The sequence below is a fragment of the Rheinheimera sp. MMS21-TC3 genome (assembly GCF_032229285.1).
In the GTDB taxonomy this organism is placed as follows: domain Bacteria; phylum Pseudomonadota; class Gammaproteobacteria; order Enterobacterales; family Alteromonadaceae; genus Alishewanella.
Map to the genome: position 1 here is coordinate 1,319,235 of NZ_CP135084.1, position 57,671 is coordinate 1,376,905.

51 protein-coding genes, 1 tRNA gene and 1 pseudogene (1 of these 53 only partly in view) are annotated in these 57,671 nt (G+C 41.4%); 31 read left to right on the plus strand and 22 right to left on the minus strand.

Annotated elements, in window-relative coordinates; all coding sequences use genetic code 11:
• Positions 1–1,606 carry the 5' portion of a TonB-dependent siderophore receptor gene (locus RDV63_RS06605; protein WP_313908717.1) on the minus strand. Its footprint begins 473 nt before the window's first position, so the window shows 1,606 of its 2,079 coding nt (coding positions 1–1,606); it begins with the start codon at positions 1,604–1,606; its stop codon lies beyond the left edge, outside the window.
• 343 nt (positions 1,607–1,949) lie between these two features.
• On the opposite strand from RDV63_RS06605, the gene RDV63_RS06610 reads away from it, so the two are divergent.
• Both RDV63_RS06610 and RDV63_RS06615 read left to right on the plus strand, forming a co-directional pair.
• The gene (locus tag RDV63_RS06610; protein WP_313908718.1) at positions 1,950–2,255 is read left to right on the plus strand and encodes a DUF6172 family protein; all 306 of its coding nucleotides are present in this window, start codon (positions 1,950–1,952) and stop codon (positions 2,253–2,255) included.
• A 45-nt stretch (positions 2,256–2,300) separates the two neighbouring features.
• On the plus strand, positions 2,301–3,569 hold the full coding sequence (locus tag RDV63_RS06615) for a DEAD/DEAH box helicase (RefSeq protein ID WP_313908719.1): 1,269 nt from the start codon (positions 2,301–2,303) through the stop codon (positions 3,567–3,569).
• 1,297 nt (positions 3,570–4,866) lie between these two features.
• On the opposite strand, the gene RDV63_RS06620 is transcribed toward RDV63_RS06615, so the two are convergent.
• A complete protein-coding gene (locus RDV63_RS06620; protein WP_313908720.1) occupies positions 4,867–5,757 on the minus strand; it encodes a LysR family transcriptional regulator in 891 nt (296 codons plus the stop codon).
• A gap of 102 nt (positions 5,758–5,859) precedes the next feature.
• Here RDV63_RS06620 and RDV63_RS06625 point away from each other — a divergent pair, with 102 nt between their 5' ends.
• The 3 genes from RDV63_RS06625 (at position 5,860) to RDV63_RS06635 (ending at position 7,684) form a co-directional block, all read left to right on the plus strand.
• Entirely contained in the window at positions 5,860–6,681 is an 822-nt protein-coding gene (locus RDV63_RS06625) for a class III extradiol ring-cleavage dioxygenase (RefSeq protein WP_313908721.1), read from the plus strand.
• A 17-nt stretch (positions 6,682–6,698) separates the two neighbouring features.
• On the plus strand, positions 6,699–7,493 hold the full coding sequence (locus RDV63_RS06630) for an SDR family oxidoreductase (RefSeq protein ID WP_313908722.1): 795 nt from the start codon (positions 6,699–6,701) through the stop codon (positions 7,491–7,493).
• A 65-nt stretch (positions 7,494–7,558) separates the two neighbouring features.
• Positions 7,559–7,684 carry a hypothetical protein gene (locus RDV63_RS06635; protein WP_313908723.1) on the plus strand — a complete coding sequence of 42 codons (126 nt, stop codon included), beginning with the start codon at positions 7,559–7,561 and terminating at the stop codon, positions 7,682–7,684.
• Between the two features lie 68 nt (positions 7,685–7,752).
• Here RDV63_RS06635 and RDV63_RS06640 read toward each other — a convergent pair whose 3' ends face one another.
• Entirely contained in the window at positions 7,753–8,667 is a 915-nt protein-coding gene (locus RDV63_RS06640; RefSeq protein WP_313908724.1) for a LysR family transcriptional regulator, read from the minus strand.
• Positions 8,668–8,769: 102 nt separating this feature from the next.
• Here RDV63_RS06640 and RDV63_RS06645 point away from each other — a divergent pair, with 102 nt between their 5' ends.
• From RDV63_RS06645 to pcaD, 11 genes are all read left to right on the plus strand, one after another.
• Positions 8,770–9,882, plus strand: a complete 1,113-nt coding sequence (locus RDV63_RS06645) for a muconate/chloromuconate family cycloisomerase (RefSeq protein WP_313908725.1) — start codon at positions 8,770–8,772, stop codon at positions 9,880–9,882.
• Positions 9,883–9,893: 11 nt separating this feature from the next.
• On the plus strand, positions 9,894–10,184 hold the full coding sequence (gene catC / locus RDV63_RS06650) for a muconolactone Delta-isomerase (RefSeq protein ID WP_313908726.1): 291 nt from the start codon (positions 9,894–9,896) through the stop codon (positions 10,182–10,184).
• A 42-nt stretch (positions 10,185–10,226) separates the two neighbouring features.
• On the plus strand, positions 10,227–11,147 hold the full coding sequence (gene catA / locus RDV63_RS06655) for a catechol 1,2-dioxygenase (RefSeq protein ID WP_313908727.1): 921 nt from the start codon (positions 10,227–10,229) through the stop codon (positions 11,145–11,147).
• 89 nt (positions 11,148–11,236) lie between these two features.
• Positions 11,237–12,607, plus strand: a complete 1,371-nt coding sequence (gene benA, locus RDV63_RS06660) for a benzoate 1,2-dioxygenase large subunit (RefSeq protein WP_313908728.1) — start codon at positions 11,237–11,239, stop codon at positions 12,605–12,607.
• A complete protein-coding gene (benB, locus tag RDV63_RS06665) occupies positions 12,604–13,110 on the plus strand; it encodes a benzoate 1,2-dioxygenase small subunit (protein ID WP_313908729.1) in 507 nt (168 codons plus the stop codon). The genes benA and benB overlap by 4 nt, the downstream gene beginning before the upstream one ends.
• A 17-nt stretch (positions 13,111–13,127) precedes the next feature.
• A complete protein-coding gene (gene benC, locus RDV63_RS06670) occupies positions 13,128–14,147 on the plus strand; it encodes a benzoate 1,2-dioxygenase electron transfer component BenC (protein ID WP_313908730.1) in 1,020 nt (339 codons plus the stop codon).
• 1 nt (position 14,148) lies between these two features.
• Positions 14,149–14,928: a 1,6-dihydroxycyclohexa-2,4-diene-1-carboxylate dehydrogenase gene (locus RDV63_RS06675; protein WP_313908731.1), complete on the plus strand. Its 780-nt coding sequence runs from the start codon at positions 14,149–14,151 to the stop codon at positions 14,926–14,928.
• A gap of 53 nt (positions 14,929–14,981) precedes the next feature.
• Positions 14,982–15,641, plus strand: a complete 660-nt coding sequence (locus RDV63_RS06680) for a 3-oxoacid CoA-transferase subunit A (RefSeq protein WP_313908732.1) — start codon at positions 14,982–14,984, stop codon at positions 15,639–15,641.
• 11 nt (positions 15,642–15,652) lie between these two features.
• The gene (locus RDV63_RS06685) at positions 15,653–16,324 is read left to right on the plus strand and encodes a 3-oxoacid CoA-transferase subunit B (RefSeq protein WP_313908733.1); all 672 of its coding nucleotides are present in this window, start codon (positions 15,653–15,655) and stop codon (positions 16,322–16,324) included.
• A 3-nt stretch (positions 16,325–16,327) separates the two neighbouring features.
• Positions 16,328–17,551: a 3-oxoadipyl-CoA thiolase gene (gene pcaF, locus RDV63_RS06690; protein ID WP_313908734.1), complete on the plus strand. Its 1,224-nt coding sequence runs from the start codon at positions 16,328–16,330 to the stop codon at positions 17,549–17,551.
• Positions 17,541–18,317 carry a 3-oxoadipate enol-lactonase gene (gene pcaD / locus RDV63_RS06695; RefSeq protein ID WP_313908735.1) on the plus strand — a complete coding sequence of 259 codons (777 nt, stop codon included), beginning with the start codon at positions 17,541–17,543 and terminating at the stop codon, positions 18,315–18,317. Before pcaF ends, pcaD begins: the two co-directional genes overlap by 11 nt.
• Positions 18,318–18,747: 430 nt before the next feature.
• Here pcaD and RDV63_RS06700 read toward each other — a convergent pair whose 3' ends face one another.
• Entirely contained in the window at positions 18,748–20,109 is a 1,362-nt protein-coding gene (locus RDV63_RS06700; RefSeq protein ID WP_313908736.1) for an efflux transporter outer membrane subunit, read from the minus strand.
• A gap of 4 nt (positions 20,110–20,113) precedes the next feature.
• A pseudogene (locus RDV63_RS06705) lies at positions 20,114–20,362 on the minus strand (efflux RND transporter permease subunit); the annotation flags it as partial.
• Between the two features lie 59 nt (positions 20,363–20,421).
• Here RDV63_RS06705 and RDV63_RS06710 point away from each other — a divergent pair.
• The gene (locus RDV63_RS06710) at positions 20,422–20,643 is read left to right on the plus strand and encodes an IclR family transcriptional regulator C-terminal domain-containing protein (protein ID WP_313910389.1); all 222 of its coding nucleotides are present in this window, start codon (positions 20,422–20,424) and stop codon (positions 20,641–20,643) included.
• A gap of 452 nt (positions 20,644–21,095) precedes the next feature.
• Here the strand turns inward: RDV63_RS06710 and RDV63_RS06715 are convergent.
• The 3 genes from RDV63_RS06715 to RDV63_RS06725 form a co-directional block, all read right to left on the minus strand.
• A tRNA-Val gene (locus tag RDV63_RS06715) sits at positions 21,096–21,172 on the minus strand.
• 125 nt (positions 21,173–21,297) lie between these two features.
• On the minus strand, positions 21,298–22,308 hold the full coding sequence (locus tag RDV63_RS06720) for a DUF3080 family protein (RefSeq protein ID WP_313908737.1): 1,011 nt from the start codon (positions 22,306–22,308) through the stop codon (positions 21,298–21,300).
• The gene (locus tag RDV63_RS06725; RefSeq protein WP_313908738.1) at positions 22,274–23,653 is read right to left on the minus strand and encodes an MATE family efflux transporter; all 1,380 of its coding nucleotides are present in this window, start codon (positions 23,651–23,653) and stop codon (positions 22,274–22,276) included. Before RDV63_RS06725 ends, RDV63_RS06720 begins: the two co-directional genes overlap by 35 nt.
• A 54-nt stretch (positions 23,654–23,707) precedes the next feature.
• Here RDV63_RS06725 and RDV63_RS06730 point away from each other — a divergent pair, with 54 nt between their 5' ends.
• Entirely contained in the window at positions 23,708–24,334 is a 627-nt protein-coding gene (locus tag RDV63_RS06730) for a riboflavin synthase subunit alpha (RefSeq protein WP_313908739.1), read from the plus strand.
• 31 nt (positions 24,335–24,365) lie between these two features.
• Here RDV63_RS06730 and RDV63_RS06735 read toward each other — a convergent pair whose 3' ends face one another.
• Positions 24,366–24,560 carry a CPXCG motif-containing cysteine-rich protein gene (locus RDV63_RS06735; RefSeq protein WP_313908740.1) on the minus strand — a complete coding sequence of 65 codons (195 nt, stop codon included), beginning with the start codon at positions 24,558–24,560 and terminating at the stop codon, positions 24,366–24,368.
• 22 nt (positions 24,561–24,582) lie between these two features.
• Positions 24,583–25,344, minus strand: a complete 762-nt coding sequence (locus tag RDV63_RS06740; RefSeq protein ID WP_313908741.1) for a pteridine reductase — start codon at positions 25,342–25,344, stop codon at positions 24,583–24,585.
• A gap of 300 nt (positions 25,345–25,644) precedes the next feature.
• On the opposite strand from RDV63_RS06740, the gene thrS reads away from it, so the two are divergent.
• The 4 genes from thrS (at position 25,645) to rplT (ending at position 28,823) form a co-directional block, all read left to right on the plus strand.
• A complete protein-coding gene (gene thrS, locus RDV63_RS06745; RefSeq protein WP_313908742.1) occupies positions 25,645–27,555 on the plus strand; it encodes a threonine--tRNA ligase in 1,911 nt (636 codons plus the stop codon).
• 42 nt (positions 27,556–27,597) lie between these two features.
• Positions 27,598–28,140, plus strand: a complete 543-nt coding sequence (gene infC, locus RDV63_RS06750; RefSeq protein WP_313910390.1) for a translation initiation factor IF-3 — start codon at positions 27,598–27,600, stop codon at positions 28,138–28,140.
• Between the two features lie 112 nt (positions 28,141–28,252).
• Entirely contained in the window at positions 28,253–28,450 is a 198-nt protein-coding gene (gene rpmI, locus RDV63_RS06755) for a 50S ribosomal protein L35 (RefSeq protein ID WP_313910392.1), read from the plus strand.
• 16 nt (positions 28,451–28,466) lie between these two features.
• The gene (gene rplT / locus RDV63_RS06760; RefSeq protein WP_313908743.1) at positions 28,467–28,823 is read left to right on the plus strand and encodes a 50S ribosomal protein L20; all 357 of its coding nucleotides are present in this window, start codon (positions 28,467–28,469) and stop codon (positions 28,821–28,823) included.
• Between the two features lie 69 nt (positions 28,824–28,892).
• Here the strand turns inward: rplT and RDV63_RS06765 are convergent, their stop codons facing one another.
• The 3 genes from RDV63_RS06765 to upp form a co-directional block, all read right to left on the minus strand.
• On the minus strand, positions 28,893–30,017 hold the full coding sequence (locus RDV63_RS06765; RefSeq protein WP_313908744.1) for an META domain-containing protein: 1,125 nt from the start codon (positions 30,015–30,017) through the stop codon (positions 28,893–28,895).
• Positions 30,018–30,087: 70 nt separating this feature from the next.
• Positions 30,088–30,966, minus strand: coding sequence for an alpha/beta hydrolase (locus tag RDV63_RS06770; protein ID WP_313908745.1), 879 nt, complete (start codon positions 30,964–30,966; stop codon positions 30,088–30,090).
• 39 nt (positions 30,967–31,005) lie between these two features.
• Positions 31,006–31,632, minus strand: coding sequence for a uracil phosphoribosyltransferase (gene upp, locus RDV63_RS06775; RefSeq protein WP_313908746.1), 627 nt, complete (start codon positions 31,630–31,632; stop codon positions 31,006–31,008).
• A 224-nt stretch (positions 31,633–31,856) separates the two neighbouring features.
• On the opposite strand from upp, the gene RDV63_RS06780 reads away from it, so the two are divergent.
• The 5 genes from RDV63_RS06780 to RDV63_RS15265 all read left to right on the plus strand — a co-directional run bounded on the left by RDV63_RS06780 (position 31,857) and on the right by RDV63_RS15265 (position 40,130).
• Positions 31,857–34,022, plus strand: a complete 2,166-nt coding sequence (locus RDV63_RS06780) for a S9 family peptidase (RefSeq protein WP_313908747.1) — start codon at positions 31,857–31,859, stop codon at positions 34,020–34,022.
• Between the two features lie 193 nt (positions 34,023–34,215).
• Positions 34,216–34,902, plus strand: coding sequence for a TetR/AcrR family transcriptional regulator (locus RDV63_RS06785; protein ID WP_313908748.1), 687 nt, complete (start codon positions 34,216–34,218; stop codon positions 34,900–34,902).
• A gap of 1 nt (position 34,903) precedes the next feature.
• On the plus strand, positions 34,904–37,213 hold the full coding sequence (locus tag RDV63_RS06790; protein ID WP_313908749.1) for an acyl-CoA dehydrogenase: 2,310 nt from the start codon (positions 34,904–34,906) through the stop codon (positions 37,211–37,213).
• 174 nt (positions 37,214–37,387) lie between these two features.
• Positions 37,388–38,152, plus strand: coding sequence for a PEP-CTERM/exosortase system-associated acyltransferase (locus tag RDV63_RS06795; RefSeq protein WP_313908750.1), 765 nt, complete (start codon positions 37,388–37,390; stop codon positions 38,150–38,152).
• Positions 38,153–38,165: 13 nt separating this feature from the next.
• Entirely contained in the window at positions 38,166–40,130 is a 1,965-nt protein-coding gene (locus RDV63_RS15265) for a ThiF family adenylyltransferase (protein WP_409934824.1), read from the plus strand.
• Between the two features lie 81 nt (positions 40,131–40,211).
• On the opposite strand, the gene pepA is transcribed toward RDV63_RS15265, so the two are convergent.
• The 4 genes from pepA to RDV63_RS06820 all read right to left on the minus strand — a co-directional run bounded on the left by pepA (position 40,212) and on the right by RDV63_RS06820 (position 45,578).
• Positions 40,212–40,967 (minus strand): flocculation-associated PEP-CTERM protein PepA, encoded by a 756-nt coding sequence (gene pepA, locus RDV63_RS06805; protein ID WP_313908751.1) that lies wholly within the window; start codon positions 40,965–40,967, stop codon positions 40,212–40,214.
• 225 nt (positions 40,968–41,192) lie between these two features.
• Complete coding sequence (gene prsT, locus RDV63_RS06810) at positions 41,193–43,952, minus strand: XrtA/PEP-CTERM system TPR-repeat protein PrsT (protein ID WP_313908752.1); 2,760 nt, start codon at positions 43,950–43,952, stop codon at positions 41,193–41,195.
• A 78-nt stretch (positions 43,953–44,030) separates the two neighbouring features.
• Positions 44,031–45,275 (minus strand): UDP-N-acetyl-D-mannosamine dehydrogenase, encoded by a 1,245-nt coding sequence (wecC, locus tag RDV63_RS06815; RefSeq protein WP_313908753.1) that lies wholly within the window; start codon positions 45,273–45,275, stop codon positions 44,031–44,033.
• Between the two features lie 60 nt (positions 45,276–45,335).
• Positions 45,336–45,578 (minus strand): acyl carrier protein, encoded by a 243-nt coding sequence (locus RDV63_RS06820; RefSeq protein ID WP_313908754.1) that lies wholly within the window; start codon positions 45,576–45,578, stop codon positions 45,336–45,338.
• Positions 45,579–45,738: 160 nt separating this feature from the next.
• Between RDV63_RS06820 and RDV63_RS06825 the strand changes: the two genes are divergently transcribed.
• From RDV63_RS06825 to RDV63_RS06840, 4 genes are all read left to right on the plus strand, one after another.
• Positions 45,739–47,340 (plus strand): acyl-CoA ligase (AMP-forming), exosortase A system-associated, encoded by a 1,602-nt coding sequence (locus RDV63_RS06825; protein WP_313910393.1) that lies wholly within the window; start codon positions 45,739–45,741, stop codon positions 47,338–47,340.
• Positions 47,341–47,442: 102 nt separating this feature from the next.
• Positions 47,443–48,648 (plus strand): pyridoxal-dependent decarboxylase, exosortase A system-associated, encoded by a 1,206-nt coding sequence (locus RDV63_RS06830; protein WP_313910394.1) that lies wholly within the window; start codon positions 47,443–47,445, stop codon positions 48,646–48,648.
• A gap of 56 nt (positions 48,649–48,704) precedes the next feature.
• On the plus strand, positions 48,705–49,751 hold the full coding sequence (locus RDV63_RS06835; protein WP_313908755.1) for an SGNH/GDSL hydrolase family protein: 1,047 nt from the start codon (positions 48,705–48,707) through the stop codon (positions 49,749–49,751).
• Positions 49,748–51,139 (plus strand): MBOAT family O-acyltransferase, encoded by a 1,392-nt coding sequence (locus tag RDV63_RS06840; protein WP_313908756.1) that lies wholly within the window; start codon positions 49,748–49,750, stop codon positions 51,137–51,139. The genes RDV63_RS06835 and RDV63_RS06840 overlap by 4 nt, the downstream gene beginning before the upstream one ends.
• A gap of 15 nt (positions 51,140–51,154) precedes the next feature.
• On the opposite strand, the gene RDV63_RS06845 is transcribed toward RDV63_RS06840, so the two are convergent.
• The 5 genes from RDV63_RS06845 to RDV63_RS06865 form a co-directional block, all read right to left on the minus strand.
• Positions 51,155–52,435, minus strand: coding sequence for a hypothetical protein (locus tag RDV63_RS06845; RefSeq protein WP_313908757.1), 1,281 nt, complete (start codon positions 52,433–52,435; stop codon positions 51,155–51,157).
• Between the two features lie 14 nt (positions 52,436–52,449).
• Complete coding sequence (locus tag RDV63_RS06850) at positions 52,450–54,852, minus strand: VanZ family protein (RefSeq protein ID WP_313908758.1); 2,403 nt, start codon at positions 54,850–54,852, stop codon at positions 52,450–52,452.
• Between the two features lie 128 nt (positions 54,853–54,980).
• Positions 54,981–55,826 (minus strand): hydrolase 1, exosortase A system-associated, encoded by an 846-nt coding sequence (locus RDV63_RS06855; RefSeq protein WP_313908759.1) that lies wholly within the window; start codon positions 55,824–55,826, stop codon positions 54,981–54,983.
• Position 55,827: 1 nt separating this feature from the next.
• Positions 55,828–56,667 (minus strand): serine aminopeptidase domain-containing protein, encoded by an 840-nt coding sequence (locus tag RDV63_RS06860; protein WP_313908760.1) that lies wholly within the window; start codon positions 56,665–56,667, stop codon positions 55,828–55,830.
• Between the two features lie 3 nt (positions 56,668–56,670).
• Positions 56,671–57,669 (minus strand): acyltransferase family protein, encoded by a 999-nt coding sequence (locus RDV63_RS06865; RefSeq protein WP_313910395.1) that lies wholly within the window; start codon positions 57,667–57,669, stop codon positions 56,671–56,673.
• Between the last annotated feature and the right edge of the window lie 2 nt (positions 57,670–57,671).

The window sequence follows — 57,671 nt, forward strand, 5'->3', positions numbered from 1 at the left end:
ATTGTGATAAATTAGGATCGCTATTGCCAGTAACAACTTGATTATTAAAGTTCATTAAAAATGCGGCAACCTCATAATTAACTGCACCTTGTTTACCGCGTAAGCCTAATTCATAGTTGGTAGAGCGCTCACCATCTAGTTGCTGATCGGTCAAGCCATCTAAGGCTACGCCGTTAGACGCTGGCGAAAATGCCCGATATACACCACCATATAACTGGGCAGATTGGCTTAAGTTATAAGTTAAACCAACACCTGGTAAATACTCAGTGTTACTGGTTTTAGCCGTAGCATTATTATCGGTTAATATAATTCGCTTTTGCTCATAAGACTCGACCCGTAAGCCGGGTGTTATGGCAAGGCTATCACTTAATTCAATTCTGCTTTGGGCATAGCCAGCGACACTGTTGGCAGAGTCGATAATATGTCTATCATTAACACCCGTTCTATCTGCACTGCGCACGGCTCTAATGCGAGTATCATTGGCTTCTTCTTGCATAAAACGCAGACCAAACTCACTGCTACTAAGCAGACCAAACAGGTTATGATCAATGCTTAAACGCGTTTCGATACCTTTACGATCAAAGGTGCGATTATTACCGGTTAAGCTATCGGTATACACCCAGCGGCCTGCTGTGTTAGAGGCTGCTGTATCAACATTATAACGCCAGTAATCACGGCTAACTTCGCTCCAATATGCCACTGTCTTTAAAGTTGCTTGGCTAGAAATAGACCATTCGTGGTTAATATCAAAAGCGGTTCGGTCAGTTAAAAAATAATCGTCTGGGGCAGGGTTGTAGTCGGCACCGGCATTATAATCGCCAAGTAATAAACCACGATAAGAAATATTGGCATCATTTTCATAACGCGATACTTTAATGCCTAGCTTTTGATTATTAGCAAAAACAACTCCAGCTTTAGCCATAATATCGGTCATTTCATAGTCTTTATCCATATAGCCATCACTACTAGCATGGGTAGCCACTATGCCGGCAAAAGCATCGCCAGAAGTTGTTTTACCGCCAGCTTCAATATTAACTTCTTGCATATTAAACGAGCCAGCGCGCGCAGTTAACTTAACACCATCATCAGGAGTTTTGGTTTGATAATTTACCACACCGCCAATGGTAGAAGGGCCATAGCGCAAAGATGCCGAGCCTTTTAATACTTCAACTTGTTCTACCCGCTGAATGCGAGGATTAAAATAACGATCGTTACCTACAAATAAACCAGGGGCTACTGGCACGCCATCTTCTAGCATTAGTGATTTTGATTCGCTGGCAGATAAACCACGGATGCCAAAATTGGCGACAATAGCGGTTTCTTCTTCACTTTTAATATTAATACCAGGAATACGGCGCAGAATATCTTCAGTAGATAATGGCTGGATTTGCTCAATTTGTTTGCGATCCACTATAACGACAGTACCGGTTTGCTCTAATAAAACAGGCACAGAGTCACCCACAATTCGGATAACTTCTAAAGTAGGCATAATGGTTTTTCGCTCAACTTTAGCTTCACTCGTAACAGTTTCTTGCTGAGCTAAGGTGCTTAGCGATACAAAGGCTAGGGTTACCGCTACCGATAAGCGAGACAAGTTAGTCCGCATAACAACTCCAAATATTAAGAATGAGAATTAGAACGGGCGCATTAGAACACGGACCTTAATGCGAATCAATATCATTACTAATGTTTTTTTAAGTAATAAGCCACTTTTTATTTATGCCACTTAACAGTAGCTATTAGTTGTCACTCAGATGTGATGTGCTAAGCAGACTGTAAATCTTTATCAAATAAAGCGAATAGGGCTAATTTGGCCTATATTGCTACTTTTTTATGCGAAATTAGCCAGAAATAACAGATATTGGCAGTTATCTGTTGCACATCCATGTAGAATGCACTTTTAAAAGCTAGTTCAGCTTTTACACTAGTACATATTTGTAGGAAAATTGATGAAAAAGACCTTCGCTTTAACCCACCCCAAACATAAACCGGCTCGTTGGGTAGAGGCAATTAAACATGAAATTAAAAAGTACCTTAACCGCGAGCGGCGTAAACCTCTGCCAGCAGGTATGGACTACTGGACCTTTGATTGTCGCTTTGGTGCTTCTGAGGAAGAAGCAGTAGAGATTTTCACATCTGAAATCAAGCAACATATTGATGCTGCTGTGGCGCAGAACTTATCAGGCTTCTATGTCGAAATACTGGCCAGAGCCTGTAACCATAAGCCGAAGGCAAGTGCTGAAGTAAGTGACTAATTTTCTTTTCATTATAGACTGTAGCTATTCTACAGAGGATCTCTTATGCAATTTTCATCTTTAGATTTAGCTCCAGGTTTACAACGCGCACTTGAGCAGTGTGGTTACAACGCCATGACACCCGTGCAACAGCAGGCCATAGTGCCCGCGCGGCGCGGTAAAGACTTACAAGTTACGGCACAAACAGGTACCGGTAAGACGGCCGCTTTTGCTATTCCTATCTTACAACGCATGCTAGATAAGCCAAAAACAACAGTAGCAAGCAGGCCACGGGCATTAATTCTAACGCCAACCCGTGAATTAGCCGAGCAATTAGCCGACACTATAGCGGGGTATGCCCAGTTTACTGCTATAACCGTTACTGCCTTATATGGTGGCGTTAAAATGGGTGGCCAAGCTAATAAACTTACAGCCGGTGTCGATATTGTTATCAGCACGCCAGGCCGTTTGTTAGAGCACATGACACTGGGCAACGTTATTTTAACTGAAGTTGAATTTGTGGTGCTAGATGAAGCTGACCGTATGTTAGATATGGGCTTTATTGCCGATGTTATGAAGCTAATACAGCAAACAGCCCAAACTCGGCAAACTTTGCTGTTTTCCGCTACCACATCACCTGCAGTAAATGAGCTGTCGCATAAAATTTTAAAAAATCATCAGCAAATTCGAGTAGCGAAAATAAACAGTACTGCGGATACAGTAAACCACGTGGTTTACTCAGTAGAAGAAAACCGTAAAATAGAACTATTTGAACAACTATTAGCAGAAAAAAATTGGTTTCAGGTGTTAGTCTTTACTAGCACTAAAGAGCAAGCTGATCGCCTATTAGCAGGCCTGCAAAAAAGTAAAGTTAATGCGGCTGTTTGCCATGGTGACAGAAGCCAAGGTGCAAGACGTCGCGCTATTGCAGATTTTAAATCAGCTAAACTACAAGTATTAATAGCTACCGAAGTTGCAGCACGTGGTTTAGATATTCAAGGTCTTGATTATGTAGTTAACTTTAACTTACCTTATTTACCTGAAGATTATGTGCATCGCATTGGCCGTACCGGCCGTGCTGGCGCTGCAGGTGATGCTATCTCTTTTGTTAGCCGTGAAGAAGAACAAAGCTTAGAGCGGATCCAAAAACTAATAGGTACTAAGATTAAACGTATTATCAAGCCAGGTTTTGAAGTGAGTAATCGTGAGTCTTTACTTAAAAGCATTTCACGTAAAGTGCTTAGCGGTCGCTCAAATAAAGCCAGCGAAACCTTTATCGACCTTGAGAACACCGGCAAAGCTAAGCCTAAAAGCAAGCCGCGCAGTAGCAAATAATTTTAACAAATAAAAAAGCCGCAATTGAACAAAGAGGAGCTAAATTTCATAGAAGGCCATAGCCGAATAGTCGTAGTCTAATTAACTGGACAAAAGCAGCATAAAAAACAGTTGTAACAGGCGTATGTGTTTTTGAGGAGTAATCTGTATTATTTTATGGGGTAGTTACACCCCCAAAAAAGCATGCCAATTATATCAGAACTCATATAAACCTCCTTTTAATTAGTGATTCAGATTAATGTTAAAGCTTGGGAAGATCAATATGAAAAGCCCCTAACTAACGGGGCTTACAACTGCTTTTTAAATAGTTCGGATGTAATTTTAAAAAAAATTTCTAAGCCGACCAATTTTCACTAATCTCTTTAACTTTTCTTCATCGTTATCCCTATGTATAGGGTTAACTTGTTCGTTGTGACAATACAAGTCTAAGTTTAAATAAATGGGCGGCTCTTTGATTCCCTGATCTATAAATTTCTGAATACCTTCATCCATGCAATTAACCATCAAGTATAAAACCATTGCAGATATGACCAATTTTTGCATTTTATTGTGGCTAAATTAAGGCACAACAGACTGTTTATTTATGGTGGTGGTCAAGAAAAAGTTTTCAGAGATTTCTTATTTTAGGCACCGAAAATTGTTATGGATTTTGAGGTGGTGGTCACAAAAAAATTGCTAGGGTGGTGGTCAAAATTTAATTTTTTATAATTAGTCAAAAACGGCTTTGGGCACTTGGGCACAGATTCGGGCACAACTGGAGAAAAAATGAGCTGAAATTTCGGTTTGTTTAAGAAAATTTAACGCGAGAAAGGCGTGAGAAAGATTAAATATGCTAAATAACTCTTGTTACTTTTGTGCTTGTTTTCAGTAGGTTACTGAGTTTTTTGAGTTAAAAAGAAGGGAGAGAGAATTGGTGCGTCCTAGTGGACTCGAACCACCGACCCCCACCATGTCAAGGTGTTCTTGATAAATCACTATAAACAACATTTCCTATTAAAACAATGTATTAAGCATAGATCTTGTTTCTAATAGTTGGCCGATATTGCTTGTTATTTTCAACATCTGTTACCTTATTGTTACCAAGGAAGGGGCGGTAAGCAACTGATATGAAAAAGATCCTATTAAATGCAGCGAGAATAAAGCTAGGAAGAATATGCAGGAACCCATTCTCTTTCCTGTATCACTGAACAAACTAATTAAAAAATTCTAATGTTAGTTTCCTGTGGCTGATACCGCTGATACACAACAATCTTTATCATACGTTGGCACTAAGCATTTTTCAGCACTAATGAATGGATTAATTGAATTTTTCTACCAAAAAGTCAATCATTGCCCGTACCTTAGCAGGCTGGCTGCGACTAGGGTGAAACAACAGATGTAGGCCGCCAAGATCAATATTGGGTTGATGCAGTGTGATTTCCCGTAACTGCCCAGTTGTCAGGGCATGGCGTACAATAAAATCTGGCTGATAAATAACACCTTGCCCACCAATAGCGGCAACCAACAAAGCATCGCCACTATTTGCCTGTAAATTTCCCCTCACTGTGACTTTATATTCGCCATCGCGACCAAAAGCCCACTGACCATTTCGTTGCATAGCTGAAAGGGTATAACTTAGACAATTGTGCTGCGCTAAATCGCTACTTTGCTGCGGTGTCCCGTAACGTTGAAGATACTCAGGCGCGGCACAAAGACGCATCGGACAATTGCCTAGACTACGACTTTTAAAATTGCTATCACTTAACCGTCCAATCCGTAACGCTAGATCCCAGCCATCAGCCAGAATATCCTGCTGCTGGTCGCTTAAACCCAGCTCAATTTCGACCAGGGGATAGCGCTGACTAAACGCTGGGAGCAGGGGGGCAATATAGTGGTTGCCAAAAGACAGTGGAACGTTCATGCGCAAGAGTCCAATCGCTTCGCTGCTTAGGGCCGTCACTTCGGCATCGGCCTCCGCTACTTGCTGCAAGATTTGTCGACAAGAATTGAGGTAATCAGCACCAACATCGGTGAGACGTAATTGCCGAGTCGAGCGGTGTAACAACTTAAGACCCAGCCGCTCTTCTAGTGCATCCAGATATTTGGCCGCCATGGCGGGTGAAAGTTTTAATGCGCGTCCAGCTGCTGAAAGGCTACCTCGGTTGACGGCTTCTACAAAAATTTGCATGCTGGTTAAGCGATCTAGCATTAATTTCTCACTATGAGTAAAAACAGTTATTAGTTTCGGCTTGTTATCGCATTAATATTAACAGGTTAAACTGGAACCATCTAATTATAGGAGATAGCCACGATGACTGAGCCAATACAAAACATTGTGATACAGCCAACATATTTTATCCCGCATGGTGCAGGCCCATGCTTTTTTATGGATTGGAACCCGTTAACCACTTGGCAAAATATGTCAGTTTTTTTAAGCAGCATCTCAAAAGAGTTGCCGGAAACGCCAAAAGCTATCCTACTCATCTCCGCACACTGGCAAGACGATGTTTTCGCACTAACCGCTTCTGCCAACCCTGGATTGATTTATGACTACTTCGGTTTTCCTGAATCGACCTATAAGTTGACTTATCCTGCGCCCGGTGCACCTGAGTTGGCAGCGACTATTGCCAAACTCATCAGTGAAGCGGGCTTGCCTTGTCGCTTGGATGAGAACCGCGGTTTTGACCATGGCGTTTTTATCCCGCTAAAACTGATGTTTGCCACCGCAGAGATCCCAGTTGTACAGCTATCTCTAAAACGTGAGCTTGATGCAGCTACTCATTTGCAGTTAGGCGCAACCCTTGCTTCGCTGCGTGAGCAAGGGGTACTGATTATCGGCAGTGGCATGAGCTTTCACAATATGAGTGGCTATGGCGACCCGCGTTATACCGCACCATCTGAAGTATTTGATCGCTGGCTCACGGATAGCATTAAGGCAGAGTCCTCGGAGCGACTCATCCGGTTACAGCAATGGCAAGGGGCACCCTGTGCGCAGGATTGTCATCCACGGGGGGCTGAAGAACACCTGTTGCCGTTAATGGTGGTTGCGGGGGCTGCGGGGACGTCATCTGGTCGCAAAGTGTATTCAGAAAACGTGCTGTGCACACAGTTGTCAGCATTTCGATTTGGTTAATTATAATGGAGTAATCTATGCAAATTGATTTAACCGCAAAACAGGCCCTGGTTACTGGCGCTTCGGCTGGAATTGGTCTAGCTATTGCAAAAGGCCTAGCTGCTGCTGGCGCTGATGTCACCCTAGTAGGGCGTGATAGCGGCCGCTTAGATCAGGCAGCGGCAGCACTAAGAACATTAAATCTTAAAGGTGATATCGCGACAGTTGAAGCAGATGTTTCAACGGCTGAGGGATGTAATCAGCTACTGGTTCAGCTACCGGTAACGGATATTTTGATTAACAATCTGGGCATTTACAGTGCAGTACCATTTTTTGAAATCAGCGATGACGACTGGCTGCAAATGTTAGAGGTGAACCTGCTGAGTGCTGTACGTTTAAGTCGTCATTATGCCAAAGGGATGCAGCAACGCTGCTGGGGGCGGATACAATTTATCTCCAGCGAATCAGCCCTAAATATCCCTGCTGAAATGGTGCATTATGGCGTAAGTAAAGCAGCTATGCAGGGGTTATCACGTGGACTTGCTAAAGTACTGGCCGGTAGTGGTGTCACCGTAAATAGTATTCTGCCAGGCCCAACCCGCACCGAGGGTGCCATTAAGATGATGACCGGTTTAGCTGCCGGTCGCGGCGTCAGTGTCAGTGAGATGGAAAAACTATTCCTAGCCGAAAACCGGCCATCCAGTTTATTACAGCGCTTTGCAACGGCAGACGAAGTAGCCAATTTGTGCGTGTACGTCGCTTCCGAGCAGGCCAGTGCGACAACCGGAGCGGCGCTTAGGGTAGAAGGCGGTATTGTTGAAAGTATTGTTTAAACAAAGCCTGAGCTTACAGCCCCACCTGTCAGTGCGTAATGCGCTGACAGGTGGGGCAGGCAGCGTTGATCGTACTGCCATTATTTCAGCTTTCACCCTTCGCTGATTTAATCGACTTTGCTGCACTTGGCGCGTTGGTAGCATTTTTTGGCCGTTTTGCTGCTGCTTACCCGCCAGATGAGTCAGCATAGTACTTAACGGTACTATAGTACTAAAATCTTTCATTCTGTTAGCTAACCGTTTTTAACACCGGACTTTTTCATAGCTCTTCACGTATATAGTGGATCTGTTCTGCATCGTAAACTTGATAAACATTCTGGAGCAAGACTTTCAAGTCATCAGATTGTTCACCTAAGCGAATACTCATAATCACTGGTGAGATGGCACGTTTTTCATCTAACTCTAAATAAGTTACATCTTGCCGAATAAAAGCTCGCATACTGCTAGGAACTATTGTCATACCTTCACCTGCAGCGACTAAACCAATAGCAATCTGTAGTTCACGCACTTCGATTACTTTGTTGGGTGATAAACCGCGATCATGAAACAAGGCTAAAACTTGATCGGCAAAACTGGGGCGAGGTTGCTTTGGGAAGACTAATAAAGGTTGCTCAATCAGATCTTTTAAGGTTAAATTTTGTGCGTTTTTTATTAAATAATGGGCTGAGGGCAAGGCAACCATAAGAGACTCTTCCCTTAATAAAATACGTCGTATGCTGGGATCTTCTACTCTTAAACGACCAAAACCAACATCAATTTTTCCGGATTTTAAGGCTTCAATTTGTTGAGAAGAAGTCATTTCGTGCAAGGTTATTTCTACAGACTGATGCTGTTCTCGAAATTGACGAATAATGCGCGGCAGTAAGCCGTAAAGCGTAGTCGCTACAAAGCCAATCGATAGACTGCGTTCAATTTTACCCACCCGCTGGGTCATAGTTTTAATTTCAGCTGTCTTTGCCAGCATTTTCTTGGCATGGCTAAAGAGAAATTTACCGGCTTCGGTCAGTTGTAGCGGTCGGCTAGTACGATCAAATAAAATCACCCCTAACTCATCTTCTAGTAGCTGGATTTGCCGGCTAAGAGGTGGCTGAGCAATAAAAAGCCGTTTAGCTGCTCGGGTAAAGTTTTGCTCTTCTGCCACTGCTACAAAATAACGTAATTGTCTTATGTCCACTCTTTATACCTTTTAGGTATCAATTTGATACCAACATAGTGTTGGATAGCGCTTAAGAGCTGAAGTATCGTTAATTACCACATTCAATTATACCGAAACGATATGATCAGTGCTATAGAGACAATTTTAATAGATATTCCAACCATCCGTCCACACAAGTTGTCGGTTGCCACGATGAATACCCAAACTTTAGTGTTGGTAAAAATCAGTACCGAAGACGGCCTAGTTGGTTGGGGTGAAGCTACTACAATTGGTGGCTTAAAGTATGGCGACGAAAGTCCTGAAAGCGTCAGAGTGAATATTCAACAACATATCAGCCCTTTGTTATTGCAGCAAGATGAGAAACGGGTCGGTGGCTTGATGAATAGGCTACGCAAGCAAATCCGCGGTAACCGCTTTGCCAAGTGCGCAATTGAAACGGCGTTATTAGATATTAATTCGCAGCGCTTAGGCGTGCCAATGAGCGAGCTGCTAGGTGGCCGTTTACGTGACAGTGTTCCCGTACTTTGGACTCTCGCTAGTGGTGATACGGCCAACGATATTGCAGAAGCACAAATGATGTTAGATCTACGTCGACACAATAGCTTCAAACTAAAAATTGGTTTAAATAGCATTCAGGAAGACGTTCGACATGTTTTGGCGATTAAAAAAGCCCTTGGCGATGACGTCAGTATCCGGGTTGATGTTAATCAGGCCTGGTCTGAACTGCAAGCAACGACGGCTATCGCCCAGCTACAAGATGGCGGCATTGATTTAATTGAACAACCTCTAAAAGCTGAGAATAGACGCGGCATGGCACGTTTAACTGAGCGTTTTTCGGTAGCCATAATGGCAGACGAAACACTAAACGGCCCACAAGACGCTTGGGATGTTGCTCAGCAAAATGCTGCTGATGTGTTTGCTGTAAAAATTGCGCAATCCGGCGGCTTAACCCAAGCCAAAGAGCTGGCCACTATTGCCCGTCTTTCGGGGATTAGCTTGTATGGCGGCACCATGTTGGAAGGCGCCATTGGCACCATTGCTTCGGCTCAATTATTTGCCACCTTTGAAGAATTAACATTTGGTACCGAATTGTTTGGCCCCCTACTACTGACGCAAGACATTTTAACCGAGCCATTAAAGTATCACGACTTTGCTTTGGAATTACCCACAGGCAAGGGCCTAGGTTTAGCCATCGATACCGACAAAATCGCCGCATGGCGCCGCCAAGATTAAGGAGTTATAGCATGTTATTTCAAGTACGTATGGATGTAAAAATCCCGAGTGACTTAAATCAAGACGTTGTTGATGATTTAAAAGCACGAGAAAAAGCGCTAGCACACCAGTTACAGCAAAGTGGTAAGTGGCGGCATCTTTGGCGCATTGCTGGCCAGTATGCCAATACCAGTATTTTTGACGTTAGCGGCAATGAAGAGTTACACAATTTGCTGCTGTCTTTGCCATTGTATCCATTTATGCAGATTGAGGTTACCCCACTTTGCAGGCATCCATCCTCAATTCATCAAGATGATTGTTAACAAAAAATTCTTATAAAATAAATTACGATAGGGAACACTACCATGACACATAATGAAATCGACCAGTTAGTAAAAAGCTTCATTATTGACGCGGCTCAAGCTGAAGCCAATCCACGCATACAACAAATTGTATTGCGTTTAGTTAGCGATTTATTCAAAGCCATTGAAGATTTAGACCTTTCCGCTACTGAAGTGTGGAAAGGGCTGGAGTTTCTACAAGAAGCCGGTGGCCGTATGGAACTGGGGCTTATTGCACCGGGTCTAGGTTTAGATCGATTTTTAGATATTCGTTTTGACGAAGCCGAAGCTAAATTGGGTATCACGGGTGGCACGCCTCGTACTATCGAAGGCCCCCTGTATGTTTCTGGTGCTCCTGTAGAGCAAGGCTTTGCTCGGTTAGATGATGGCTCAGAAATCGAACAAGGTCAGGTGCTATTCATGCAAGGTACGGTTTTTGGTGCCAACGGTCAGCCACTGCCGAACAGTTCTGTAGAAGTCTGGCATGCTAATTTGCTAGGAAATTACTCTTACTTTGATAAATCACAAAGCGATTTTAATCTTCGTCGTACCATCATGACTGATGATAATGGCCGTTATCAATTTCAAAGTATTATGCCAAAGGGCTACGGTTGCCCACCTAATGGTAGCACCGCGACTTTACTGGGTTTGTTAGGTCGCCATGGTCAACGTCCAGCGCATATTCATTTCTTTATTAGTGCTGAAGGTCACCGCAAATTGACGACGCAAATCAATATCGATGGTGATGAGTATCTGTGGGATGACTTTGCTTTTGCCAGTCGTGAAGGTTTAGTCCCTGCAGTACAGCAAATCACCGATGCTGCAGCATTGGCTGCACATGGCTTGCAAAAACCTTATGCGTCGATTGATTTTGATTTTCATTTAAACGCAGAAGTGGCCGAAGCGCCAACTACAGAAGTCGATCGGCAACGGCCTCAAGCGTAAGTTGTAGCGCAGTTAAACGTGGCTAACCAGATTCGTTGGCTGCGTTATTTTTTCAACTGTTCGCCCACCGATTATTTAGGTAACAAACCATGTATATAATTGATCCAGACAAACCAATAAACGAGCGTACCCTGAGCGACTTTTTAATTGAAGATGAAGCTCGTGGTGACCATCGCTTACATCGAAGTGCATTTACAGACCAGCGGCTGTTTGAGCTGGAAATGAAATATATATTTGAAGGCAATTGGGTTTACTTGGCGCATGAAAGCCAAATTCCAGATACCAACGATTATTACAGTACCCATATCGGCCGTCAGCCAGTGTTTATCGCCCGAAACAGAGCGGGAGATCTGAATGCCTTTATCAACGCTTGTAGTCACCGTGGTGCCCAATTGTGTCGGCATAAAAAAGGTAACAAAGCCACTTTTACTTGCCCTTTTCACGGTTGGACCTTTAATAACAGCGGTAAGTTGCTAAAAATAAAAGATCCGGTTGATGCGGGTTACTCGGAATGTTTTAACAAAGAAGGCTCGCATGACTTGAAAAAAGTTGCGCGCTTTGAAAATTATCGTGGATTTTTATTCGGCAGCTTAAACCCAGATGTTGCGCCATTGTCTGAATTTTTAGGCGAAGCGGCCAAAATCATCGACATGATTGTGGATCAGTCAGAGGATGGCTTAGAAGTATTACGTGGTGCTTCAACTTATACTTATGATGGAAATTGGAAGTTACAAGCTGAAAATGGTGCCGACGGTTATCACGTTTCAGCGGTACATTGGAACTATGCGGCAACCACTAATCGTCGTAAAGAAGAAGCTGCTGAGCGCGAAGATAACATCAAAGCAATGGATGCAGGACGCTGGGGCCAACAAGGTGGTGGTTTCTATGCCTTTGAACAAGGCCATATGCTGCTGTGGACCCAGTGGGCTAACCCAGAGGATCGTCCTAACTTCCCACGTTATAAAGAGTATACCGACAAGTTTGGTAAATCAGCCGCCGATTGGATGATCCAACGTTCACGTAATCTTTGTCTCTACCCTAATGTGTATTTGATGGACCAGTTTGGCAGTCAAATTAGGTTGTTACGGCCTATCAGTGTTGATAAAACAGAAGTGACCATTTACTGCATTGCGCCCAAAGGTGAAGCAGCTGACGCCCGTGCTCGGCGTATTCGTCAGTACGAAGACTTCTTTAATGTCAGCGGTATGGCCACACCAGATGATTTGGAAGAGTTCCGCGCTTGTCAGCAGGGCTATGCTGGCAAAGTGATGGAGTGGAACGATATGTGTCGTGGAGCCACCCAGTGGATTAAGGGGGCCGACGATGCCGCTAAACAAATTGGCTTGCAGCCGGTTATGAGTGGTTTAAAAACTGAAGATGAAGGTCTGTATACAGTACAACACAGTTACTGGTTAAAAGTCATGCAGCAGGCATTAGCAAAAGAAGGCGAAAAAATATGAATTGCCTAGATAAAAATACGGTTGATTATCATCAACTTTGCGCATTCATATACCGTGAAGCGCGCTTGCTAGACGATGAGCAGTGGGATGAATGGTTAAACTGTTATCACGATGATGCCCAGTTTTGGATGCCAGCATGGGATGACGATGACACTTTAGTGACCAATCCCCACACTGAAATTTCGCTGATTTATTACCCGAATCGTTCAGGTTTGGAAGACCGAGTCTTTCGGATTAAAACTGAACGCTCCAGCGCCACCATGCCAGATACACGTACTAGCCACAACATTAGCAATATCGAAGTGGTTGAACAACAAGGCGATCTGATTACAGTACGTTTTAATTGGCACACGCTGAGCCATCGCTACAAAACCACATTTAGCCACTTTGGTATGTCGCGTTATGTTATCGATGTGAGCGGCGATAGCCCGAAGATCTGTGATAAATACGTGGTGTTAAAAAACGATTATATCCATCAGGTTATTGATATTTACCATATTTAATTACCTAGGAGTCTGCTATGTCATTTCGAATTGCGTTACAGTTTGAAGACGGTGTTACCCGTTTTATAGACTGCAAAGATGGTGAGCTGCTTTCAGATGCGGCCTATCGTCAGAAAATTAATATACCACTGGATTGCCGCGATGGTGCTTGTGGTACCTGCCGTGGTTTTTGCGAGTCCGGCCAATATGATATGCCGCCTGAGCTTTATATTGAAGATGCATTAACGCCAGAAGAAGCCGAACAGGGCTATATTTTGGGGTGTCAGATGCGGCCGAAATCTGATTGCGTAGTGCAAGTTCCGGCTTCTTCGCTGTCTTGTAAAACCGGCATCGTCGAATTTCCGAGTAAGTTAACGGCGCTAAGCCAGCCCAGTGAATCGACCATTTGCTTTACTGTTAGCCCTGAACAGCCGGAAACATTGAGTTTTTTGCCGGGGCAATACGTCAAAGTTGCCGTACCTGGCACAGCGGATAGCCGCGCTTATTCTTTTAGCTCAGGGCCTAGTCAGCAAAACGTCAGTTTTATCGTGCGTAATGTGCCTGGTGGTTTAATGAGCAGTTTCTTAACTGAGCAAGCGGCGGTGGGTCAAAGCATCAATTTTAGCGGCCCTTATGGCAGCTTTTATTTGCGCCCAGTGCAACGTCCAGTATTAATGCTGGCAGGGGGAACCGGTATCGCGCCCTTTATGTCAATGTTAGAGGCATTAGCGCAAAGCGGCAGCAACCATCCGATCCATTTAGTCTTTGGTGTGACTAACGATTACGATCTAGTGGAATTAGACAAATTAGCTGCCTTCCAAGCTGAACATAGCTGGTTCGACTATCGTACTGTTGTCGCAGCAGAGAGCAGCAATCATGCTCGTAAAGGTTATGTTACCACCCATATCGAAGATGAATGGTTAAACAACGGTGACGTTGATATCTATTTATGTGGCCCTGTTGCGATGGTTGATGCGGTGCGAAGCTGGCTTAATACGGCACAAATTACGCCGGTGAGTTTCCACTTTGAGAAATTCTCAGCCAGTGTCGGAGCGTGATATGAGCGCACGTTTTGACAATAAAGTTATTATTGTAACCGGTGCAGCTCAGGGGATCGGTCATGGTGTGGCGTTAGCGTTAGCAGCAGAGGGCGCCAAGTTACTCTTGGTTGACCGTGCTGATTTTCTGTCTGACGTGGTGATTGAAACCGGCTTAGCCGAGAGCGAAATTGCGACAGTGCAAGCCGATCTTGAAACCTGGGCTGGTGCTGAGTTAATGCTGCAGGCGGCAATAAACAAGTTCGGTCGGGTAGATGGGCTGATTAATAACGTTGGCGGTACTATTTGGGCCAAGCCTTATCAATATTATCAACCCGAAGAAATTGAAGCCGAGATCCGACGCTCGTTAATGCCAACACTCTGGTGTTGCCGTGCAGTTCTGCCAGGCATGGTAGCGCAGCAAAGCGGTGTTATTGTTAATGTTTCGTCTATTGCCACAAAGGGGATTAACCGGATTCCGTATTCTGCTGCTAAGGGCGGGGTGAACGCGCTTACGGCAAGTTTGGCATTAGAGCATGCATCAGATGGCATTCGCGTCAATGCCGTAGCCACTGGCGGTACTGAAGCACCCCAGCGCAAGGTCCCGCGTAATCCAAAACCGCTGAGCAGCGATGAGCAAGTCTGGTATCAACAAATTGTTGATCAAACTATCGATTCTAGTTTAATGAAGCGTTACGGCAACATTGCTGATCAAGTCAATGCCATATTATTCCTAGCATCTGAGCAAGCCGCATACATCACGGGCACTGTGTTGCCCGTGGGTGGTGGTGATCAGGGCTAATTTAGCAACAATCCAGATGGTAAATGCCACACGGATTTAAAGCAGGTGAATACATGATTGATAAAACTGTCGCGACTACCGCTGAAGCCGTAGCGCAAATTTATGATGGCGCCACGGTCATGATCGGGGGCTTTGGTACTGCAGGTCAACCCGCCGAATTAATTGATGCGTTAATTGCGCATGGCGCACGCGATCTGACCATCGTTAATAATAACGCCGGTAACGGTGATACTGGTTTGGCTGCACTGATCAAGGCGCGGCGAGTGAAGAAAATTATATGTTCTTTTCCTCGGCAGGCGGATTCTTATGAATTTGATGCCCTGTACCGTGCAGGCGAGATTGAGCTGGAATTGGTACCGCAAGGTAATTTAGCCTGCCGGATCCAGGCTGCCGGATCTGGTCTTGGTGCCGTGTTTACGCCCACCGGTTATGGCACTTTAATGGCCGAGGGCAAAGAAACTCGAGAAATTAATGGTAAAAACTATGTGTTGGAGTATCCGATCTACGCCGATTTTGCCTTAATCAAAGCTTTTAAAGGCGATCGTTGGGGCAACTTAATTTACCGCAAAACGGCCCGTAATTTTGGCCCCATTATGGCCGCAGCGGCCAAAGTGACTATTGCTCAGGTCGCTGAAATTGTGCCGCTTGGCGAACTTGATGCCGAGCATGTAGTTACTCCAGGCATCTTTGTCCAACAACTGGTTGCAGTATAAGGAATAATATTATGAGTTATCAATCCCTAAGTCGCAATCAATTGGCCGCCAGAGTGGCACAGGATATTCCTGAGGGCAGTTATGTCAATCTGGGTATTGGTTTACCCACCCGTATCGCAAACTTTTTAGATCCAAATAAAGAGATTTTTCTGCACAGTGAAAATGGCTTACTGGGCATGGGACCGGCACCAGAGCAAGGTGCAGAAGATCCTGAATTAATTAACGCTGGCAAAGAGTTCGTTACTTTGCTGACCGGTGGTTGTTATTTTCACCATGGTGATTCGTTTACCATGATGCGTGGTGGTCATATCGATATTTGTGTGCTGGGTGCTTTTCAAATTGCTGAAAATGGTGATCTTGCAAACTGGCATACCGGCGCGGCCGATGCCATCCCCGCCGTCGGCGGTGCTATGGATCTAGCGGTAGGCGCACGTAAAGTATTTGTCACGACCGACCATGTGACGAAAAAGGGTGAGCCAAAAATTGTAAAAAATTGCAGTTACCCTCTAACGGGCGTGGGGTGTGTCGATCGTATTTATACTGATCTTGCTGTAATCGATGTGACGGCTACAGGTTTAGTGGTTATTGAAATGGTGCCGGGCTTAACGCGCGAGCAACTACAAGCGCTAACCGCTGCTCCGCTGCAATTTTCTGCTAACTGTGGTCTAGACAAGGAACAATAATCGATGAACGATGTATTTATTTGTGATGCTATTCGCACCCCTTTTACCCGTTTTGGTGGCGCTCTAGCCCAGGTTAGAACAGATGACTTAGCGGCAGAGCCAATTAAAGCCTTAATGTTACGCCAGCCCCAGGTTAATTGGCAGCAATTAGATGATGTGATATATGGTTGCGCCAATCAGGCGGGTGAAGATAACCGCAACGTCGCTCGGATGGCGGCGCTATTGGCTGGCTTACCAATAGAGGTACCAGGCACTACCGTAAACCGTTTATGTGGCTCGAGTCTTGATGCCATAGCGATTGGTGCGCGAGCGATTAAAAGTGGTGAGCAACAATTAGTGCTGGCGGGCGGGGTTGAAAGCATGTCTCGGGCACCTTTTGTGTTGGGCAAAGCCGATAGCGGTTTCTCTCGGAACCAGAAAATGGAAGATACCACTATTGGCTGGCGCTTTATTAATCCGCTGATGGCCGAGTTACATGGCGTCGATGCGATGCCTGTTACGGCAGAAAATGTGGCTGAAGATTTTAATATCAGCCGAGACGATCAGGATGCCTTTGCTTTACGAAGTCAGCAACGTGCTGCACGAGCGCAGCAAGTAGGTATTTTTGCCGACGAAATTGCCCCAGTCGTGATCCAGCAGCGTAAAGCTGATTCAATCACGGTCAGTGACGATGAACATTTACGACCAAACACAACGCTTGCAGCGCTACAAAAACTTAAGCCTGTAGTGAAAGCTAATGGCACGGTGACAGCGGGGAATGCGTCAGGGGTTAATGATGGTGCCTGTGCCATATTATTAGCATCACCAAGTGCCATCGTTACGCATAACTTAACACCACGAGCACGAATTTTAGGCACAGCCGTCGCCGGTGTAGCACCGCGGATCATGGGGTTTGGGCCGGCACCCGCGGTAAAAAAAGTGTTGGCACTCACCGGATTAAATTTGTCGCAGATGGATGTCATTGAACTTAACGAAGCTTTCGCGGCACAAGCGCTAGCGGTGACGCGAAATCTCGGACTAGCTGACGATGCGGCACAAGTTAATCCTAATGGCGGCGCTATTGCTTTAGGTCATCCGTTAGGTGCATCAGGTGCCAGATTAGTGATGACGGCTTTGCATCAGTTAGAGCGAACGGGTGGGCGTTATGCGCTATGCACCATGTGTATTGGCGTGGGACAGGGCATTGCGATGATTATTGAACGAGTGGAGGCAGATAATGTTGCTTAAAACTGACGATAAAGTGCAGTTGTTTTACCAATGTAGCGGAGATCCGGCCAATCCTGCATTGTTATTCTCAAACTCACTAGGCACCGATTGGCAGATGTGGCAACCGCAAATTGAGGCATTAAGCCGGCATTTTTATGTTATCAGTTATGATACGCGTGGCCATGGTGCATCAGATAAACCCGTTGGGCCTTATACATTGACTCGATTAGGCCAAGATGCTCTTTGTGTTTTAGGGGCGCTGAATATTAAAAAAGCCCATTTTTGTGGCATTTCAATGGGTGGCTTAACGGGTTTATGGTTGGCTATTTATGCCCCTGAGCGTTTTTCGCGTATCGTGGTGGCCAATACTGCGGCTAAAGTTGGCCAAACTGAAGCTTGGCTCAATCGAGCGGCGATGGTACGACAGCAAGGGATGGTTGATTTAGCCAAAAGTGCGCCACAACGTTGGTTTACCGAGCGCTTTATTAACAACAATAATACGCTGGTTGCAAGCTTGACCGCAACTTTAGCTCAGCAAGATGCTGAAGGATATGCAGCATGTTGTGAAGCACTGGCTGAAGCGGATTTGCGAACGAGTTTAACTAAAATTACTATACCGCTGCTGGTGATTGCTGGTAATGCCGATCCGGTAACTACTGTGGCGGATGCAAAGGATATTTGTCAGGCTTGCCCAAGTGCCCGTTTACTGAGCTTAAAAGCGTCACATATTTCCAATTTAGAGCAACCCTCAGCCTTTAATCAGGCCTTAAAAGGCTTTTTGCGCTAACCGGCTTATCTAACAATGATTGTATTTTTTATAAGGCGTTAAAACAGCATACTTCTTTAGTCATTTTTACGCTTTGCGCATGTAAATAAAGCGCAAGGCGAGTTCACGCTTTTCTCGTTCAAATAATGCATATTATCGATGTAAACAACAAAGTTATAAGAAATTGTATTTTTCATTTATTTAAAATCTCTTAACTTTTAGATCCTGAGGGATAAGAATATCTCATTGAATGCAGTGCAAATATAATGCTCAGTGCAATAGAAGGATTGTTGTCAAAACGTGCTAAGGCGAATGACCGAGTCGGCAACAAGTTTTCCTGAATATAATGTTTGTGACCTATTCAAGTCTCATAATAATAAGTGGATTGGTGAAGCAAAAGCTGCTACTGCGACTTTGTTACAATAGCAGCTTCTAGCTAAATTTTACTGGTTTAAGCTTTAACCCCTCCACCTAAAGCCTTAAGTAAAAACACTTCATTCTTTAGTTGCAACAAGGTTGTTTGTAACAATTGCTGTTCTGCAACTAATAGGCTGCGACGCGCATCTAAAACCGGGAAAAAACTGTCGATACCCGCTTGATTACGCTCATCTGCCAGCGTTACCAGTTTGCGTGCTGTCGCAACTAACTGCTGTTGGGCAAGAACTTGTTCGGTTAGATGATTGTGAGCGGTTAAAGCATCCTTTACTTCTCGAAATGCTTGCTGAATACTCTTTTCGTAAGCTGCTACCCGGATATCTTGCTGTACTGTTGCAAAGTCGTGGCTAGCGTCCAGACGACCACCGGTAAAGATCGGCAGACTTATCTGTGGCAGAAAGCGCCAACTGCCAGAGCCGGCACTAAACAAATCATCTAACGCTCGGCTACTAGTGCCGGCAGCCGCAGTTAGCCTGATACTTGGATAATAAGCTGCTCTGGCTGCTGCAACATTGGCGTTAGCGGCATAAAGGCGTTGTTCTGCAGCCTGAATATCCGGTCGTTGCAATAAAACGTCTGCTGATAACTCAGCAGGTAGTTTGGGCAGGGCCGGAAAATCTGCAGGCAGAATATTGTCCGGTAATGCCGTACCTAGCAAGAGTTCAAGAGCGTGTTGTTCTTGTTTTAGTAATCGTTGGTAGACGATAAGTTCAGCCTGGGCCTGGTTAACCAATAGGCGTGCTTGCTGCACAGCAACAGATGATGTGATGCCTTCTGCTGCCAGCGACAGTTGCAAATTTAAATTTTCACGGTAGTTAGCCAAAGTTTCGCTCAGCAAATTGGATTGTTGCTGATAGCTCAATAAGCTCAGCCATGATGTAGCGACATCGCTAATCAGGGCTAATTTTACGGTGCGTTCATCTGCCATGCTGGCCAGATATTCGTTTAAAGCAGCTTGTTCTAAGTTTTTTATCCGGTCAAACAAGTCTAGTTCATAAGCCACCAATCCCAGCTCTAAGGCCGATTGCTGGCTAATGCTATTGTTACTGCCGACAGTAATAGGTGTGCGTTGTCGGGAGAATTCAGCTTGAACGGCGACATCAGGCAGTCGATCACTTTGTCGGATCTGATATTGAGCACGAAAGGCTGCACTTTGTAATGCGGCTTGGCGCAAATCTTGGTTATGGTCTAGAGCCATAATAATCAGTTTATTAAGCTCTGGGTCCTGATAAAAACTTTGCCAGTCAGCCTGAACCTGCACAGCGCTAGTTGCTGCGACATTCACCGGCAGCGGTGGCAGGGTATTCTCTGGCGTATGACTACAAGCCGAGATGATGGCGACACTAAGCAGCAATAACGGGAAACGAATAGATCTCATTTATTTAATCCTGTGTGTTGATTACAGTCGGGTTTGCGTTTTTATCTTTAGCTGCAAAACTGCCAGTAATAACCGCAAAGAATAGCGGTACAAAAAATACTGCTATGAAGGTAGCCGCCAAGGTGCCACCGACCACACCCGTTCCTATTGCATGCTGACTGCCACTGCTAGCACCTGTGGCGATAGCTAGCGGTAGCACGCCAAACACAAAAGCCAATGAGGTCATAATAATAGGGCGGACCCTCAGTCTGGCGGCTTCTGTTACCGCCTCGAGTAGACTGCGCCCTTGTTTTTCATAAAGATCTTTGGCAAATTAGCTTACTTGCTGAGCTTACTCAAATTGCTGAGCAAGGTTATGCAGTGGACCATGAAGAGTTTGCCGCCGGCGTGTCAGGATTCGCAGTAATCGTGAATACCTATCTAGGGCAATATGCTCTTGCTGCTGTTGTGCCCAGTTTCAGGACAAAAGATCAGCAACGGTTAGTAACAGCGTTACAGGCATGTAAAGCACAGATAGAAAGAAAATTAGCCTAATAAACTATTTAAACCATATCAAGGTTGGTATACCGCCTGAAAACTGAGTCTCTATATAATTTATTTTCCGGAAATAGTTGATTTCTACAATTTGCTTAACCAAAGCAGTTGCTCAGAAAATAATGAACTAAGTAGAGGACAATTTGTTGTGTAACTACCCCGTAAAAAATTCTTCTTATGTGGCCGCTAAGCGGCCATTTTTTATAAAAAATTAAAGTTGTGCCAAACTTAGGTAGTGGTCATAAAACTTTTAAATGTGCTACGTGAAAATATTTATTTTGGTCACAGATTGGTCACAAAACACATTTTGTTGCAATTAAAGGTAATGATGTGTTGAAGCTAAAGCTAAGGGATTGTTTGAAATTTTAATTTGGCAGGATATAAAATCAAGAATGTTCAGTATGTTAGAAAACAAAAAAGCCGCTTTAAAAGCGGCTTTTTGTTTGAATTTATGGTGCGTCCTAGTGGACTCGAACCACCGACCCCCACCATGTCAAGGTGGTGCTCTAACCAGCTGAGCTAAGGACGCACATTTTTGATATTGCTTGTTGCCTGTCGGCTAACAACCGCGGCTATGTTAGGTCGCGACTGGATTAATGGCAAGTGTTTTTCAATTTCTTTAGCTTGTTTGGTGCATTTTTAAGCAGTAGAGGCTTAATTAGCAGCTGCCTGCAATGTAATGGGGCAGCTGTTGTTTAGCTGCTGCCACCATTGCACATGGTGCTGGAGTTGCTGGCGCATCACATTATGGCTGGCAATAAAACGTTGCTCTAGCATGGGCGATAGTGGGCTTTGTTGATACAAGTTGCTAATAAGCGGAATTAACTGCTGCTGATATTGATCTAATTGGCCAATATAAACCTGAATTTTTACGAGATAATACTTTTGAAAAACATTCGCTAATATTGTTAGCTGCTCGGTTTCGCGTTGGTTGGGGCAAAGTGAGTAAGTAGAAATGGGCTGCAGCAGACTGTTAAGCTGCTGTAATTGTTGACCACTTACACGCAGGCTGTATTGTAAACGGCCAATAAAATTATATTGATACAACTGCTGTAATTGCTGTTCGATATTAATGTCGCTGGCATCAGCCCAATTTTGTTGTTCAATATAGGTTTTAAGTTGATTTAATTTGGTTAAGGCTTGCCAGGTTTCTGTAAAACCCGCTGCTTGCACAGGTAAGGTTTGCGAGGTGCCTATTAGCTCTTTACGTAAAGTGGTGTCGGTATACAGCATATTTTGTAGTGAAATAGCTATATCAGCTTGTTTATCACGGTAAGCTTGTTGTAGGGTTTGTTGAAGCTGGCTGTCTTGCCAAGGTTGCTTTAAGCAGCGATCTAAAGCGTTTAATAAGCGCAGCTCATAGTTTAACAATTTACTTGGGCTGTATAGTCGGCCTAAGCTGCTATTTCGCTCACCTATTAATTGATCTAAGCTGCATTGCCTAGTGGTATGAGCATCGGCTAAGTCAAGGCGAATATCTGCAGGAGATTGTTTTAAATCACGCACAGCGACTAAAGGCTCTACGGGCACTAAGGTTAGTGGTTTAGGCTCTAGTTGTAATACTCGAGTTAGTCGTTGCTGGTAATCTTCTAACTGCTGCTGACCGCTATTATCGCTACAAGCAACTAAACTAATTAGCAGAAGTGGCAATAGCAATGCCTTCATTTTCTAACCTTTTTATTGTTTTAATTAATGTGTAAGCCATTAACGCTGCGGCGACAGATAAGCCCGCGATAATGCCAAGCCAAAAACCATGTGGCCCCATTGCCGGTACTATCCAGTCGGTTAGTCCCAGTATAGCACCTAGGCCAAAACCGATTGGCCAGTAGGATACTAAGGTAATATAAAACACAGGCTTAGTGTGTTTTAAACCGCGTAAGGCACAAGCTGATACCACTTGTATGGCATCAGATAACTGATAAAAACAGGCTAAAATTAGTAGCGAGCTGGCAAGGGCAATAACTGTTGGATCTGGCGAATATAGCCCTGCAATTTTGTGGCGAAATAAAAACGTTAAACTAGCAATAACGAATGACATGGTCATAGCTAGCACGACAGCGGTAGAAATAGATTTCTTTAACTCTTTTAAGTTCTTTTGGCCTACTAAATGGCCTACCCGTATGGTAGTGGCCATGCCAAGACTGAGTGGCAGCATAAAGATGATGCCGCTGAAGTTTTGTGAAATTTGATGGCCGGCAACCATAACTGGGCCTAAGTGGACTATTGCCAGTGGAATACAAGCAAATAGGGTGACCTCAAAAAACAATGAAAATGCAATAGGGGTACCAATGGTAATAATTTGCCAACAATCTTTTAAGTTAACCTTATAACTTGCTGGATGTTGACGATATTTACGTGCTGCTTTATTTAGCCAAGCGTAAATCATAACGGCGATAAACATGGCCGTAAAAACTAAGGCTGTGGCCACGCCACAACCGGCACCACCCATAGCCGGCATGCCTAGCTTGCCGTAAATAAAGATATAATTAGCGGGTATATTAACTAAAATACCGACAAAACTGATCCACATACTGGCTTTGGTGTTACCTATACCTTCAAAGAAGCTGCGCATCACCATATAACCGGCAGCAGGAAGTAAACCAAAGCTAACATAGTAAAGGTAGTCTAAAGATTTTTGCCGTAACTCGGCTTCCATTTGCAGCAAGTCGATAGGGTATTGCACAAAAAGCATAACAACAAATAAAGCTGCAGCTAATGCCATGGCTAAATACATAGCCTGCACAGTAAAGTGGGTAACGGGTTTATGTTGATTATTGCCATAGTGCTGGGCCACTATAGGCGTTAAGGCTAATATTAACCCTTGTAAGGTTAATATAACTGGCAGCCATAAACCGGAAGCAACGGCGATGGCCGCCATATCAACAGCACTGTAGCGACCTGCCATAACGGTATCAACAAAATACATTAGGGTTTGTGTTAGTTGGGCTATTACAATAGGGCCGGAAAGTTTTAAGATGGTTCTGGCTTCAAACCGAGAAAAGGGTAGCATAGTGACTTTTTCTTAAGGCTATAAAGGCGAGCAATGTAGCATAATAGAGGGTATATGTTTACTGGAATAGTGCAAACCAAAGCTTTGGTGACAGAAATACACGACCAAGTACAATTTCGTCGGCTTAAACTAAGCGTTGATCTTGAGTTTTTAAAGCAATTAGCGCGTGGCGCTAGCATTGCAATTAATGGTGTGTGTTTAACGGTTACCGAGTTTGACTCAGCAGCGGGCTGGGTCTGTTTTGATGTAATAGCAGAAACCTTAAGCAAAACCAATTTAGGTGCCATTAAACCACAGCAACAGGTTAACTTTGAACGCTCATTAACCTTTGGTAGTGAAATAGGCGGTCACATTGTTTCTGGCCATATTCAAACTACAGCAACTATCACAGAGCTAGTTAAAGACAGCCATAACTGTTTTATGCGCTTAGCTGTTGCGGCTGAATTTATGCCATATATTTTAAGTAAAGGTTTTATTGCCGTTGAAGGTTGTAGTTTAACCGTAGGTGAGGTTCAGGCTGAGGGCTTTAATTTGCATTTAATACCAGAAACTTTAGCCATAACCACGCTGGACCAAAAACAAATAGGCGATAGGGTCAATATTGAGATAGATCAGCAAACACAAACTATTATAAAAACAGTTGAGCGTATTATGGCGCAACGTTTTAACCAGCATAATTAATAGTATAGTTGCTGATGAGTAGTAAAAACTACTAGTAATATTGCTCATCATCAGCATCGATAAAAACTTGAATACTGCGATGCTGCTCGTCTTTATGTACCCTAATATGAATTGGGTTGCAGCAATTACTGCAATCCTCCACATAATCTTGGTCGTCATCGGTAACTTCAATCGTTAACTGCATAGGGTAGCCACAAAAAGGGCAATCTATATTGCGATTTAACATAGTGTTCTCCTTAGCTTAGCTATTAAGCTTTATTGGCCCCTCCTAAACTACGGCCACCGTCTACAGCAATAATTTGGCCTGTTATGTAAGGCGCTTGCACTAAAAATAGCAGAGTTTGGGCAATATCGGTTGGATCGCCTAAACGATTTAACGGTATTTGTTGCAAAATAGCGGCTTTTTCATGTTCAGCCAATGCCGGTGCACCCTCGCTTGGCCATAAAATAGCCCCTGGAGCTATGCCATTTACTCTTACTGTAGGTGCAAGTTCTCGCGCTAGCGACTTGGTCATCATTTTTAAGGCTGCCTTGGCCATACAATAAATACTGTACTCTTGTAGCGGCTTGTCGGCATGAATATCTACCATATTAATAATAACGCCATTATGTTTAGTTAACTCTGGCACTAAAGCTTGGCTTAAAAAGTAAGGTGCTTGTACATTGCTGCCAACTAAGTCATGCCAATTAGCTTGGCTGGCTGTGGCGATAGGGGTGGGATAAAAGCTAGAAGCATTATTCACTAACACATCTATTCGGTTAAAGCAGGCTAAGCTAGCTGCCGCTAAAGCTTTAATTTGCTGCGGTTCAAGTAAGTTAGCGCTAACAACTTTGGCGCTATTTGGCCGTTTCTGGTTTAACCGCTTGGCTAAGGCGTTAGCGGCATCTATAGACTGATGACAATGAATAATGACTCTATAACCAGCATGATGCAGGGTTTCAATCATTTTTCGGCCTAATCGCTTGGCGCTGCCCGTGACCAGAGCAACATTTTGTTGGTTACTGTGCATAAATAGCTCTCATAATAAAATTTATAGCTGCAGTATATAATATTCTACTCTTGTCGTTCATTATGCTTAAAAACGTTTAATAAGAAGTAAATTAATAGGCTTTGTTAGGGCTGTCTGCTGGAAGATATAGGCCAATTATGTTAGTATGGCACCTCACCACGTAATAATCCTTTCAGTTATTATGCCCGGTTTATCAAATGGCTTCTTGTATAAGCCATCAATTGATTTACTGCATAGTGACTGTTCTATTGTTTAACAAGTGTCCCTTGGTGTGGGCCACCACTGTATTAAGGAAGTAGCATGCCAGTTATTACACTGCCTGATGGCAGCCAGCGCTCGTTTGATCACGCCGTTTCAGTTTTAGATGTTGCCAAAGATATTGGTCCAGGCTTAGCCAAAGCGACTATTGCCGGTAAGGTAAATGGCCAACTTGTTGATGCTTGTGAAAGCATAGAAACGGATGCCACCTTAAGCATTATTACAGCTAAAGATGAAGCGGGCATTGAGATTATCCGCCACTCTTGTGCCCACTTATTAGGCCACGCTATTAAACAACTTTGGCCTAATGTGAAAATGGCCATAGGCCCAGTAATAGACAAAGGCTTTTATTACGACATCGATTTAGATCGCCCTTTGACTACTGAAGATTTAGCTACGCTTGAGACGCGGATGAAAGAGCTAGCGAAAACAGAATATGACGTAGTTAAACACAAAGTAAGCTGGCAAGAAGCCTACGACACCTTTAAGGCCCGTGGCGAAACTTATAAATTAGAAATTTTAGAACAAAATGTCAGCCGTGATGATCAACCTGGTTTGTATCATCATGAAGAATATATTGATATGTGCCGTGGCCCTCATGTGCCTAACATGCGTTTTTGCCAACATTTTAAAATAATGAAGTTTGCCGGTGCTTACTGGCGTGGCGATTCTAAAAATAAAATGTTACAGCGTATTTATGGCACAGCTTGGGCAGATAAAAAACAATTAGCCGCGTATTTATTACAGTTAGAAGAAGCAGAAAAGCGTGACCATCGTAAAATTGGTAAAGCCTTAAACTTATTCCACTGGCAAGAAGAAGCGCCAGGCATGGTATTTTGGCATAATGATGGTTGGACTATCTTTACCGAATTAGAACGTTTTATTCGTGAAAAACTTCGCTCTTACGATTATGACGAAGTAAAAGGTCCATTAATGATGGATCGCACCTTGTGGGAAAAATCAGGTCATTGGGATAAATTTGCTGACAGCATGTTTACCACTGAGTCAGAAAAACGCGAATATGCTATTAAACCTATGAACTGTCCAGGTCATGTACAAATATTTAATCAAGGTTTAAAGTCTTACCGTGATTTACCATTGCGTATGGCTGAGTTTGGTTGTTGTCACCGTAACGAACCATCGGGATCGCTGCATGGCTTAATGCGAGTGCGTGGCTTTACTCAAGATGATGCTCATATCTTCTGTACTGAAGAACAAATTGTTGCTGAAGTTGGCGGCTGTATTGATATGGTATACGAAACCTATAAAACCTTTGGTTTCGAAAACATTGAAGTAAAACTATCAACACGTCCAGAAAAACGTGTCGGCTCAGATGAAATTTGGGATAAATCAGAAAAAGCTTTAGCTGAAGTATTAAATGCAAAAAATATTGAATTTGCTTACTTACACGGTGAAGGTGCTTTTTACGGCCCGAAAATTGAATTTACCTTGCATGATAGTTTAGGCAGAGCGTGGCAATGTGGTACAGTACAGTTAGATTTCTCTATGCCAACACGTTTAGGCGCAACTTATATTGCCGAAAGTGGTGAAAGACAAGTTCCTGTAATGATTCACCGTGCTATTTTAGGATCATTAGAGCGTTTTATTGGTATACTAATTGAAGAATATGCAGGACAATTCCCAACTTGGTTAGCACCTAATCAGGTTGTAGTAATGAATATTACGGATAATCAAGCCGAATATGTGCAAGAATTGATGAAAAAATTGAAATCTCATGGAATTAGAGTCATAAGTGACTTGAGAAATGAGAAGATAGGCTTTAAAATCCGCGAGCACACGCTGAAGCGTATTCCTTATCTTGCCGTTGTTGGTGATAAAGAAATGGAATCAGGTGAAATTGCCCTGAGAACGCGTAAAGGCGAAGACTTAGGTAAACTGACTATTCAAGCTTTTATAGATAAAATTACAGCTGAAATAGCAGACCGAGTCTGACACATTAGTGTCATATAAGAATAATTTCTGGAGGAACATACTATTAAAGTAGGAAAGAAAACATTACCGGCCAACCGTCCTAACAGGATAAATGAAGAGATTAATCTGCCAGAAGTGCGATTAATTGGTATGGAAGGTGAGCAGCTGGGCGTCGTGACAACGGCTGAAGCAATTCGGTTAGCTGAAGAAGCTGCTGCTGATTTAGTAGAAATTAGCCCGACAGCTGAACCGCCAGTCTGTAAGTTGATGGACTACGGTAAGTTCCTGTTCGAGAAGAGCAAAGCTCTGAAAGAACAAAAGAAGAAGCAAAAACAGATCCAGATTAAGGAAATAAAATTCCGGCCTGGAACTGATGAAGGCGATTACCAGGTAAAACTACGCAACCTGCGTCGCTTCATTGAAGAGGGTGACAAAGCTAAAGTAACACTACGCTATCGTGGTCGTGAAATGGCGCATACTGATATAGGCATTGAAATGTTAAATCGGATTAAAGAAGATTTAGCTGACATAGCCGTGTGCGAATCTTTCCCTTCACGGGTGGAAGGTCGCCAGATGATCATGATGCTGGCCCCAAATAAGAAGTAATAGGTGCATTCAAGTATAAGTAGATATTTTTACATCAATTTATTTTGTTGTATTAGTGTCTATTTATCGCCTTATTATTCGTTTTAATTTAACAATGCGAGTTTATAAAACTATGCCAAAGATGAAAACCAATAAAGGCGCCGCGAAACGTTTCAAAAAAACGGGTTCAGGTGGCTTTAAACGTAAGCAATCACACCTTCGCCACATTTTGACGAAGAAGTCTTCTAAGCGTAAGCGTCAGTTAGGTCCAAAAACCTTAGTCGCTAAAGTCGATGTACCGGGCGTAGCTCGTTGCATGCCGTACGCATAATAATTAGGAGTCTGACATGCCAAGAGTAAAACGTGGTGTAACGGCGCGCGCGCGTCATAAGAAGGTGTTAAACCAGGCTAAAGGTTACTACGGTGCCCGCAGTCGTGTTTATCGTGTTGCTTTCCAGGCTGTTATTAAAGCCGGCCAATATGCTTACCGTGACCGTCGTCAACGTAAGCGTCAGTTCCGTCAATTGTGGATTGCGCGTATTAACGCTGCATCACGCATGAACGGTTTGACATATAGTCGCTTCATTGCTGGCTTGAAAAAAGCTTCGATTGAAATCGATCGTAAGATTTTAGCTGATATCGCTGTATACGATAAAGTGGCATTTACTGCACTTGTTGGTAAAGCGAAGCAAGCTTTAGCTTAATATTGTTAAGCTAATAAAAAGGCACCTTAGGGTGCCTTTTTTTATACTGACTTTACAAGCAAATAATGCTTAATTAGTAGCTGCTGAAAACTGTAATACCACTCGGTTATTTTTAAACAGCTGCAGTTTTTTACCATTAATTTCAGCGCGATCTGCATTTTGCAGGTTTTCTAGAAAGCGTTGCTCTTCTTTATTTCCTGTTGTGCAGACTTTACGTGTGCTCGCCAAAGGTTGCACATTTAATAGGCTAGCCTGTTGCTTATACTTGCCACTAAAGTTGTTACAACCGGAAAAGCCATAAACAGTATCAGTATCTGTAAAAACCACTTTAATTTTTAATTGTGCTGGAATTTTACTATTGGCAAATTTATCGGCACGCCACACTATGCCTTTGTAATTATCTGGTGTCACATTTTTTGCACAATTAGCTTCTGGCCAAAACTGGTCAAATGAATCTATAAATAACTGATTAGGCTGTTCATCTTGGCCTTTACGACCAACTAGCGTAGCAATAACGGCCTGATGTTTTAATTTATGATTTTGCTGGTACTGGCGCATTACTGGCAAATGATGTTGGGTGTTAGCCACGGTAAAAGATTCACCAGTTGTACAGCTAGTAAAGGTCGCTATATTATTATGTAATTGATAACTGCCTAATAAAGCTTGGCGAGTATCTAGCTTCTTGAACTCAGTATCACGCGGTAACTGGTATAAAGGGTTATTAAGAATAGGTTGGCCATTTAAACCCAGCATAGTAATTGTATTGGGGGTTACAAAGTGAAAACCAGGTAAGTTCTCTTGCTGATTAACTAAATGTAAATTACGGTTTTCTAACAGCCAAATACCTTTAACTATGTTTACATAGTCACGCTCTAAGTATTCTTGACGAGCTTCAAAGCGGCCATCGCGAAATAAATTAATATGATAGCTAATACCAGGACAGTCAGCACAAGGTAGTACCCCGATAAAAGACATATCCGTATTAATGGTAATAAGCGTTAACTCTGTTGGCTGCTCTGGTATTGCCGTCGCTGTAGTAGATGAGTCATCAAGAGCAGGAGTTGTAGTTTGATCAACTTTCTGCTGCTCGGGTTCAGGTTTATTTACCGCAGCGGGAGATAGTTTATCAACTGATGGCGGTAAAGGTGTACAAGCGGATAATAATAGCGCGCTAATTAATAAACGCTTTTTCATCTAAAATTCCTAAGTAAAATTTTTATCATTATATCGGAAATATTTAATAGGATTAACTAATAAATACCTATTAAGGAATAGAGTGGATAATTTGCCGTAATTTAGCAGCACTGTCTTCTGGGTATTGCTGCATAAAGCAATGATCACCTTCAACTTGTTCAAGTATTACAGCAGAGTTACGTTTTTGCCATCGGTTAACCGCAGTCTTAATAAAACTATAGCTGTGTTTAGCATAAAGTATAAATACGGCTGGGCAAGGTTTAGCCAGTTGCTGCCATAATAGCTTGGGGTAAGATGAAAAAATTTCAGCTTCGCGCTCTGGTAAACATTTTAAACTTAAACCCTCAGCCGATGGCTTTAACGCATGATCGACATAAGCGGCCAGAGACTCGGGCTGCCAATGCTTAAACATACCTCTATTTTTGAAGTAAGCTAAGGCTGTTTCACGATTTGGCCAATGTTGTCTGCGCCGTAAAGCTGCTTTAGCTAAAGGATTTCTATGATACAGCTTAATGCCATTAAGTGTTGCCATTACAGCAATCATGGCCGGTGTAAATAATACCGGATCTAATAAAATAATAGCCTTAAAAGGGCTAGGTTGTTCGCTGTGTATTAGCGCCGTAAGTACGCCGCCAAAGCTATGACCAACACCAAATACAGCAACCTCAGGATACAAGTCGGCATGAGCTAACCAGGCTTGTTTTGCATAGTCTGCACTTAGATTCCAGCCAACAAAGCGTCCACCATGATCGCTATCGCCATGGCCCTGTGCATCGGATAAAAATAAATCAAAATCGCCAACTAGCTGCTGCAGCATAGGTTGGTACATGGCGCTACAAAAGCCATTACCATGTAATATATGTAGCACAGGCTTGCCACTTGGTTTGCTACGCTCTCCCCTTAAAATAAAACCAGAAGCCGTAGTAAAAGACCAAGGTATTAATTGCATAAATAGAATTCCTTTAGTCAGTTTTAAAGTGTAACGAGTTTATTTAGTACCAAATAGTTTATCGCCGGCATCACCTAAGCCTGGCAAAATATAACCCTGTTTATTTAAACCTTTATCTATAGCTGCAGTATATAAAGCGACATCAGGATGGGCTTTTTCTAAAGCAGCAATGCCCTCAGGAGCTGCAACTAAGACTAAGGCTTTTATGTGTTTAGCACCATGTTGTTTTAATAAATCGATAGTGGCTATTAGTGAACCACCGGTGGCTAACATAGGATCAATGATTATCGAGAGTCGCTTATCAATATCTGCTGCCAGTTTATTAAAGTAAGAAACAGGTTGTAAGGTTTCTTCATCTCGATAAATGCCAACGACACTAATACGGGCGCTGGGTAACAGCTCTAATACACCATCTAACATGCCTAAACCTGCCCTTAATATTGGCACTATAGTGACTTTTTTACCTTGAATACGTTGCACTTCAATAGGGCCATTCCAGCTTTGAATGGTCACGGTTTCAGTAGCAAAGTCTTTAGTGGCTTCATAGGTAAGTAAACTGCCTAGCTCGTTGGCTAATTGTCTAAATTGTCGAGTACTAATATCAGCAGCGCGCAATAGACCAAGTTTATGTTTAACTAGGGGGTGATTTACTTCAACCAATTTCATGTTTTTGTTATCCTCGAGCTAATATTACTAACCTGTAAGCTTTATTGGTAGTAATGGTAAGAAAGCCGCTAATATCGATGCCTAAAACCAGTAAAGGCTAATGCATTATACAGTAGCAAACAAATTTAAATTATCATCTTAACAATAATCATAAATGGGATATTACAATGCGAATTAATATGGTCGGCTGTCTATTTGCAGTATTTTTGTTAATTGGAGGGACAATGGCACAGGCAACACAATTAGAATTAGCCCGATTATTTGCAGATCCTGCTTTAAGCGGTACTACTCCTCGCTCTTTGGCTATGGCACCAGATGGTAGCCGAGTGACCTATTTAAAAGGTAAGGCTGATGACGCTGATAGATTAGACCTATGGGAGTATCATATTAAAGATGCAGAGCATAGGCTGTTGGTTGATGCCGATAGTTTAGTGTCAGGGGCAGAAGTATTATCGGATGAAGAAAAAGCACGCCGGGAAAGAATGCGTTTATTTGCCTCTGGCATTATTAGTTATAGCTGGTCCAAAAATAGTGATGCCTTATTGTTCCCATTAAATGGTGATCTTTATTATTACCAATTAAGTACGGCTAAGGCGCAAAAACTGACCGACACCGATGAATTTGAAACTGATGCTAGCATTTCGCCTACAGGTAAAAAAGTGGCCTTTATACGCCAGCAAAACCTGTATATTTTAGATATTGCAACAGGTAAAGAAACCCAGCTAACCCACGATGGCGGTGGTGTTATTAAAAATGGGATGGCCGAATTTGTCGCGCAAGAAGAAATGGATCGGATGACAGGCTATTGGTGGTCGCCTGATGATAGCAAAATTGCTTTTACCCGTATTGATGAAAGCGCAGTTGCCGAAGTGGTGCGCAATGAAATTTACGCCGATGAAATAAAGCTGTTTAATCAGCGCTATCCTTATACAGGTACGGCAAATGTTAGTATTAAACTTGGCGTGATTGATCTTAATACGGCAAAAACGACTTGGATCTCGCATGGTGAAAATGACGATATTTATCTACCACGGGTGCAGTGGACAGACTCTAGCCGTTATCTAAGCTATCAGTGGCAGAATAGACAACAACAACAGTTAGAGCTGCGTTTAGTTGATTTAGCCAACAATAACCAACAGCAAACCTTAGTAACAGAGCGCAGTGATACATGGCTGAATTTACACCATGACTTGTATTTTTTGCACAATAACAGCGGCTTTATTTGGGCTTCAGAGCGCGATGGCTTTAAGCATTTATATCATTACGACTTTAGCGGTAAGCTTATTCGTCAGTTAACGCAAGGCGACTGGGTGGTCGATGAAGTAGCTGCAATTGATGAAGCTAAAGGCCTGCTCTATTTTAGCGGCCGCAAAGATACGCCATTAGAGCGCCATTTATATCAAGTTAGTTTAAAAAGTGCAGATATTAAGCGCTTAACTGAAGCTAATTATGATCATGCTGTGGTTATGCCAAAGCAAGCGAATAGCTTTATTGATAGTTATTCTAATGTAACCTCACCGAGTAAAGTGGCGCTTAGAGCTTTAGATGGCAAAGTCCTTACTTGGTTAGAGCAAAATAAGCTTAACGCTCAACATCCACTTACTCGTTATCATAGCGATTTAGTGGCGCCTAAATTTGGTACGCTTAAGGCTGAAGATGGTCAAACATTACATTATCGGTTATTTGCACCTAAGCAATTTGAGAAGGGTAAACAGTACCCTGTTATTGTTAGTGTTTATGGCGGACCCCATGCTCAACGGGTAACTAATAGCTGGAGTGCGCGAGATCTCTATTTACATTATTTAGTTCAACAAGGCTATTTAGTGTTTCAGCTTGATAATCGTGGTTCTTATAATAGGGGTAAAGCCTTTGAAGACCCAATCTACAAAAACTTAGCCAGCATTGAAATTGCCGATCAAATTTGCGGCGTAGAGTATCTACGTACTTTACCTTATGTTGATGCTAAGCGTATTGGCATCTATGGCCATAGCTATGGTGGCTATATGGCCATTATGGCCATGTTTAAAGCCGGTGATTACTTTGCTGCTGGTGTTGCTGGCGCTCCGGTAACAGATTGGGCTTTATATGACACTCACTATACCGAGCGCTATTTAGGTCATCCTAAGCAAAATGCACAAGGCTATAAACAAAGCGCAGTGTTCCCTTATGCCGATGGTTTAAAAGGTGGCTTATTAATTTATCACGGCATGGCAGATGACAATGTGTTATTTACTCATAGCACTAAGTTATATAAGCAATTACAAGATAAAGGCTTAAGCTTTGAAATGATGAACTACCCAGGCAGCAAGCATTCTATGTTTGGCCAGCCAGTACAAACCCATTTACATCAAACGATTACTGAGTTTTTTAATAAACACTTTATGCAGTAATTAACAAAACAAACACTCAGTATTCAATACCAAGTTCCTAGGCTGCTATAGCTGCGACTAGGCACTTGGTATTCTTAGTGCCTACCATTATTATCTTTACAGATTAATAAGACTAATAACCCTAGCTTAGCTCTTGACAGGACTTAACTTCAAACGTACATTTAAAACACCTGTTTAAATCACGGTGAATTGGATGTCTGCAAACCAAAGTACCCAGCAAAAAATACTTGATGCTGCGCAAAGTCTGTTTGCTGAAACGGGATTTAATGGTACCTCGTTGCGGCAAATTACGAGTTTAGCTGAAGTTAATTTAGCAGCGGTCAATTATCATTTTGGCTCCAAAAAAGAACTGATCCAAGCTGTATTACAGCGCTACCTAGTAAAGTTAATGCCAAGATTAGAGCAAGAATTCTCGGTATTACTAACCAGCAAGTCACCGGTATCTATAGATAAGGTATTGTCTGTATTTGTTCAGCCATTATTAGAGTTAAATAATATCTATCCACATGGTACGCAAATATTTTTACAGTTATTAGGCCGTAGTTATACTGATGTGCAAGGCCATTTGCGCTGGTTTTTTAATCAGCAATATGGCCATGTTTTGTCACAGCTTACCAAGCTTATGCAGCAAGCTTGCCCAGATTTACCAGCGAGTCAGTTATTTTGGCGGCTACATTTTTCATTAGGTACTATAGTTTTTACTATGGCCTCTAATGAAGCTTTAACTGAAATAGCTGAAGCAGATTTTAAAGAAAAAATAGATATAGAAGGGGTGATTTTACGTTTGCTTCCTTACTTATCAGCGGCTATAGCAGCCCCAAACCCTATTGTTACTCCAAAAAGTCAAACCTTGCCAATAACGGCAAGCGAAGGAAGGTAATATGATCGTATTAATAGTTTTATTAGTTGTAATAGCAATAGTTTTTGGTGTGCCAGATATTCGCCGAAACTTTATTACTAAACCTATTTTTAGTATGTTTAAACGCATTTTACCGCCGTTATCTGATACCGAGCGCGAAGCTATGGAAGCAGGTGATGTCTGGTGGGATGGTGAGCTTTTTAAAGGTAAACCCGATTGGAAAGTTTTACATAACTACCCTAAGGCTGAGTTAAGTACAACAGAGCAAGCCTTTATGGATAATCAGGTTGAAACTTTATTAGCCATGCTTGATGACTATAAGATCGTTCAAGAAGATCGTGATTTACCGCAAGAGGTTTGGGATTATATTAAGAGCGAAGGCTTTTTCGCCATGATTATTCCAAAGGCCTATGGTGGTCGTGAGTTTTCAGCTATAGCTAACTCTACTATTGTTTCACGTATTGCTACGCGTAGTATCTCGGCTGCAGTTACCGTTATGGTGCCAAACTCATTAGGCCCTGGTGAGTTACTTATGCATTATGGTACCGAAGAGCAAAAACAGCAGTGGCTACCAAGTTTAGCTAAGGGGACTGATGTACCTTGTTTTGCTTTAACTGGCCCTGAAGCTGGCTCTGATGCTGGTGCTATCCCAGATTTAGGTATAGTTTGTAAAGGCGTGCATAACGGTGAAGAAGTTATTGGGATCCGTTTAAATTGGGATAAACGTTATATTACTTTAGCACCTATTGCGACTGTGTTAGGCCTAGCCTTTAAATTGCAAGATCCAGAAGGCTTATTAGGTGATAAGCCTGATTTAGGTATCACTTGTGCCTTAATTCCAACTAGCCATCCAGGCGTTGAAATTGGTGACCGCCACTTTCCTATGAATTTAGCTTTCTTAAACGGTACTACTTACGGTAAAGATGTATTTATTCCGTTAGATTGGATTATTGGTGGTCCTGATTATGCAGGGCGCGGCTGGCGTATGTTAGTTGAGTGCTTATCGGCAGGCCGCGGTATTAGCTTACCAGCATTAGCGACTGCTACGGGACATGTTGCTACACGTATGACAAGCGCTTATGGCTTTGTCCGTCAACAGTTTGGCTTGTCTATTGGTAAGTTTGAAGGTGTACAAGAAGCCATGGCACGGATAGGTGGCTTAACTTATAGCTTAGAAGCTATGAGGGTAATGACTGCTGGTGCTATTGATATGAATTTAAGCCCAAGTATTGTTACAGCAATTGCCAAATATCATATGACTGAAATGTCGCGAGTAGTAATGAATGATGCCTTTGATATTCATGCTGGTCGTGCCATTCAGCTTGGGCCAAAAAACTATTTAGCGCATGGCTATATGGGCATACCGGTTGCGATTACTGTTGAAGGTGCGAATATTCTAACTCGCAACCTAATGATTTTTGGCCAAGGTGCAACTCGCTGCCATCCTTATGTGTTTGCAGAACTTGAAGCTGCCTCTAATCCTGATTCTGAACAAGGTTTAAAGCAGTTCGATGGCTTATTAGTTAAGCATATAGGTTTTGCTTTAGGTAATACGTTTGGTGCTTTATGGCAAGGTATAACGGCTGGGGCATTTAATAGTGCGCCGGTGTCAGGTGAAACCGCACGTTACTATAAACAGCTTAGCCGTATGAGCCGAGGCCTTGCTTTGAGTGCTGATTTCTCAATGCTTATTTTAGGTGGTGACTTAAAACGCCGTGAAATGCTTTCAGCAAGATTAGGTGATGTATTAAGTCAGTTATATATAGCATCGGCCGTATTAAAGTTCTATGAAGATAATGGCCGTCAGCAATGTGACTTACCTTTTGTTCACTACAGTATTCAACTAGCTTTATTTGAAATAGGTCGTGCTTTTGACGGTTTCTTTGCCAACTTCCCAAACCGCTTTGTGGCTAGATTATTAAAAACATTAATCTTTCCATTTGGTATTGGCTATAAGATGCCTAAAGATCAAGTTGCGGTGGATATTTGTAATGCGCTAGCCAAACCAGGTGTATTGCGGGATCGTTTAACACACTTATGTTATATCGGCGAGTCAGAGCAAGACGCAACAGGTTTAATGGAACGGGCATTTATTGCCATGTATCAAGCTCAGCCTCTGATGAAGAAAATTTCACAAGCGCAAAGAGAAGGTACTTTAGAGCGAAAACTACCACTAGCCCAAACGATTGAGCAAGCATTAGTAGCTAATATTGTCACTGCGAAGGAAGCAGAGCAGCTGCAAAAAATGAACCTATTACGTTTTGATGCCATTAGCGTGGATAGTTTTAAAGCAGGTGAATTAACCGCTACCGGTTTAGGCGATAAACATTAGTTTTAACTATTAGCAATCATAAAACGCCAGCAGATGCTGGCGTTTTTAATATATATAGCATGAAGTTAAATAATTAATGCTAGTGTGGTGCGATTAAATAATCTTAAATAAAAGCACAAGTAAACCATAAATTCATCTACACTTAAGCTATGTAAAAGCTGTAATGGATATAATATGGATAACTTATCTTTAGCTGAAAATTTTGATCAATATTTTGAAGTTAAATTTGCTAATACCAAGCAGTTGCGTGAAGAATCCTATCGGATCCGTCATTCGGTATATTGTGATGAGCTAGAATGGGAACCTAAGCAACAAGATGGTAAAGAAAGCGATGAGTGTGATGATTATTCTTTCGCATTGTTGCTAGTACATAAAAGAACAGGTCAATATGCTGGTACAGCGCGCTTAGTTATCCATCCACCTAATGAGCCTGATAAAAAACTACCTTTTGAGCAACACTGCCTATCTTCTATCTGGTCTGAAGTCATTAATTTAGCAGACTTTCCTCGTGGTGGTTTTAGTGAAATATCACGGCTGGCTGTACCTGAAACTTTTCGCCGCCGTGCCGGTGAAAAAAACATGCCTTTTGTGATAAATGACATTAGTTTACAGTCAGATGTATTTTCTGAAGAAGAGCGTCGTAACTTTCCTAATATTGCCATTGGGTTATATTTAAGCATTATAGCTTTAGCTGAAATGTGCTTACATTTAGCTATGTTTGTAGTAGCAGAACCACGTTTAAATAAGCGACTTAATCGCATCGGCTTTTTATTTGAACAGATAGGTGATGAGCATGATTTTCATGGTAATAGAGCATTGTTTTACTTGCCAAGAGAGAAGTTTACTTCAGAGCTTAACCCAGAAATACTGGAACTATATTCTTTACTAGAAAAACAATTGAAGCAGCAGATGTTCTTGCTTCCTTATCTTAATAGATAAAAGGGTTATCTTTATGACGAATGCTGCATTTAATTACTTTAATGCCTTTTCACGAAATATTGGCTGGTTAACGTTAGCGGAGCAAGCACTATTAGCGACTAAAACCGTCGCTATAGCGGGCTGTGGTGGTGTAGGGGGAGCACACGCGGTAACACTGGCCAGATTGGGAGTGGGCCGTTTTCACTTGTCTGATTTTGATAGTTTTGAAATTGAAAACTTTAATCGCCAAGCAGGGGCAAAAATGTCAACACTGGGCGAGTCTAAATTAGATACAGTGGTCAAAATGGTTTTGGATATTAATCCAGAAGCTTATATTAGTACTTTTTCTGAAGGTATTAATGAGCAGAATATTGAAGAATTCTTAAGTGGGGTTGATGTCTATATAGATGGTTTAGATTTTTTTGCATTAAAAATAAGAAGTTTAATGTTTAAAAAAGCTTATGCTGCAGGAGTGCCAGCTATAACTGCTGCCCCGCTAGGTATGGGGGTATCTAATTTAAACTTTTTACCTGGAAAAATGACCTTTGAAGAGTATTTCCTATTTGATGGCGCTAGCGAAACAGAGCAGTATTTACGTTTTTTTGTGGGTTTATCACCGGCAAGATTACATAGCGCTTATTTAGTTGTACCAGAAAGTATTAATTTACCAGAGAGGAAAGGGCCATCCACTATTATGGCCTGTGAGCTTTGCGCGGGCGTCGCCGCTACGCAAGCTTTAAAGCTGATGCTAAACAGAGGTAAAGTATTAGCCGCGCCACGATGTTTACAATTTGATGCTTATCGTAATAAGTATGTTGTTAGCTGGCGACCTTTTGGTAATGCTAACCCCATTAATAAGTTAGCTATTCATTTAGGTAAAAAGCATTTACTTAATCAAGCGCCTCAAGCTGCAGCAAAAGTTGCACCTGAAACTGATCCGTTATTGTATGTATTAGATAAAGCTCGTTGGGCACCTAGTGGTGATAATACGCAGTGCTGGCGTTTTCGCCGTACGGGCGATTTAAGTTTTGATATTTTAGCTAATGACACCCGTGATCACGTCGTTTACGATTTAAATGGTTTTGCTAGTAATATGTCGCATGGCGCTCTGCTGGAGACGATTCGATTAGCCGCGACTGAACGAGGCTTTATAGCGCAAATAATTGCTACCGATCGCTCAGTACCAGAGCGGCCAATATATCAGTTAGTTTTAGAACCTGTTTCTGAGCTGAAAGTTGAACCCTTGGCTGCCTATATAGAAACTCGGACGGTACAGCGCAAGCCTATGGGAACAAGAGCGCTTAGCACAGCAGAGAAACAACAACTAGAAGCTAGCTTGCCTGCTGGCTTTAAAGTGCATTGGTTTGAAACTAGAGCTGAACGCTGGCAGTTTGCTAAATTAATGTATGGTAATGCTTATACTCGGCTAATAATGAAAGAAGGCTACGATGTTCATAGCCAAATTATTGATTGGAATAAAAAATTCAGTGAAGACAAAATTCCAGAGCAAGCATTAGGAGTTGATGTTGTTACGGCCAAAATGATGAAATGGGCGTTAAAAAGTTGGCAAAGATTTGAGTTTTTAGCTAAGTATATGGGGGGTACTATAGCGCCCAGAGTACAGTTAGACTTTATGACAGCCTTGCGCTGTAGCGCACATTTTGTATTGTATACAACAGATGAAACACCACTTACATTACCGCATCAAGTAGAAGCAGGTAAGGCATTACAGCGATTTTGGTTAACTGCAACAAAGCTACATTTTGGCTTTCAGCCAGAGCAAACACCAGTATTGTTTTCAACTTATCTAAGAGATGGCCTAGCTTTTAGTACTAACGAAAAAGCAACTGAAAATGCACGTAAAATGGATGCTAAGTTACAACAGTTATTACCTGAAACTGTATTTAAGAATAAAGTGTTTATTGGTCGGATAGGCCGTAGCGAACATCCGGAATCACGCTCAATCCGTTTACCTTTAGCAAAATTAATGGTTGAGTAAAGCTAGTTTAAATATTTAATAATAAAAGAGTTAAGACATAAAAAAACCACCTTAAGGTGGTTTTTTTGTTAGCAATTAAGCTTAACTTTTACTGCGACGGCTTAAACGTAAACCTAATAACCCTAAACCCAACACCGCTAAGCTTGCAGGCTCTGGTACTGAGAATGTTTGGTTACCATCATGGCGAATTTCAAAGTGCTGAGTTGAACCCGGAATACCATTATAGTCTGGCGATAAACCAATAATGTCTTGTAATGTTACTATTAAATCTGAATATACCGCATTATTACCAGCAATATCGTTACCGTTGTAGTAGAAGTAACCTGGGTTAGCAGTAAACTTTAATTTAATATCACATGAACCAACACCAGTAATGCGGGTTAAACAATCACCAGACACAAATGAGAAAGTACCTAAGTTTGTTGCTGTACCAGCATCAAAAGCACCGCTATTTACTGTTGTGTCAGCCCAAAGAGTGGCATTACCACCAGAGAATAATACATCAATTAATGAGCCAGAAGCTTCTGCAGTACCACTAAACATATAGTCTAAATACATTTCATAATTTGTTGGTATATAGTTTGGTGAACCAGTGTTTTTAAAGTTAACCATTAAGCTTTGGCCAAACTCCATAAAGGCATCTGGACCACCGAAAATTGAACCATTACCGTTTGTATCGGTTTGGGTAACATTGGCTGTATCTGGATCCCAGTCAATCTCATTGAACATCGTTGAGCCTGAACCACCGAAACTGCTGTCGTCAAACGTAATGACCGAGGCATTAACGTTAAACGCTGCCGCTCCTGCTAATGCTAATCCTGCTAATAGCTTTTTCATAATAAATTCCTTAATAACGTTACAATGACAAGTTTGGGCGTTTCAGCCTTCAACTTACTCTCTTCTTAGTAATGCATAGCCTATGCCATAGTTTAAAGTTTGTATTTATCAATGACTTATCTTTTTATACTTTAAGATTTTGGTAAGAGTGTAAAAAAACATGACAACTAAAATTAAAAAAGGCCTGTTGTAACAGGCCTTTTAAAATTGTAAATTAAATTAATTTTAAGGCAGTAACTTCTCTAAGTCTGATTTACGCTTTAATAACGCTACGTCATTAATAGCTAGCTTATTTAACACTGAGGCTGCTTGTTGAGGTTTGCCTGATTTAATTAAGGCTTCAGCATAGTTTAAGGAAACTTCAGCGTTATTAGACCTTACTTGTAACGATTGCTCAAACGCTGTTATAGCAGCAGCTAAGTTATTTTGTAATAATAAAACTTTACCATAAGTGTCCAGCACATCGGGATGTTTAGGCGCTTGTTTTAACGCTCTCTCAATATAGACTTTTGCTTTATCTAGCTGATTATCTTCAGCGAGTACCCATGCATAATTATTTAGTACAATATAGTTATTGGGCGATTCTTCAAGAATCTCGTTATACAGCTTAAAGGCTTTATCTTGATCAGATTGTAGTAAAAGGTTGGCATAAAATACCTTTAAGTTACCTTTAACTGGGTGGGTAGCAAAGTGTTGTTCTAAAAATTGAATGGCTCGTTTATACGAATACTGTTTAGAGTATATTTCGGCAATATACATTGCTGTTTCGTCACTAGGTGCTAATAAATAGCTTTGATTAAACAGCTCTAACGATGGTGGAATTTGCCCGTCAAGAAAAGTGACTCTCGCTTTTATAAATAAAATATCAGCCTGATTAGCCGCTTCTTTATCTATTGCATCAAAGGTTTTTAATGCGGTTTTATAATCTTTATTTTCAGCTAGAAAAATAATTTTACTTTTTAACAGCATTAAATTATTAGGGAACTTTCTTAGTTGCTTATCTAGTACTGAGACGGCTTCATTAAAGTTTTTGTTTAGGGCTAAGCCATTAGCATAAAAGAAAGCTGCGTGTAGGTTGTCAGGCGTCAGTTTATACCATTGGTCACTTAGTTTAATAACATCTTGGCTATGATTTAACTTTGCGTGAGCGTCAATTAATGTGGCCCAATAACCGCTTGGTGCATAGTCACGATTAATGGACTTATGCTCAAGTAAATCAATTACTTTTTGATAGTTTTGCTCTTGATGGTACATTTTAGCAACAGTTAAGCGTAAATTATTGCTTTCTGGGGCATTATCTAAAATAGATTGACCTTGAACTAACGCCTCTTTAGCTTTACCTTCAGTTTTAGCAAAGGTGTAATATTGCTGTAATGCTGGGACGTAAGTAGGGTGAAGCTGCATTGTTTTTAACAATAAGGCATTGGCTTTATCGTGATCTTTTTCTGAATAAGCCACTATGGCTTGCAACAGCATAGTAAAAGGATTATCAGCTTTAGATTGCTCAGCCTTAGTTAAAAACACTTTGGCATTTGTTGTATCATCTTGCAGTAATGCACTATAAGCTTTTAGATTATAACCAACAATAGCTAGTTCTGGATCATCTAACCACTCATCAGCAAGGGCTGAAGCTTTGGCATATTCATGTTGTTTTAGATAACTAATAGCTAACACTATTCTAGCTTGGTTTTGGCTTGGGTCTAATAGTAGTGCTTGTTCTAAGTCGCGCACCCCCTGCATTTGTTGGCCACCTAAGCCTAATTTAAGCATACCTAAAGTAGTTAAAGAGGTGACATCACCTTTAGCGCTTTGCTCATACTTATCAATTAGCTGTTCTGCTGCGGTATTTGAGCCTTGCTTGATTAACTGAAAAGAAGTGTTTGCCAGTAATTTAAGATCAAGATTGTCAGCAGATTGGTTAAGAAGAATATCTTTTGCTTCATCTGTTTGGCCGGCTTTTAATTGCAAAGAAGCATAGAGACTCTGTAGTGGTGGATACTTAGCTAAATTAGCTTGGATACTGTCTAAATGGTAAATAGCTTGGCTTTCTAAATTAAGTTTAAGCGATGATAGTGCTGCAATAATACGGGCGCTATCTGAGCGCAAGCCATTATTAATAGCCTTTTCTGCATGCTCTTTTGCTAGAGTAAAGTTTTCTTTATCATACTCTAATACGGCTTTTAAATAGTTAGCAAGAGGCTGGTTAGGATAAGCTTTTAGCAATAGTTTCAACTGATTATCTGCTAAATCGTATTGTTCTGTTTTAACTAGACTTTGGGTTAACATTAATCGAGCAAGAATATTATTGGGAACAATCTGCAAATACTCTGTAAAACTGTCGATAGAAGCTAAGCTGTCTTCTTCAGCTAATTGCGATCTGCCCTTTAAAAATAATGCTTCTTGATAAATTAAACTCTCTTTAGTAATGCTGTCGGCAGTACTTATAGCTTCTATATTATTACGATTAGCAATTAAAAGATGGGCTTGAGATAAAGCGGCAATATCGGCAAAGTCTTGTTGCGTTGAAAGCTCTGTAAATAAAGAAATAGCGCTATCAGCGTCACCTAACTCTAATTCTGATAATGCCTTATATGTTTTAATATATAGGGCTTGTTCAGCAGTTATGCTGTTATCTTCCGTAAATAGCTCTAACACATAAGAGTGATTACCCGCTTGATATGCACTACGGATTAATGGAATTGCGACTATTTGGGTTTCAACACCTAAAGAGAAAGCTCGTGTTAACTCTTTCTCTGCCGCAACAGAGTCACCTATTTTTAAATATAATAAGCCTAAGGCTAATCGATACTCTTTATTCTCTGGTGCTTGCTGAATAGCAGATTTAAGCTCTATAACAGCAGAGCTATATTTTTGTTGCTGAATAAAGCTTTGCGCATCTGTATAATGTTCAGCAGCTTCTTTACCGCCACATGCTGTTAATAATGACAGCATTAAAGCGGCGGCAATAGTAGTAGATTTTTTCATTGTTACACTCCTTGTAGCAAATTGTTTTAGTAAATAGTTATTATTTTGCTAACTAAATAGTGCTCTTATTAAAGAGACTTAACCAAAAATACCTCGAGTATCAATAACTACTTTACTCGCGACATCAGTCAAATGTAGAGTTTTAAACTGTTTATGATCAACCAGCACTAGCAATATATTGGCTTTTTCTAACGCTTGAGGTAAGGATGTTAGAGCATTATCAAAAGCTGCATATTTGTTGGGTAACTTTTTAATATTTGGTTCAACTAATACAATCTCACCAATATTATCATTAAGCAAATGCATGGCTATATCTAATGCCGGGCTTTCCCGAAGATCATCAATATCTGCCTTAAAGGCTAAACCTAAACAAGCTATCACTGGTTTTTTAAACTGATCAGCAGCTTGTTTAACCTTATTAATCACAAAGTGTGGCTTACTATCGTTAATTTCGCGAGCTTTACGGATAATTTGTGCTTGTTCAGGTGCAGAATCAACAATAAACCAAGGGTCCACTGCAATACAGTGACCGCCAACGCCTGGACCAGGTGAAAGAATATTTACCCGAGGATGACGATTAGCTAGTTTAATCAATTCCCAGACATTAATTTTTAAATGGTCGCAAATCATCGATAACTCATTGGCAAAAGCAATATTGACATCGCGAAAAGAGTTTTCGGTTAACTTGGCCATTTCAGCGGTACGAGCATTGGTTTTAATGCAATCCCCACGCACAAAAAGACTATACAAATCAATGGCACGTTGCGCACAGCGATCGGTGATGCCGCCGATAATACGATCATTGCTTACTAATTCTTGTAAGACTCGTCCCGGTAATACTCGCTCGGGGCAATGGGCTATAAAAACATCGGCATGGTCCATATCCTGATGCGGCATCACTAAATCAGGCCGTAGCTCGGCTAGCCACTGCGAGATTTTATCTGTGGTACCAACCGGAGAGGTAGACTCTAAAACAATGAGGTTACCTTTTTCAATGACAGGGGCTATAGTTTGTAATGCTGTTTCTATATAGCTTAAATCTGGCACTTTATCATCTTTAAAGGGCGTAGGAACGGCAATTAAAAAGGCTTCTGCAGCTTCAGGAATTAAAGATGCGCGTAACTTACCTGTAGTAACTGCAGCTTGCACTAACATGTCTAAGTCAGGCTCTACAATATGTACTTTACCTTGATTTATAGTAGTAACTGCGTGTTCAGATACGTCTATTCCTATAACTTCTACGCCGCGTGAAGCAATAACAGCAGCAGTAGGTAAGCCAATATAGCCTAAACCAATAACAGATACGCGTGAAAAGTTGTGCATAAAATATCCTTTTTTATACTTAAGCCAGTTTGCTGTAATGGCTTAATTATTATGTGGTAATTAAGCGGTTTGCTTTTGCTCAACAAATGAATGTAACTGACCAAAAGTTTCAAAAACTTCAGCAGAGATTTCATCATCATCAATCTGGATACCTAATTGCTCTTCAATTTCAGTAATAACTGAGATTACAGCCATAGAGTCAAACTCTGGAATGGCACCTAATAGTAAAGTGTCGTCATCAAATTGGGTGTCAATTTGTAGTACTGAGCGTAAGATATCGGCAAGGAAATGCTGAAGTGGCATAATATTGTTCCTATTAAAGCTAATTAAGTTCCCTGATTTGCAAGTTAACGCTCGATTCAGGTAAAGTGAAACTGAATTTACAAATTAAAATCGGCTTTATTACAAATTTGATTTATTATTACACATAAAGGGAATGAATGTGAAAGGTCTAACGGACTCTATGACCAAAAATATCCACGATTATATACTGCAATCGGCTGTAAAGTATCCAAATCATCCAGCTTTGTATTTTAAATCAAGCAGTTTAACCTATTCTGAGTTAGCTAAGGCTGTAACGCAAACTGCGGCCTTATTGCTGCAGTCTGATCTTAAGCGATTTGAACGTGTAGCAGTTTATCTGCCTAAGCAGTTTGAAACAGTCAGCGCTATTTTTGGCTGTTCTATGGCTGGAGGGGTTTTTGTTCCCGTTAATGCTGGTTTAAAAGCGCCACAAGTAAGTTATATTCTGCAAGACTGTAGTGTTAAAGTGTTAATTACCAGCAAAGCTAGGCTAACTGGTTTAGCTGACGAGCTAGTCAATTGCCCAGATTTAGAAACAATATTTTTAACCGATGCCGATGACAACTCTCCTCAAAAACTGGGGCATATTCAGGTACTAGCTTATCATAATAAACCTATAACTTTGGATAAGAGTGTAACTTGCCAAGCTTTAACTGATGCTGATATGGCTGCCATTTTGTATACATCAGGTAGCACGGGCAAACCTAAAGGTGTTGTGCTTTCTCATCGAAATATGTTGTTAGGTGCCCAAAGTGTTGCTTCTTATCTAGATAATAAGCAACAAGATATTATTTTAGCCTTACTACCCCTTAGCTTTGATTACGGGCTAAGCCAACTGACTACGGCTTTCTTAGTGGGGGCTAGTGTAGTTTTATTAGATTTTTTCTTAGTGCAAGATGTAGTAAGAACGGTAGAAAAGCATCAAGTCACGGCTATAGCCGCTGTGCCTCCATTATGGTCGCAACTAGCAAAGGCTAACTGGCAGCCGGGTAGTGCAGATAGCGTTCGCTATATCACCAATTCTGGCGGCGCTATGCCGCAAACCCTGTTAGGGCAATTACAGGAAATATTTAATCGAGCAGAACCTTTTTTAATGTATGGCTTAACAGAAGCTTTTCGTTCCACTTACCTAGAGCCGGCTGAATTAGCTAAGCGGCCAACCTCTATGGGTAAAGCTATTCCAAATGCTGAAATTGTAGTGGTGCGTGAAGATGGTACTTTATGTGGGCCTAATGAGCCTGGTGAGTTAGTCCATCGTGGGCCTTTGGTGAGTTTAGGTTATTGGAATGCACCAGAAAAAACGGCAGAACGTTTTAAATTTGATCCCGTTGCGCCAAAAGGGATTCAATTACCACAGTTAGCAGTATGGTCAGGTGATACAGTACGCTTTGATGAAGAGGGGTATTTATACTTTATTGGTCGGCGTGATGAGATGATAAAAAGCTCAGGTTACCGTATTAGTCCTACAGAAGTAGAAGAAGCGGTATACCAACTAAGCTCTGATTTAACCGATGTAGCCGCTTTAGGTATTGAGCACGCAGAGTTAGGTCAAGCTATTTTAGTTATTTTTGCTTGCCAAAGTAGTATTGCCGTTAATAGTGCAGAGTGGTTAAAACAACTAAAAAGAACCTTGCCTAACTATATGCTACCTAAGCAGTTAATTCAGCTGGATAAGATGCCTAAAAATGCCAATGGTAAAATTGATCGTAATGCCTTAGCTAGTCAGTATCGAGACTTTTTTACTATAGAAAGCAAAAATTAATAACCCAAATATAGCAATAAACCAATGGAGTGGTATGCCGTGGAGAAGGTCGCTGTGAATACAGAAATAAAGCCAGTGAAAAGTGCACCTAAACATCAAATAATGGATCAGTTTATTGCGGTAAACGGCCAGCTTCAACTCGCAGGTTTCTCTATGGCACAAATTAGTGCCATGTTAGATAAAAAAGTATTTTATGCTTATTCTCGTGATGTTATAGCAGCGCAAGTTGATAAGTTTAGGCAACAGATACCTTCTCGCATTAAATTACATTTTGCGGTTAAAGCTAACCCTTACCCAGCCGTTGTTAATTTTTTACAGCCTTTAGTTGATGGTTTTGACGTTGCCTCGCAAAAAGAGCTTTTACTAGCGGTACAGTCAGGCATGCCAGTAACAGATATAAGCTTTGCTGGCCCAGGAAAAACCGATGCTGAGCTACTTAGCGCTATTACATTAGGTGCGACTATAAATTGCGAGTCTATTAGTGAACTTGCGCGAATTGAAACCTTAGGTATAGAAGCTGCTATCTTGCCAAATGTAGCACTAAGAGTGAACCCTGCTTTTGAGCTTAAGTCTTCAGGAATGAAAATGGCAGGCGGAGCTAAACCTTTTGGTATAGATGAAGAGCTAGTGCCAGATTTATTAGCTGGTTGTGGCAATAGGGCTTTTAAATTGCGTGGTTTTCATATTTTTTGTGGCTCACAAAATTTAAAACCTGAATCACTTATTGAAGCCCATCAACAAACCTTTGCTTTAGCTGCTAAGTTAATAGCGGCTAGTCCGTATCCAATCGAGTTTGTTAACTTAGGGGGGGGCTTTGGTGTGCCTTATTTTGCTGGTGAGCAACGGCTTGACTTAGCGCCTGTCGCAGCCTCTTTACAGCAATTGTTGCAGCAATACTCAGCTGAACTAGTGGATGTAGAGTTAGTAATAGAGCTAGGGCGATTCTTGGTGGCAGAAGCAGGCTTATATGCTTGCCAAGTTATAGATAAAAAGCAATCTCGGGGCACAACCTATTTGGTTTGCAATGGTGGCTTACATCATAATTTGGCTAACTCGGGTAATTTTGGCCAAGTTATTCGTAAAAACTATCCTGTTGCTATAGCCAGTAAGATGGCTGCAACGGAGACAGAGCTAGTAACAGCAGTTGGTCCTTTATGTACACCTTTGGATATTTTAGCTGACAAGATGGTATTGCCCAAAGCCGAAGTTGGTGATTGGTTAGTGGTTTATCAAGCAGGGGCATATGGTCCTACTGCTAGCCCGCAAGACTTCTTGGGGCATGGTAACGTTACTGAAATTTTACTTTGAGGTATTGTCATGTTGTGTAGTCGAGATAATAACTCTCCGTTTATATGGTGAGCAAAGTGCAACGTTCAATTATTAAAGTTTTTATTTTTGCTTTTATCATTTTTATTAGTCTGGAATTACTATTACAAATTCGCGCTGAGCTAAAGTTTGGTAATAGTATTTTTAGTAGCTTACTTAAACCTGCCCAAGCGGAAACTCAGCTTTTTACTCAGCGCAAAGGCTATAAGCTATTAGTGCCCAATATCTCGGTAGAGGGCTCTAGCATAAGCATTAAAAGTAATAATTTAGGTTTACGCTCTGAGCCTATTAAGGCTAAAAATAATGGGTCTATTAGAGTTATAGTGCTTGGCGCATCAAGTGCTTATGGTGCTTATGCTGCCAATAATAGTGTTACCTTTCCAGCTTTATTGCAACAAGAAGCCGTGCAGTTACCGCTTGAGGTTATTAATGCTGGGATCCCGGGTAATGATCTTAATGGCCAGTATTTATTATACAGTGAGCATTTAGCCGGCTTATCGGAAGATGTGCTGATGTTATATTCTGGCTTAAGCAATGATGTCAGTCAGCTATGTAGAAAATCTGCTGCAGGTAAATCTTATGCATTGCCGCAAATAAAGGCGCCTAAATGGTTATTAAGCGTGGACTTATTGCTTAAAAATACCATTAATTTGCGTTATGTGCCTTATAAGGTTTCTGCCTTACCCGATCTTACGCCCTCTCTTGAAAACTATGCTGACGGGCTTAGAAAGTTAATTAAGCAAGCTAAGTTACGACAAGTAAAACAAATCTATTTTTTAGAAAACCTAAGTTCATTTCGCCCCGAGCAGCCGGTGCAATTACAGCGGCAGCTAGCTGAAACGGCGTTATATTATACACCTTGCTTATCTGTGCAGCAGTTCTCTTATGTGTTTGAACAGTATAATCAGACTTTACAACAGGTTGCCGATGAATTTAACCATGTTCAGTATGTAAGCTTGTCTGATAAGGTGGCCGGTGGTCGGGATAACTTTACTGACAGCGTACACTTTTCTGCTAAAGGCGAGCAGGTTATGGCGCAGGCGCTTATAGCAACACTTAATGGTACCTTGCAGGTGCAACCATGAGTTTTACGTCATTACATTTTTATCTTTTCCTGCTGCTATTGCTGGGTTTATTACGCTTTATTTCCAACAATAAACATAAAAAACTGCTGCTGCTTGTTGTTAGCTATTGGTTTTATATGAGCTGGGATTGGCGTTTTGGTGCTTTATTATTTGCTATGACCGCCGTTAATTTTTATTGCGGTAAGAAAATTCACCGCTCTATTTATGCTAAGCGCTGGCTGGCGGTGTCGATTATATTTAGTTTAGGCCTGTTGGGCTTTTTTAAATATTTTAACTTTTTCTTAGATAATTTAGATGTGGTGGCCGCTTGGTTTGGTTTATCTTCGCACCTTGGCTTGTTACAGATTTTATTACCTGTTGGCATTTCTTTTTATACGTTCCAAGCGCTTTCTTATACTATTGATATTTATAAAAAAGAGTTAGAGCCTGTCAGCTCTTTAGCCGATTTCGCCTTATTTGTGTCATTTTTTCCGCAACTTGTTGCCGGCCCTATAGTGCGGGCAAGTTACTTTTTGCCTCAGTTAACTAAGCAAAGTAGGGTTGATTCTGCAGCGCAACAAGAAGCGGTGATGTTAATTATTAAAGGCTTAATAAAGAAGGTTATTCTGGCAGATATACTGGCTATACATCTTGTTGATCCTGCTTTTACTAACTATGGCAGCTTATCTTCTGCTTTTTTAATTTTGGCATTGGTCGGTTACAGCTTTCAAGTGTACCTCGATTTTTCAGCTTATACTGATATTGCTAGAGGCTGTGCCTTACTACTTGGCTATAAACTACCTATAAACTTTAATCGACCTTATCTGGCTCATAGCATTTCTAACTTTTGGCAGCGCTGGCATATCTCTATGTCTTCATTCTTTCGTGATTATTTATACCATGGCGTGGGGGGGAGTCGGTATGGCAATGTTTATATCAACCTCTTTATTACCTTTATTGCTATCGGCTTTTGGCATGGCGCTGGCTGGAACTTCTTATTGTACGGTTTTTGTCATGGCGCTGTGGTGAGTATTGAACGTTTTGGTCGGCAATATGGTTGGTTCTTATTAAATACTGGCTGGCTGCATATTCTGGCTATATTAAGGACATTCTTTATTGTTTGTTTATTAAGGGTAATGTTTCGGGCTGAGAGCTTAGCTGAAGCGAATCAGTATATGCTGGCTATTTGGCATAATAGCCACTTACCGTTTGATTTAACAACCGTAGGCGCTGTGGCTTTAATTTCTGCCATTATATTGCACCTTATTCCACAGCGTATAATGGCCAGCTGGCAACAGCGTTTTGTTAGCTCTTCGCATTTGCTACAAGCGACAAGTATTGTATTAGTGTTGTTTAGCTTAATTATTTTTGGCTCTGCCGAAGCGCCTTTTATTTACTTTCAATTTTAAATTTAAATTAGCTAATTAGTCAGTGTGTTGATAAAGCGATAACTGAGAGACTCGCAACTCTATTTCTTGGCTAAGTTGTTTGAATTTCTCACCATTGTAACCGCCAAACTGCTGTTGGACTTGTTGCTCTGATAAGCCTTCAGGAAGCCCTTGAATAGAGGGCATTATAGCTTGCTCAAATTGCTCACTGCTATAGCTAGTTAGATGCTCTTTACTAATACTATTTAGCTTTTCTGCAAAGTGAGTGCCAGCACGATCTGCGGCAAGATCAACAAAACTAAAGCCTGAGCCATTACCTCCTGCATCCATAATTTCTTTCAAATTACCCACTTGTTGCGATAATTCAGTTGTGCCTAAAATTTGTAGTACGGATGAATATAAAAAATGCAGGGTAAGATCATGACGACCATAAATTAATTTAGCCGGTATTCTTGGGATCTGTCTGGTGGTTAAATTAGGATTGGCATAATGAACAAATCGATTATTGGCAAAAGTAACAGCTAGTGCCCAGATAGCATCATGATAAGCCGAGTCTAATGAACTTTTATGAGCCCGCTCAGTGGCTGTAACTAATAATTTATGAATATAAAAAGCTAGACGTCGCTCTTTAGGATACTGCTGCTGCAAAGCCTGTAGCTGGAGTAAATAATATTCAATATCTGGGGCTTTAACTTGGTTTGCATTTATTAGGCTCAATGGTTGGTATAGTTGAGGCTGCAATTTCAGTTTGATTGGCCCTAAGTTTTTAGCACTAAAAATTAACTGGCTATTTTTTAACTGGCCTGAAGCAAATAAATCTAGCAGTTGCTGGTTAGCCGGTGCGGCAACAGCAAAGTGGACAAGTTGTTTAAACAGTTTATTTGCCAGCCAGTGGGACAGGCGTACCTTACCAAGTTGGCAGTGATCAATAGCAAAACCACGATTAAACACTGTAAACAGACAAGCTAAGTTAATGCTACGTTTAGGCCAGCTAAGCGGTAAATTAGCATTGCCTTGCAATAAAACGCCAAAGGGCGAGATAACGCCTTTAAAGTCTGCATCGGGTAAGGCATAACTTGCCACACTCATAATGGCATTAAGCTGCTGCTGATCTATTTCTACATCAATATCGCCATCAGTACGCGCTAAGCTACGAATAGATTGCGACACTAGCTGTTGCGCGGTATTAACATCTTCTGCTGAAATCTGTTTATGTTGCACTAGTTGCGGTGAGGTAACGAAGAAAAATAAGGCTAAGCCACTTAGCAATAGAATAAAGGCAATAATAAATAGCGTTTTTATGAGCTTAACTAACATGAATTTACTCAGTACTAATAAGAAGAAGAGCCTGAAAAGCGTTTCGACGCTATAAAAGCGGCAATATAAAACCAAGTTAGTATGCTTAAAATTGCGCTATAAGCCAAGCAATAGCGTATAAGTAATTGCAATGGTGTTACATAATGGCTTCTATCTGTACTTAATAAAAATTGTAAAGCGGAAAAGACTTGTTGGTATTTAACAATAATGCTTTGGGTGGCAATATTAATTAGCCACCATGATAAAGCCATACTAATAACAATAATAAACATTAGCAGCAATAACTTCGTTAGTTTAAGCCAAGCAGCTTGAAAAAGGCACTGGGAGATAATTTTTGCGCTATAGGTGGCACTTAGAAACAAAAGCACAAGCCAGGCTGTTAGTGCCATTAGACTAATAATACTGCCGTTATCGTCTAATAGCTCCACTATGTTATCGGTTGCCGCTAAATAAACTACGGCCCAATACCAAAGTGATGCGACGACAATATTGCTACCTAGCCATAAAATGCTGGCTGCTACTTTCTGTTTGCTCTGTAAAAATTGCTTTGCGGCTAAACAGTTAAATTGAATTAAGCAAAAAAAGCCAATAAAACGTAGTAATAACTCTAAAAAATGCGGCAAGCTAGTGTTAGGAAAACCCAAAATATCATATAACGATTCCGCCGCTACGCTAAAGTAAAGTAAGCAAAATATGAGACTAGTTTGCACAATCCACAGTAGCGGGCTGACTAGAACAAACAGGGCAAATTGAGAAAGCCTGACGCAGTTGGCTAAGAACATAATATAAGCTGCTAAGGTAAGGCCTATTATTGCACTCGCGTTGTCTGTTAATAGCTCTCGTACATTGTAAGGAAGTGCAGACAACTGACTTAGGCCGTATAGCGCAACTAGTGAAACGATAAAGTGTAGTGCCAGAAACAGGACTTTAGATTTGCCTGCTAACTGAGCCTTTGTCGTTGCTATGTGTTTTGCTGGCGCCTTTGTAGAAGCTGTTGTCGTCGTTGCAGTCGCTTGAGTTTGCTGTTGTAAAGTGGCAGTAGGGTTAGCTTGTTGTTGGCTAAAGCGATAACAGTAAAGTGTCAGCATAAAGCCTAGCGCCGCGCCAATAACAGATAATAAAACATCGGTGATATCAACCGTTTTATCCGGCAAGGCAAGCTGCATGGCTTCGGTGAATGCGGCCAATAGCAAAATATAACCGGCACTAAAAATTAGCATTAGCCGCTTTTGCCACTTAGACTCTAGTTTTAGATAGCTAAGGCTAAACAATATGCCTAAGGGGAAAAAGAGCAGTATTTTTTGCAGTAAAGAGGTGATAGCCCGAAACTCAGTTCCAAAATATAACGACTCAAGTAATACTTTATTGCGGCTTATGCTGAGTTGTTGGTTAATTTGTTGCCAAGAAAAATCAAAGTTATAGGGAAACCAAAATACTAAGAAAATGACTAGGCTATAAAGAATAATAACGCCAGCAAGCCAGAGTTGCTGTTTAGTGATAGCGCTAGAGCTAGGCTGCTCTATAGTAGTTGTGCTATTTTGCTGTTTAAACATTAAGCGGCCTAGGTTATAGCCTAACCAAGCTGCAATAAAAGCCAGTATTATGTCGGTAATATCGGTAACTCTGCTGTAGACAAACAGCTGAAAAAACTCAATAAGGGCAGCGAATAAGACTAACCTTATAAAGATAGTCTGTTTTTTATGCTGCTGAAGATATAGTAAGACAGCTATTGGTATCCACAGCAATATATCACTGAAAATAGCATAGAAAATCTGTAAAAATGATCCTTGATAAGCACTAAACGGTAGTAGGGTAATTCTGCCATCTTGCCACTTTTTAAATAATTCAACAGGGCTTAAGGTTAAATCTAGCGGTAAGATATTATAAAGAGTGAATAAAGCGATATAAGCAATTAATAAATAGCTAAGTAAGCTGTTTTGAGTGCCACGCATGGCGATTATGGCTTGTAGATAGCGCAAAATTTGTTGACCAAAGCGGTAAAAAATTACTATGCCAAGCAAGGCGCCTAGCGACTCAGCAGCAATGTCATTTATCGATACGGTGCGCTGTGGGAAGTAAAGCTGAGTAAACTCAATAATTAAAGCCAGTACAACACAACTGAGCGCTATTGGTATTGCAATATTGAGCTTTAGCTGTTTGCGTTCAGCGGGCATAAAATAAGACATTAATAAAAAGGATAGTGGGATAAACAATAAGATATTCGCTACCCAGTCGGCGCGCGAGTTTATGCCTAAATTGAGGTAACTTATATTGCGAAATTGCTGCAATGCCGTCTCTAAAGGTAAGGCACGGTATTGCCAAGGCACTAAGCTGCCATAAATGACAAAGCTAAAATAGCAAATTAAGGTTAGAAGCAAGTAACGATTTAATGTGGCTTGCTCAGCTTTGGGGTGCATAATGCATCCTAGGTTGTCTATTTAATGGCTGACTGCAATTAGTGCTTATTATGCTAATTTAAAAGCGAGTTTAACTGCTAAGGTTAAAGGCTATTTAAAAAAATAAATTAAAACAGTTACTTAAAAAATTACTTCAACGCTAACATAAAATCACTGGATGCTTGTTCAACTTGTTTGCGCCAGTTAGCGGTGGAAAAAGTATGGTTGGCATCGTTAATATGCAGCCTTTTAGCCTTATTAAAACACTGTTGCCATTGTGAGTTTTGCTGGCAAAGATCTAAAAATTCGTGTGCTGTTAAATCATTACCGCTGCTAATTATTAAGGTTTCAACTTTAGTTTTTTGCCAGCCTGTTAGCATATGTTGAACGTAATTGCTGGCACTATACTCGGTTTGCTTAGCAGGCTTAAGTGTAGATTGCCGTTTGCTACTGCGCCAGGTTTGCCAAAAATCTGTGATACTGCGCTTAAAAGCCAGACCACCTGAAAAAATCTTACGCCAAAATTCACGGCTAACTAAACGTTTTAAATAATAGTGCTTTAACATAGTTGCAGCATGGCTTTGCTCTTGTCTAACCCAAGGGTTAAGCAAAATTAAGCCAGCGATACGCGGATCTGCTTGATTCATTTTTAATAAAATAGCACTTGCTGCATCGCAAAGCCCCCACAACACCACTTTTTGTAGCTGTGGCAGCTGGTTAAACATGGTATCGATGGCGGCATCTATATCTGCTGTTTGCTGATAAAACTCAGCTTTTTCACCGCAACTATCGCCCATACCACTGCTATCTAAGCGTAATGATGGAATAGCATGTGCAGCTAAATGCTGGCTTAACTTAACAAACTGACGATGACTACCAACACGATATTGTGGGCCGCCCACAACAATAAGGGCGCCAATAGTGCCAGAGGCAGAATGCAAAATAGCACTTAGCTTATTGCTGTTAGAGTTAATTTCTATAAACTGAACAGACATCTTATTCAACTCCTGCAAACTGACTTACTGTCAGGGCAATCAGCTGGTCGGCTTTAGCTAATTCCGTGGTTTGCCAAAAAGCTTCGGCTTTAATTTGGTTAAAATGCAATAAGCACTGCTCGGTTAGGTTGTCTCGCACTTTTTGCACAGGCAGGGCAATATTATCTAGCTTAGATATCTCAAACCAGCTTAATGCGCTGTTGTTTAACACTGCAGGCAATGTTGATTTCATTTGTAAGATGCTTTGCCCAAAAGTGGCGGTAATGGGATAGCCGGCAATTTCTACTATTTGACCTTGCTCTAGTTGTTGCTCGAGTTGCTTTTGACTTACTTTATCACCGCTCGCCATGGCTTCAGCAACTTTAATTCTACAAAATTGTTGCCAAAATCGGCCAGCGTCAAACATAGGCTGCCACAATACAAGGTGTTTAATTGGAAGTGGTAATGAGTGTTGGTTTAAAAAATCGAAGAGTTGTAAAGCCCCAAAGCGTATTGCTATAAAGCTAACACTTTGAAACCCCCAATCTGCTATTTTTTGCATTAATATTGCTAAATCTGTACGCCATAGCTCAATTGTTGCTGTATCTAAATCGCCTTCGCTATCGCCTGTACCATGGTTATCTAGCATAAAGCTGTAATAATTATGCTCGGCTAATTGCGTTGTGCATTGTTTAATAATATGGCGTGACTTATTCATTTCCTCAGCAAAGGGAGGCAGTATAACAACTGCATGGGTAGGTGTTTTTGCTTTAGTTACACTAAGAAAGTTTAGACCAGACGTCATGGCGCAAAAGCAACTCTGGTTTGGTAGTTTAGGTAGCAAGCTTGATAAGTTAGTCATAGTTTAGCGACCTCCTAATGCAATAGAGGTAAGGGTGGGTACATAACGTTTTAGTTTAGTATGTAGCCAAGCACAACCGATAGTAATTATCAGCGGTGCTGCACACCAAAATAAGGGGTAAGGCACCTTGGGCAAAAATGTTTGATATAACAGCCAAAAAACAAGTAGCAGTGGACCATGGGCTAAAAAGGTTAAAAAGCTACTGCCAACATATCGCTCTAAAAAAGCGCCGTTTTTATATTTCATTAATAGCGACATGCTAGGCCATACCATAAAAGGGGCTATTATACGAAGTGGGGTGCGGTTTTCTATGTCAAAAATAACTATAGCACTGCAAATGAGGATAAATATAATGAGCAGAGGTATAGCGTAAGGATCTAACTTAGTTAAATTCCAGCGCTGTGTTGCTGCTAAGCCGCCAATATAGAAGCTAATAAGCATAGTATTGCGTAAAATAATATCGCCATCTAAGTTAAAGTAAAAGACCAAAGCCACTATGATAGCGCCTAGCCAAGGCGCACGATTTAGTAAGACCGCAAGTAGCGGGCTGATTAAACTAAGCACAAATAAATCTCTTAAAAAGTTAAGTGGGTAATTTGCTGGGCTGCTTAATAATCCGGTTAAAGCATTTAACCAATTAAGGCTATCAAACGGGCTAAGTTGCACTGAAAAAATATGAGTTGATAATTGGTAATGCTGGATGAAAAAGACGCCCAGCACCACAGGTATATTCCACAAAATTAATGGCAATAAAATAACTCGAGCTTTTTTGCTGATTAACTCTAACGGCTGCTGAATTAACCTAGAGCGAAACAGTAAGTAACCTGAAATTACCGTTAGCATAGGTACTGTAGTACGAAATACTGCATGAGAAAAAAAGGCTTTAATAAAATTAAAGAAGCTTAAATCTAGCTCGGTTAAAGATTGATAGGGCGGTGTATGCAAAATAACTATACCTATTACCATTAAGTAACGGGTTAGCCAAATTCGCTGACTGAGCATTT

Bases quoted from the DNA above. Each gene is read 5' to 3' on its own strand.
- pcaD (WP_313908735.1), top strand. From the start codon at position 17,541: ATGTTGCTTAAAACTGACGATAAAGTGCAGTTGTTTTACCAATGTAGC.
- benB (WP_313908729.1), top strand. From the start codon at position 12,604: ATGAATTGCCTAGATAAAAATACGGTTGATTATCATCAACTTTGCGCA.
- RDV63_RS06845 (WP_313908757.1), bottom strand. From the start codon at position 52,435: ATGTTAGTTAAGCTCATAAAAACGCTATTTATTATTGCCTTTATTCTA.
- pcaF (WP_313908734.1), top strand. From the start codon at position 16,328: ATGAACGATGTATTTATTTGTGATGCTATTCGCACCCCTTTTACCCGT.
- RDV63_RS06770 (WP_313908745.1), bottom strand. From the start codon at position 30,966: ATGCAATTAATACCTTGGTCTTTTACTACGGCTTCTGGTTTTATTTTA.
- prsT (WP_313908752.1), bottom strand. From the start codon at position 43,952: ATGAAAAAATCTACTACTATTGCCGCCGCTTTAATGCTGTCATTATTA.
- RDV63_RS06850 (WP_313908758.1), bottom strand. From the start codon at position 54,852: ATGCACCCCAAAGCTGAGCAAGCCACATTAAATCGTTACTTGCTTCTA.
- RDV63_RS06610 (WP_313908718.1), top strand. From the start codon at position 1,950: ATGAAAAAGACCTTCGCTTTAACCCACCCCAAACATAAACCGGCTCGT.
- RDV63_RS06860 (WP_313908760.1), bottom strand. From the start codon at position 56,667: ATGACTAACTTATCAAGCTTGCTACCTAAACTACCAAACCAGAGTTGC.
- RDV63_RS06795 (WP_313908750.1), top strand. From the start codon at position 37,388: ATGGATAACTTATCTTTAGCTGAAAATTTTGATCAATATTTTGAAGTT.
- RDV63_RS06855 (WP_313908759.1), bottom strand. From the start codon at position 55,826: ATGTCTGTTCAGTTTATAGAAATTAACTCTAACAGCAATAAGCTAAGT.
- rplT (WP_313908743.1), top strand. From the start codon at position 28,467: ATGCCAAGAGTAAAACGTGGTGTAACGGCGCGCGCGCGTCATAAGAAG.
- RDV63_RS06625 (WP_313908721.1), top strand. From the start codon at position 5,860: ATGACTGAGCCAATACAAAACATTGTGATACAGCCAACATATTTTATC.
- benA (WP_313908728.1), top strand. From the start codon at position 11,237: ATGTATATAATTGATCCAGACAAACCAATAAACGAGCGTACCCTGAGC.
- RDV63_RS06785 (WP_313908748.1), top strand. From the start codon at position 34,216: ATGTCTGCAAACCAAAGTACCCAGCAAAAAATACTTGATGCTGCGCAA.
- RDV63_RS06725 (WP_313908738.1), bottom strand. From the start codon at position 23,653: ATGCTACCCTTTTCTCGGTTTGAAGCCAGAACCATCTTAAAACTTTCC.
- RDV63_RS06615 (WP_313908719.1), top strand. From the start codon at position 2,301: ATGCAATTTTCATCTTTAGATTTAGCTCCAGGTTTACAACGCGCACTT.
- RDV63_RS06840 (WP_313908756.1), top strand. From the start codon at position 49,748: ATGAGTTTTACGTCATTACATTTTTATCTTTTCCTGCTGCTATTGCTG.
- RDV63_RS06830 (WP_313910394.1), top strand. From the start codon at position 47,443: ATGGATCAGTTTATTGCGGTAAACGGCCAGCTTCAACTCGCAGGTTTC.
- RDV63_RS06700 (WP_313908736.1), bottom strand. From the start codon at position 20,109: ATGAGATCTATTCGTTTCCCGTTATTGCTGCTTAGTGTCGCCATCATC.
- upp (WP_313908746.1), bottom strand. From the start codon at position 31,632: ATGAAATTGGTTGAAGTAAATCACCCCCTAGTTAAACATAAACTTGGT.
- RDV63_RS06740 (WP_313908741.1), bottom strand. From the start codon at position 25,344: ATGCACAGTAACCAACAAAATGTTGCTCTGGTCACGGGCAGCGCCAAG.
- benC (WP_313908730.1), top strand. From the start codon at position 13,128: ATGTCATTTCGAATTGCGTTACAGTTTGAAGACGGTGTTACCCGTTTT.
- RDV63_RS06680 (WP_313908732.1), top strand. From the start codon at position 14,982: ATGATTGATAAAACTGTCGCGACTACCGCTGAAGCCGTAGCGCAAATT.
- pepA (WP_313908751.1), bottom strand. From the start codon at position 40,967: ATGAAAAAGCTATTAGCAGGATTAGCATTAGCAGGAGCGGCAGCGTTT.
- wecC (WP_313908753.1), bottom strand. From the start codon at position 45,275: ATGCACAACTTTTCACGCGTATCTGTTATTGGTTTAGGCTATATTGGC.
- RDV63_RS06825 (WP_313910393.1), top strand. From the start codon at position 45,739: ATGACCAAAAATATCCACGATTATATACTGCAATCGGCTGTAAAGTAT.
- RDV63_RS06865 (WP_313910395.1), bottom strand. From the start codon at position 57,669: ATGCTCAGTCAGCGAATTTGGCTAACCCGTTACTTAATGGTAATAGGT.
- RDV63_RS06820 (WP_313908754.1), bottom strand. From the start codon at position 45,578: ATGCCACTTCAGCATTTCCTTGCCGATATCTTACGCTCAGTACTACAA.
- rpmI (WP_313910392.1), top strand. From the start codon at position 28,253: ATGCCAAAGATGAAAACCAATAAAGGCGCCGCGAAACGTTTCAAAAAA.
- RDV63_RS06765 (WP_313908744.1), bottom strand. From the start codon at position 30,017: ATGAAAAAGCGTTTATTAATTAGCGCGCTATTATTATCCGCTTGTACA.
- thrS (WP_313908742.1), top strand. From the start codon at position 25,645: ATGCCAGTTATTACACTGCCTGATGGCAGCCAGCGCTCGTTTGATCAC.
- RDV63_RS06685 (WP_313908733.1), top strand. From the start codon at position 15,653: ATGAGTTATCAATCCCTAAGTCGCAATCAATTGGCCGCCAGAGTGGCA.
- RDV63_RS06790 (WP_313908749.1), top strand. From the start codon at position 34,904: ATGATCGTATTAATAGTTTTATTAGTTGTAATAGCAATAGTTTTTGGT.
- RDV63_RS06620 (WP_313908720.1), bottom strand. From the start codon at position 5,757: ATGCTAGATCGCTTAACCAGCATGCAAATTTTTGTAGAAGCCGTCAAC.
- RDV63_RS06675 (WP_313908731.1), top strand. From the start codon at position 14,149: ATGAGCGCACGTTTTGACAATAAAGTTATTATTGTAACCGGTGCAGCT.
- RDV63_RS06735 (WP_313908740.1), bottom strand. From the start codon at position 24,560: ATGTTAAATCGCAATATAGATTGCCCTTTTTGTGGCTACCCTATGCAG.
- RDV63_RS06720 (WP_313908737.1), bottom strand. From the start codon at position 22,308: ATGAAGGCATTGCTATTGCCACTTCTGCTAATTAGTTTAGTTGCTTGT.
- catA (WP_313908727.1), top strand. From the start codon at position 10,227: ATGACACATAATGAAATCGACCAGTTAGTAAAAAGCTTCATTATTGAC.
- RDV63_RS06645 (WP_313908725.1), top strand. From the start codon at position 8,770: ATGATCAGTGCTATAGAGACAATTTTAATAGATATTCCAACCATCCGT.
- RDV63_RS06780 (WP_313908747.1), top strand. From the start codon at position 31,857: ATGGCACAGGCAACACAATTAGAATTAGCCCGATTATTTGCAGATCCT.
- RDV63_RS06730 (WP_313908739.1), top strand. From the start codon at position 23,708: ATGTTTACTGGAATAGTGCAAACCAAAGCTTTGGTGACAGAAATACAC.
- RDV63_RS06630 (WP_313908722.1), top strand. From the start codon at position 6,699: ATGCAAATTGATTTAACCGCAAAACAGGCCCTGGTTACTGGCGCTTCG.
- catC (WP_313908726.1), top strand. From the start codon at position 9,894: ATGTTATTTCAAGTACGTATGGATGTAAAAATCCCGAGTGACTTAAAT.
- RDV63_RS15265 (WP_409934824.1), top strand. From the start codon at position 38,166: ATGACGAATGCTGCATTTAATTACTTTAATGCCTTTTCACGAAATATT.